Below are 57385 nucleotides of genomic sequence, written 5' to 3' on the forward strand. Positions count from 1 at the left end.
TCGCGGTTTTTTTGTGTCTGATTCTCTGGATCGCTATCAGAAAATCTGTCTGGAAAGCCCGCTGTCTTCCTGTTCCTCGTTCTTCTGGCCCTCTTTCTCGGGCGCAAGCGGGGCGGGGGCATCCTCTTCCTTGAAGACTTCGAAGACACCGTCTTCTCCGGGGCGCGCACGCTGGCCGGTCTCCGGGTTGATTCGGATGTTTACGATGCCATTGGGTCGCGGCATGTTGGACAGGGGCGTGTCCTTAAGGGCAACCCGCATGTAGTCAATCCAGATCGGCAGGGCGGTGCTCGCACCGTACTCGCCACGGCCCAGTGGCGCAGGCTGATCGAACCCGACCCAGACGGTGGTCGCAATCTGATGGTTGAATCCTGAGAACCAGGTATCGCGCTGATCGTTGGTTGTTCCGGTTTTCCCGGCGATGTCCGGGCGATCCAGTTTGAGGGCCCGGCGCCCTGTTCCCTTGCGTATGACATCCTTCATCATCGAGTGGAGGATATACACCGAGCGCTTTTCCACCAGGCGATGCATGATGCGCGGCTCCGGTTGGGTCGCATCTTTCTCCGTGGTCTCGTCCGGCTTTGAGGTGCCGGATTTCGCCTGTTGTGCTTCACATTGCTCGTCGCACAGGATGGTCTCTGGCGCCTGGTACACGACATCACCGTTAACGTCCTGGATTGTCTTGATCAGGTACGGCTGGACGTCATAGCCGCCATTGGCGATGACCGCCATCCCCCGGGCGACTTCCATGGGCGAAAGCAGGCCGCTGCCCAGTGCCAGTGACAGGTCGTCCGGCATTTTGTCGGTCGGGATCTTCATCTGCTTGAGGAAATCCAGGGCATTCTGGATGCCCAGATCCCGGAGCAGGCGGATGGATACGATATTTCTCGACGTGTAGAGCGCTTCCCGCAAACGCGTCGGGCCGTAGAACTGGCCTGACGAGTTCTGCGGGCGCCATGACGTTTCCAGCTTGGAGTCATCAAAAACGATCGGTGCGTCGTTGTAGATCGTGGCCGGGGTCTTGCCGTTGTTGAGCGCCATCAGGTAGAGAAATGGCTTGAAATTGGAGCCGGGTTGGCGGGCTGCCTGAATGGCCCGGTTGTATTTGCTCTGGTTAAAGCTGTAGCCGCCACTGAGGGCCTCTATGGCTCCGGTTTCGGCCTTGAGTGAAATCAGGGCGCCCTCGACCTGCGGCACCTGACTTAGGGCAACTCTTGTTGGCTGGTCGGCTGCGGACGGTTGGTCGGCCAGTTTTTTCACGTAGACCACGTCACCGACACTCAGAACATCCGACGGTGCCTTCGGCGCTGCGCCTTTCAGGTCCTCGGTCTTGTAACGTCTGGCCCAGGTCATCGTCTCGAAGGGCATTACCACACTGCCAAGTCCCCGTGCGAACAGGGTTACCTGACCGGTTTCGTCGTTCACGGCGGTGGTAATTGCCGGGCGAAGTGCCTCGACGGTCGGGTAGTTTTTGATCAGCGAGTCCGTACCCCGGCTGTCCAGTGTTGCCTTGTCCAGATGACCGATCGGTCCACGGAAACCGTGTCGCCGGTCATAAGCCTCAAGGCCGTCCCGCAGGGATTCAGTCGCTGCCTGCTGCTTCTGGCTGTTTACGGTGAGGGTGACGGTATAGCCGTCGCTGTACGCGCCGTCACCAAAGCGCCGGACTATATCCGCGCGTGCCATTTCTGCAACGTAATCGGCATCCACTTCCGGCTCGATACTGTGATAGCTGGCGGTAAGGGGCGCTTTGACAGCCAGGTCGTATGCGTCGTCAGTGATGTACCCAAGGTCCCGCATTCGGCCCAGTATCCAGTTACGACGGCTCATGGCGCGCTCGGGATCCGCAAGCGGGTTGTAGGCTGAGGGTGCCTTGGGCAGTCCGGCCAGCATGGCCATCTGCGCCAGCGACAGTTCATTGACCGGCTTGTCGTAATAGACGCTCGCTGCGGCGGCAAGCCCGTAGGCCCGGTTGCCCAGATAGATCTTGTTCAGGTAGAGCTCAAGGATCTTGTTTTTGTCGAGTTCACGTTCGATCTGAAGAGCGAGCAGTATCTCGTTGAACTTGCGGATGAAGGTTCTGTCGCGTGACAAAAAGTAATTTTTTGCAACCTGCATCGTGATGGTACTGCCCCCCGACTGGATTTCTCCGGTGGAGACCAGTTGCACGGCAGCCCGCGCCAGGCCTTTGATGTCGATCCCGAAGTGCTCGTAAAAACGGGAGTCTTCAGCTGCCATGAAGGCTTGTAACTGAATTGTAGGGATCTGTTCGATTGTGATTGGGGTCCTTCTCTTTTCACCGAATTCTGCTATTAATCTGTTGTCTTCGCTAAACACCCTGAGGGGCGTCTGTAGCTTGACGTCCAGCAGCTGTTGTACGGGCGGAAGGCCCGGGCGAAGATAAAGGTAAAATCCTGAGACTGTGATAACAGCGACACTCAGTCCGGTAAGAAAGAACCAGGCGAAAAGGCGAGATGTGCGCAACAAATGAGACATTTTTTTCTGACAACTGTTGGATATAGGTCTATCATTTGAGAAATTGCTTTAGGAAGAATGAGGCACTCGTCTGTTAAGCAATGCTTCTCGGTAAAACAAGAAATGGCATTGTAGACGGAAAGACAAAGAAATTCTCTTACATAAAAAACACTAAGTTATTTAACCGGGTGCATGTAACCAGGTATAGGGTGAGCGCGTGTTCGGATTGTTTGGAAAGAAATCCAGTGCAGTGTTGGGCGTGGATGTCAGCTCAAGCTCCGTCAAGCTTCTGGAACTGTCGAAACAGGGCAGCCGGTACAAGGTCGAGAGCTATGCGGTAGAGCCATTGCCAGCCAACGCTGTGGTCGAGAAAAATATCACGGATGTCGAAGCGGTCGGGGAAGTCCTCAAGCGCGTCGCGTCCAAATCACGTACCAGCGTCAAGCAGGTCGCCGTGGCGGTGTCCGGTTCCGCGGTCATCACCAAGTTGATCCAGATGGATAGCGGTCTCAATGAGTTCGAGATGGAAGACCAGATCGCTCTTGAGGCTGATCAGTACATTCCATACCCCCTGGACGAGGTCGCCATTGACTTCGAGGTTCAGGGCCCTTCCGAGTCGAACCCGGATCAGGTGGATGTGTTGCTTGCCGCCTGCCGGAAAGAGAACGTCGATATCCGGGAAGATGCACTCGAGATTGCCGGGCTGACGACAAAGATCGTCGATGTCGAGGCCTATGCGCTTGAGCGGGCCTATTCGCTCATCGAGCCGCAACTCGAGTCCCAGGGTGAGGAATTGGTCGTTGCCATCGTGGATATCGGGGCGACGATGACCACCCTGAGTGTTCTGGCTGACGGCAAAACCGTTTATACCAGGGAGCAGATCTTCGGCGGTAAACAGCTTACCGAGGAAATTCAGCGCCGTTACGGGCTCTCCCTGGAAGAAGCAGGGCTTGCGAAGAAGCAGGGCGGTCTGCCGGACGATTATGAAACCGAAGTGTTGATGCCGTTCCGGGAAGCCGTGGTCCAGCAAGTGGCCCGGGCCCTCCAGTTCTTCTTTGGCGCGAGCCAGTACAACGCGGTTGATTACGTCGTCCTTGCGGGCGGAACCGCTTCAATCCAGGGTCTGACGGAAATGGTGGAGGAGAAGACCGGCACACCCACGCTGGTTGCGAACCCATTTGCGGACATGTCGGTAGGATCCAGGGTCAATGCTTCGGCGCTGGGTAACGATGCCCCCTCACTGATGATTGCATGTGGCCTGGCGATGAGGAGCTTCGACTGATGGCAAAGATTAACCTCAGACCCTGGCGCGAAGAACTTCGCGCGGAGAAGCAAAAGCAATTTGTAGTGATGATGCTTGGAGCCATGATCATCGCCGCCGGCCTTGTATTCCTGTGGAAGACCGATATGGATAGCCGGATTGCCTACCAGCAGTCCCGGAATGCCTATATAGAAACAGCCGCAAAGAAACTGGATGCCCAGATCAAGGAGATCGAGAATCTCAAGCGCAAGCGCGACGAGCTTCTGGCCCGGATGAAGGTGATCCAGGATCTGCAGGGCAAGCGTCCGGTCATCGTGCGGATATTCGACGAGCTGGTGCGGACTCTGCCGGACGGTCTTTATTACACGGACCTCAAGAAAACCGGGGATACCCTTCAGATTGTCGGCATGGCGGAATCCAACAACCGGATTTCCACATTGATGCGGTCGTTTGAAGAGTCCGATTGGTTCGCTGACCCCAATCTCTCCAACGTGGCGGCTGCGGATAGCCGCCGTGCGGGGTACAGCCAGTTCAATCTGACGGTTAAACAGAAAACCCCCGAGCCCGAAGGGGAGGATAAGTAATGAGCCTCGCGGACTCTCTCAAAAGCCTGAATGAATTCGATATAAACGATCTGGATGTCAATAACGCTGGCATCTGGCCCGCTCCGATCAAGGCTATCGTGGTGCTGATCGTGTTCGGTCTGATCCTGGGTGGTGGTTATTGGTTCTTCATCAAGGATCAGTACACACAGCTGGATCGGGTGACCAAGCAGGAGCAGGAAAAGCGTAAGGAATACGAAAAGAAGGCCTATCAGGTGGCCAATCTGGACGTGTTCAAGGCGCAGATGGCCGAGATGGAAGAGACCTTCGGTGCGCTCGTCCGGCAGCTCCCCAGTGAAACTGAGGTGCCCGGCCTGCTCGAAGATATCACCAATACGGCCCTCGGCAGTGGACTGTCCCTGAAGCAGATCAAGCTCCAGCAGGAGCAGCGTCGTGACTTCTATGCCGAACTGCCCATCAATATCGAGGTGTCGGGTTCCTATCACGAACTGGCGTCGTTCGTGAGCAGTGTGGCCAGTCTTCCACGGATCGTGACACTGCACGATTTCACCATCAAACCAACCAGCGGAGACGGAGACCAGCTTGATATGCAGGTTGTCGCTCGTACCTACCGCTACCGGGCTGGAGAGTGAGCATGGCGGGATATCATGCAGGTAAGGCCTGGCTGGGAGTATGTCTGGTATCACTGTTGACAGCGTGTTCCCAGGGCGGTGGTTTTTCGGATCTGGACAAGTTCATGGCGGAGGCCCGGGCGAAGCCGAGGGGGCATGTCGAACCCTTGCCGGAGTTCAAGGCCTATGAAGCCTTCAGTTATTCGGCTGCGGACCGAAGGTCTCCGTTCGAGCCGCCCATCGATGTTCAGCTCACCATGGTGGAGCAGCAGCCCGTCAGTGAGGTTGAGCCGGACCTGGATAGGCCTCGTGAAGTACTGGAGAATTTCGATATCAAGGCGCTCAGTATGGTCGGAACCCTGCAAGGGCCCTCCGGCGATCTGTATGCACTGGTGAAAGACAGTACAGGCGGTATTCACCGGGTTAAAACCGGCAATTACATGGGGCAGAACTACGGCCGCATTGTCGGAGTCAGTGAAACGCGAATCGAGTTGATTGAAATCGTTCCCAATGGCCGGGGCGGCTGGGTCGAGCGTCCTCGTTCCCTGACATTGAATGAGGGACAGGGCTAAGGAGCGGCATAATGAAGATTGAAAGAAACATGCACGAACAAAAAGTTTTAGGGTCGAGGCTAGCGATGTTCAGAAAACTCACAGTGTACGTCGGCGTGATTGCTTTTGGGTTGTTCTCCGGCCTGGCCAACGCGGTCACGCTGGACGACGTGTCGTTTTCCTCGCTACCGGGGGATCGGCTGGAGGTCAAACTCCAATTTGACGGGCAGCCCCCCGAGCCAACGGGCTATACGATCGAGCGTCCCGCCCGCATTGCGGTGGATCTGCGCGACACCAAGAACGGTCTGGACAGCCGCAGTATCCCTCTGGGTGGTGGTAATGCCCAGAGTATGACGGTTGTCGAGACGCCTGACCGGACGCGCCTGATTTTCAATCTGGTGGATCTGGTGCCTTACTCGACGGTCCGGAACGGAAATGCGCTGGTAATGACCATCGGCGGTGACGGTGAGCCTGCGAATACTGCCGCAATGTCCAGTTCCTCTTCCGGAAGTGCCGCCTCTACCACGACAACTGCGCCGAATACGCTGGCAGGTGTCGATTTCCGTCGCGGCAAGAATGGCGAGGGCAAAGTCATTGTCGATCTTGGCTCCAGCAGCACGCCGGTCGACCTGTCCGAACTGGGTGGCAAGATCCGACTGACCATGCCGGAGCTTTCGGTGCCCGAAAACCTCCGTCGTCGACTTGATGTCACTGACTTTGCGACACCGGTGAGCCGGATCGATACCTACGTTTCCGACGGCAATGCGGTGGTTGAAATCCGTCCTGAGGGTAACTACGACTACATCGCCTACCAGTCGGGCAGTCAGTTCACCGTCAGCGTCGAGAAGCTGACTGAACAGGAAGCCCAGGCCCGTAAGGAAGAGAAATTCCCGTACACCGGTGAGAAGTTGTCGCTCAACTTCCAGGACATCGAAGTGCGGTCGGTGCTGCAGCTGATTGCCGACTTTACCGGCCTGAATCTTGTCGCCAGTGACACGGTCACCGGTAGCATTACCCTGCGACTGCAAAACGTGCCCTGGGATCAGGCGCTGGATCTCATCCTGAAGACCAAGGGGCTCGACAAGCGCCAGATCGGTAACGTATTGCTGGTCGCCCCCGCTGACGAGATTGCAGCCCGGGAGAAGCTGGAACTTGAAACCAACAAGCAGATTGCAGAGTTGGCACCGGTTCGGCTGGATATCATCCAGGTTAACTACGCCAAGGCCTCTGACATCGTTGATCTGATCAAGGCCGACAAGGAACTGATCTCTGATCGGGGCTTCGTGTCCTCCGATGCGCGTACCAACACCATCAGTGTCCGTGAAACCTCTGCCAAGCTGGAAGAAATCCGCAGACTGGTGTCCACCTGGGACGTTCCCGTTCGCCAGGTCTCGATTGAGGCGCGCATTGTGCGGGCGCAGACGAACGTGGCTGAGAACCTGGGTATTCGCTGGGGTGGTGCAGCCTACAACGTCAGTGGCAATCATACCTTTACCGTTGGTGGCTCTCAGGGAACCCTGCAAGAAGCACGTGACGCCGCCGGTAACAACAATACGACTCCGATTACCTTCCCGGGGGCTCTGGCGGTTGACCTCGGTGTCACCGGTGAGGGGACTTCCTCGCTGGCCATCGGATGGGGCAGCGATGACTTCCTCGTTGATCTCGAGCTGTCAGCCCTTGAGAGTGACGGTCAGGCCGAGATCGTGTCTCAGCCTCGCGTTGTGACGGCGGATCGCCAGACCGCATCGATCAAGTCCGGTGAGGAGATTCCGTACCAGGAGGCGTCGTCCTCAGGCGCGACCTCGGTGTCCTTCAAGGAAGCGGTGCTGTCTCTGGAAGTGACTCCGCAGATCACACCTGATGACAAGATCATCATGGATCTGGTGGTGAATCAGGATTCCCGGGGTGAAGTAACCGCCGGCATCCCGTCGATCAACACGAACCAGGTCACCACACAGGTGCTCGTTGGTAACGGCGAAACCGTGGTTCTGGGCGGTATCTTCCAGTCCCAGGTCTCTACCCAGACCACCAAGACGCCGTTCCTTGGGGATATTCCATACCTGGGAGCCCTGTTCAAGCGGACCGAGAATGTTGATGAGCGCAGTGAGCTGCTGATCTTCATTACGCCGAAAATCATAAAGAACGATCTGATCCAGTAATCATCAGGAGTAACCAAAGCCGCCGCGTAAAACCGGCGGCTTTTTTTGTGCTATTCTCACCCGCCTGAAAGCTTTTGAGCGTGTCTTATGTCTTTGCCCAAGCGAATCGTTCTGGTGGGCCCCATGGGGGCGGGAAAGAGTACTATCGGTCGAATGCTGGCCCGTGAACTGGGCTATCGCTTCCTCGACACCGACCGGATTATTGAAGAGCGCTGCGGGGCCAATATTCCCTGGATTTTCGATGTCGAGGGTGAGGACGGGTTCCGGCAGCGAGAGACAGCAATGCTGACTGAGCTGGCCTCGGAGCCCAAGACGGTTCTGGCCACGGGAGGCGGCGCGGTAATGCGCTCGGAAAACCACCCTTTGCTAAAGCAGGATTCGGTGGTTGTCTACCTGAAAACCTCAATAGAGCAACAGGTTGAGAGGACCAGGAAGGACCGTAATCGTCCGCTGCTGCAGAACGATGACCCGGAGGCGATCCTTCGGAATCTGTTTGCCATTCGCGACCCCATCTATCGCGAACTGGCCGATATCGTGATGCATACGGACCGCAAAAGTCCCCGTCTTGTCGTTCGGCAACTGGTTAACCGGATTAATCCAAGAACTCCACGCCATCGCCGCCAGGTTCGTAAGGAGGGGCGCCATCATGTCTGAGATTCTGCATCGGCTATCGGTCGATCTGGGTGAACGGAGTTACCCCATTCTGATCGGGGCGGGTCTGCTGGGTTCCGTCGATCTGTCGCCCTGGGTGGAGGGTTCTCAGGTTATGATCGTGACCAACGAGACGGTCGCGCCGCTTTATCTGAAGGGCGCGGAGGCCAGCTTTCCGGGCAAATCGGTCAGTTCGGTTATCCTGCCCGATGGCGAAAAATACAAAGACTGGCAGACTCTGAACCGGGTTTTTGATGCGCTACTCGAGGAGCGTCATAGCCGCAAGACCACCCTGGTCGCTTTGGGCGGAGGGGTTGTTGGTGATATGACAGGCTTTGCCGCAGCGTGCTACCAGCGGGGCGTTTCCTTTATACAGATTCCGACGACCCTGCTTTCCCAGGTCGATTCTTCCGTGGGGGGTAAGACCGGAATCAATCACCCACTGGGCAAGAACATGATCGGTGCGTTTCATCAGCCGAGCGTGGTTCTTATCGACACGGATACCCTCAAGACCTTGCCGCCAAGGGAGGTCTCTGCCGGCCTCGCGGAAATCATTAAATACGGTCTGATCCGGGAGCCCGTATTTCTCAACTGGCTTGAAGCCAATATGGACCGGTTAACCCGGCTGGACACCGATGCGGTGGCTGAAGCGGTCTATCGTTCCTGCGCCTGCAAAGCGGATGTGGTGGCCCAGGACGAGAAAGAGGGTGGGCTGAGGGCGATTCTCAACCTTGGTCATACCTTCGGGCATGCCATCGAAACCTTCGCCGGGTATGGTCACTGGCTGCACGGAGAGGCGGTTGGCACTGGCATGATAATGGCTGCCGATCTGTCGGTCAGAGAGGGAATGATCTCTCAGTCTGATTACCAGCGTGTGGTTCGGATCGTTCAGTCAGCCGTTCTGCCGCAGTTGCCGCCGGGGAATATGACCCCGGATGATTTCATGTCTCTGATGGCGGTCGACAAAAAGAACGTGGATGGCCAGCTGCGTCTTGTCCTGCTTCGGTCGGTCGGTGAGGCCGAGGTGACCGCCGACGCCTCTAAAGAGCACCTGGCAGCAACCCTTTCGGCATTTTGTGGTCAGCAATAGTCTGGACTGGAGGCCTGGAAGCGACGATGGTCGATGGACTGAACAGTGTTGAGGATGGCGGATTGTTTCCACGGTTGCAGCACCGCTATGGCCTCAGGGCCGATCCGCTGGATATGGATACGCCGTTTTTCCCGGATGCTTCCCGGCAGCACTCGCTTGAGACGCTGAGGCACCTCTGTGGCTTTGGTGACATGGCGCTCGTACTGACGGGAGCAGTCGGGTCCGGGAAAACCCGTCTGCTTGGCGAACTCATCCGTAGTGAGGCCGCCCGGCTGGATTTTCATCGGCTTCCGACGGCGGCGCTCACCAGTCCGCAGGCGCTGGCCCGTGATCTGCGGGCCGTGGCCCGTTCAGCAATTGCCCCGGACGATGGCCCGAGAGAGGCTGTCTTCAAATTTTTCCGGTGGTCCCAGGCAAAGGTTCGTAAAGGCCAGCGGATGGTGCTGCTGATTGACGACGCCGACAAGGTGCCGCCTGAAGTCTCCAGGTTGATATTGTCGGGCTTTCTCGCGTCCGAGCGGGCAATGGCTGCGGTCCCTGTTTTCTCCGGCACCGAGGCATTGCTGCCGCTTCTGGACGTGGATGAGGACACGCTTTCGGTGCATCACCTCCATCTTCGCCCTCTGGAAAAATCGGACATCTATGCCTATCTCGAACCACGAATCCAACGCGCCGGCGGCAGAGTTTCCGAACTGCTCAGTAACTCGAAGCTGGAGCGATTGCATTCGCTGAGCCAGGGAAGTTTCGGAAGGCTGAAGCGGATAACGCCCGGCGTCTGGCTGGACATGGTCGCGGATAAATCCGGGTCCCGAAGGCGCGCGGGTTTATCCTGGCGTCAATTTGCCTGGCCGGCTCTGGCCCTGATTATTCTTGCGGGTTCCTGGTGGTTGGTGTCGCTGCAGTACGATCATTCCGTTGCCGATCAGTCTGCACCCAAGACAAAGGCTGAGCCGGTGCGGAAAAGTGTAACGGTCGGTCCCGATACGGAGTTGGCGCCAGAGCCCGAGCCTGAAAGGGAAGCTGTTGAGCCGGCTCCTGCGCCGGTTCCCGTGAACGATGATGCTGTTGCAGAGTCTTCAGCATCGGTGCCCCCAGCGAATGACCCTGAACCCGCAGTCGACACCGAACCGTCCGCGGTGGTGTCCGAATCGAGTGCTTCCGCAAATGCGGAACCGCAAAGCGGGGCAGCAGGGGCAGGCGAGTCCGCGCCGACAGAAGCGGCGGATGTCCAGAAGAAATCGTCGTCGGAAGAGACGGTAGATGCGGTGACTGACAGTGATGTTGCCGCTGTTTCCGCTCAGGTTTCCGAGCCGGATGAGGCCAAGCCCGCGCCTGGACCTGAACCCTCAGAGCCGGCCTTTAAGCCCGCCCTGCCGGCACGTTTTGTCGATCTGGATCGGCTTCGTGATCGTACGGGATGGACGGTGCAGTTGATTGCGGGCCACCTGGAATCGACGGCGCTGAATCTGATTCGCCAATACCCCGAACTGGACGGTTTGGCTTACACGCGGTCGAAGCTGAAAGATAAGCCCTGGTTTATGGTAGTATACGGTGATTTTGTGAGTAGCGATGCTGCTCACGAGGCTGTCCAGTCGCTGCCAGAGGCACTCCGGAAGCAATCGCCCTGGGTTCGTCGCAGCGCAGATCTCTGACCACCATCGTTACGCCGGCGGCCCGTCAGGCCTGTCGGCAGCCTGGCCCTCAACGGTGGCAGACCCTAACAATAATTCAACTCTGATTTGAGTACGTATTTCTACGTGTGTAAAATGGCCAGCCCCCATTTTCAGTGTCAGAGGGCGCCCTTTAGGCTGCTTTTTTGCTAACCCTCTGATTGAAAAGCATTTCTACGCGAGAGAACGCTTATGATGACAGGTTTGTATCATCCCGAAGAATTCAGGGACAACTGCGGATTTGGTCTGATCGCCCACATGAAGGGCGAGGCCAGCCACAAGTTGTTGCAAACTGCCATCGAGTCCCTGACCTGCATGACCCACCGAGGTGGTATCGCTGCAGACGGCAAGACCGGCGATGGCTGTGGCCTTTTGATTCAGAGCCCGGATGCGTTCCTGAAAAAGGCGGCCAAGACGGCCTTTGGCCGTGAACCTGGCGATCTGTTCGCTGTCGGTCAGGTTTTCCTGAACCCGGACGAAAGCAAGGCCGCGGCCGGACGCGCCGCCGTCGAAAAGCGTCTGACAGAGCAAGGCCTGGAAATCATGGGCTGGCGCGAAGTCCCGGTTGACGACAGCTGCCTGGGGCCCATGGCCCTGGAGTGCCTGCCGCGGATTGAACAGGTTTTCGTGGTGCCGGCGGGCAAGTCGGAGAAGGAGTTCGGAATCAGCCTGTTCGTTGGCCGTCGGCATGCCGAACGCGACATGGCGGAAGATTCGGAGTTCTATATTTGCAGCCTTTCGCATCGGACCCTTGCCTACAAGGGCCTGATGATGCCGGCGGATCTGGCCAACTTCTACAAGGACCTGGGCGATCCGGATCTCCAGACGGCCATTTGTGTGTTCCATCAGCGGTTCTCCACCAACACCATGCCGAAATGGCCGCTGGCGCAACCCTTCCGTTACCTCGCCCATAACGGCGAGATCAATACCATTGATGGCAACCGGAACTGGGCCATCGCCCGTGCGGCGAAGTTCAGCTCGCCGGACCTGCCGGATCTTCAGACACTGCAGCCACTGGTAAACCTGACGGGTTCCGATTCTTCCAGCATGGACAACATGCTGGAGGTCCTTCTCGCCGGTGGGGTGGATCTGTTCCGTGCGGTCCGCATGATGATTCCGCCGGCCTGGCAGAACGTCGATACCATGGATTCCGAGCTCCGCGCCTTCTACGAGTACAATTCCATGCACATGGAGCCCTGGGATGGGCCGGCAGGCCTGGTCATGTCGGACGGTCGTTATGCCGTCTGTATGCTGGACCGGAACGGTCTGCGCCCCGCCCGGTGGGTGATCACGAAGGATGACTTCATCACTCTGGCGTCCGAGATCGGCACCTACGGCTATCAGCCTGACGACGTTGTCGCCAAGGGCCGTGTCGGGCCGGGACAAATCCTCGCGATTGACACGGAATCCGGCGAAGTCCTGCATACCAGCGATGTGGATCAGCGTCTCAAGACGGCGCAGCCCTACAAGCGGTGGCTGAGAGAAAACGCCCTGCGTGTGGAAACCACGCTGAATCAGGACACGCCCGAATTCAAATTGATGTCCGCTGATGAGCTCCTCGTGCATCAGAAGATGTTCAATGTGTCGTTTGAAGAGCGGGACCAGGTGCTGCGTCCGCTGGCGGAGAATGGCCAGGAGGCGGTCGGCTCCATGGGAGATGACACCCCCATGGCCGTATTGTCCAGCAAAGTACGGCACGTGGCTGAATACTTCCGCCAGAAGTTTGCTCAGGTAACCAACCCGCCGATCGACCCTCTCAGGGAGTCGATCGTCATGTCGTTGGAAACCTGCATTGGCGCAGAGCGCAACGTATTCGAGGAGAGTGCAGAGCACGCGGACCGGATCATTCTGACCACGCCCGTGCTGTCGCCGGCGAAGTTCCTCAAGATCTCCAACAACACCCGTCCGGGCTTTGAGGTTGCTCGAATCTCCATGAGCTATCGCCCGGAGCAGGGGCTTGAGCAGGCCATTCGCGATGTCTGTGACCGGGCCGAGCAGGCCGTACGGGACGGCAAGGTCATCCTGATTCTTACCGACAAGGATCTCAATGAGGGAGAACTGCCGGTCAACGCACTGATGGCAACCGGCGCGGTTCACCATCACCTGGTCAAGCAGGGGCTGCGGTGCGATTCTAACCTGGTGGTCGAGACGGGATGGGCGAGGGACCCGCATCACTTTGCCGTACTGTTCGGCTTTGGCGCGACCGCCGTTTATCCTTACCTGGCCTATCAGGTCCTGAATGATCTGATCCGCACCGGTGAGGTCCTGATTGATCCGATTGATGCCAAGAACAATTACCGGAAGGGTATCAATAAGGGGTTGTTGAAGATCCTGTCCAAGATGGGTATCTCCACCATCACCTCTTATCGAGGCGCTCAGCTGTTTGAGGCGATTGGTCTGGCGGACGACGTGGTTGACCTCTGCTTCAAGGGTGTTCCGAGCCGCATCCAGGGCGCCGGTTTCATCGACTTCCAGGAAGACCAGGAAAAGCTGGCGAGCGTTGCGTGGAAAGCGCGCAAGCCGATTTCCCAGGGTGGTCTGTTGAAGTATGTCCACGGCCAGGAATACCACGCTTTCAATCCGGACGTCGTTGGTAAACTCCAGGAAGCCGTGACCAGTGGTGATTACGGTCATTACAAGGAGTATGCCGGGCTGGTGAACGAGCGCCCGGTGGCGACGCTTCGTGACCTTCTGACCTTCCGTAAGGACCTGAAGTCGATTGATGTGTCGGAAGTTGAACCGGTGGAGAACATTTTTCCGCGTTTCGATTCCGCAGCCATGTCCCTGGGCGCACTTTCTCCGGAGGCCCACGAAGCCCTGGCGGTTGCCATGAACACCCTCGGCGGTCGCTCCAACTCGGGTGAAGGCGGTGAGGATCCGGCGCGCTACGGCACCGAGAAGCGCTCCAAGATCAAGCAGGTGGCCTCCGGACGCTTCGGCGTGACGGCGGAATATCTGCGCAGTGCCGATGTCATGCAGATCAAGGTTGCCCAGGGCGCCAAGCCGGGCGAGGGTGGCCAGCTGCCGGGTGGCAAGGTCAATGAGCTGATCGCGCGTCTGCGGTATTCCGTGCCGGGCGTGACGCTGATTTCCCCGCCCCCGCATCACGACATCTATTCCATCGAGGATCTGGCGCAACTGATCTTTGACCTCAAACAGGTCAACCCGAAGGCGCTGGTGTCGGTCAAGCTGGTGTCTGAGCCGGGTGTGGGTACGATTGCCGCCGGCGTTGCCAAGGCCTATGCCGATCTGATTACCGTGTCCGGCTACGATGGCGGTACCGCGGCCAGTCCGCTGACGTCGATCCGTTACGCCGGCTCCCCCTGGGAGCTGGGGCTGACCGAGACCCAGCAGGCGCTGCGGGCGAACGACCTCCGTGGGAAAATCCGGCTGCAGACGGACGGCGGGATCAAGACCGGCCTCGACGTGGTCAAGGGTGCCATTCTCGGCGCGGAAAGTTTCGGGTTCGGTACCACACCCATGGTGGCGCTGGGGTGCAAATACCTGCGTATCTGCCACCTGAACAACTGTGCGACCGGCGTGGCAACCCAGAACGACCACCTGCGGGAAGAGCATTTCAAGGGTACCGTTGAAATGGCCATGAACTTCTTCCGCTTCGTGGCGGAAGAAACCCGTGAATGGATGGCGAAGCTGGGTGTGCGTAGCCTGGAAGAACTGGTCGGTCGTGTAGACCTGCTGGAGCGTCTGCCCGGTGATACGGAGCGCCAGAAGAAGCTGGATCTGACGCGCCTTCTGGAGAACGACAGTATTCCGGCGGACAAGCCCCAGACCTGTCAGGTGGAGCGTAACCATCCGTTCGACCGCGGCACCCTGGCGGAGCAAATGGTCAAGGACATTGCCTCGGCCATCGACAACAAGTCTGGCGGTGCCTGGTCTTACCGGGTGACCAACTGTGACCGTTCCATCGGTGCGAGACTGTCGGGTGAAATCGCCGAGAAGCACGGCAACCAGGGTATGGTCGATGCGCCTATCACCCTGGATCTGACAGGAACGGCCGGCCAGAGCTTCGGGGTCTGGAACGTCGGTGGTCTGAACCTGATCCTTGAGGGTGACGCCAACGATTACGTGGGCAAGGGGATGACCGGTGGCAAGCTGGTGATCAAGCCGCCACGTGGTAGCGAGTTCAAGACCCAGGAAACCTCGATCATGGGCAACACGTGCCTGTACGGTGCCACTGGCGGCAAGCTGTTTGCCGCGGGAACCGCTGGCGAGCGTTTTGCCGTCCGCAACTCCGGCGCGTCCGCCGTCGTGGAAGGTGCCGGTGATCACTGCTGTGAATACATGACCGGGGGTCTGGTTACGGTTCTGGGCAATACCGGACACAACTTCGGCGCCGGTATGACCGGTGGTTTTGCCTACGTGCTGGACCAACACAACACGTTCGTGGACAAGTACAACCACGAACTGGTGGAAATTCAGCGTATCTCCAGCGAGGACATGGAGTCTTACCGCAACCACCTGCGCGGCGTGATCCGTGAGCATATCGCGGAAACCGGTAGTGAGTGGGCAGAGCACATTCTTGAGAATTTCGACGACTACATCGGCCGTTTCTGGCTGGTGAAACCCAAGGCGGCCAGCTTGCGCAGTCTGCTGGCCAGCACCCGCGCACGCCCGGAATAAGCGTCGGGCCGGAATGGGTTAGGGAAGCAGAGTCCGAACAGCTCGCTTCCCTGTGTCGAAATTGAGCTGATGAGAGCACCATGATGAAAGAACGACTGAATAACGACTTCCAGTTTGTTGAAGTTGGGCGGGTCGACCCGAAGAAGGTACCGGCCAGGAAGCGGAAGAAAGAGTTTGGTGAAATCTACCAACCCTTCACTGCCGATGCCGCCGGTTCCCAGGCCCATCGCTGCCTGGCCTGCGGTAATCCCTATTGTGAGTGGAAGTGTCCGGTACACAATTACATTCCAAACTGGCTGAAGCTGGTATCGGAAGGCAACATCATGAAGGCGGTGGAGTTGTGTCATCAGACCAACTCCCTGCCCGAAGTCTGTGGCCGTGTCTGTCCTCAGGATCGGCTCTGCGAAGGTGCCTGTACCCTGAACGACGGTTATGGCGCAGTAACCATTGGCTCGGTGGAAAAGTACATCACCGATACCGCCTTTGCCCTCGGCTGGAAGCCTGACATGTCCCAGGTGGCCTGGACGGACAAAAAGGTCGCAGTGATCGGTGCCGGCCCTGCTGGTCTGGGATGCGCCGACATTCTTGTGCGCAACGGAGTCAAGCCGGTCGTGTTCGACCGCTATCCCGAGATTGGTGGCCTGCTGACCTTCGGTATCCCGGAGTTCAAGCTGGAGAAGAGCGTGATGAGCCGTCGTCGCCAGGTCTTCGAGGAGATGGGCGTGGAATTCCGGCTGGAAACCGAAGTGGGCAAGGATGTGATGCTCCAGGACATCATCGATGAGTTTGATGCTGTCTTCATGGGTATGGGGACCTACACCTACATGAAGGGCGGTTTCCCGGGCGAAAACCTGCCGGGTGTCTACGATGCATTGCCATTCCTGGTGTCCAACGTCAATCGCCGCCTGGGCTTCGAAAAGAATCCCGACGATTTCATTGATATGAAAGGCCAGCGTGTCGTGGTGCTGGGTGGTGGGGATACCGCCATGGACTGTAACCGTACCTCGATCCGACAGCAGGCCGAGAGTGTGACCTGCGCCTATCGCCGGGATGAAGCGAACATGCCGGGTTCCCGCCGTGAGGTCGCCAATGCCAAGGAAGAGGGAGTCAAGTTCCTGTTCAACCGTCAGCCCATCGCAATCATTGGCGAAGACCGTGTCGAGGGCGTCAAGGTGGTCCAGACCCAGTTGGGCGAGCCGGACGAGAACGGTCGCCGTCGCCCCGAGGTGGTTCCCGGAAGTGAGGAGGTGATTCCCGCGGATGCCGTGCTGGTTGCCTTTGGTTTCCGGCCGAGTCCGGCAGACTGGTTCGATGAGCTGAGTGTGAGCACTGACGATTCGGGCCGGGTTCACGCGCCGGAGGAATCGGAGTATGCCTTCCAGACCAGCAACCCCAAGATTTTTGCCGGTGGTGACATGGTCCGTGGTTCCGATCTGGTCGTAACCGCCATCTGGGAGGGCCGCCAGGCCGCCGAGGGTATCCTCGACTACCTGGACATCTGATGTCCGGTTGATACGGATCAGAAGGGCGGCTTTCTAGGTGGAAGCCGCCCTTTTTTATTCCGTTGATCCGGGTATCATTGCCGCCATCGAATTCTCTATCAGACCTGAAGGCCGGACTTGCTATGACAGAGCTGAAAAACGACCGATTCCTGCGTGCCCTGATGCGTCAACCCGTCGATCGCACACCGGTATGGATGATGCGCCAGGCTGGCCGCTATCTGCCGGAATACCGGGCGACACGTGCCAAGGCCGGGGATTTTCTCAGCCTGTGCAAAAATACGGAACTGGCCTGTGAGGTCACGCTGCAGCCGCTGGAGCGTTTTCCCCTCGATGCCGCCATATTGTTCTCGGATATCCTGACCATCCCGGATGCGCTCGGTCTGGGGTTGTATTTTGAAACCGGTGAAGGTCCGAAGTTCCGCCATACGATCCACTCTGAGGCCGATGTCGCTGCGCTGCCGAAGCTCAATGCGGAAGCCGACCTGGGCTATGTGATGAACGCCGTATCCACCATCCGCGATGCGTTGGGTGGTCGGGTGCCCTTGATCGGTTTCTCGGGTAGCCCCTGGACACTGGCGACTTACATGATCGAAGGGGGCTCATCGAAGGATTTCCGGGAAGCGAAAAAGCTGATGTACGGTCAACCGGACGTCATGCATCGTCTCCTGGACCACCTCGCGGACGCGGTTGTCGACTATCTCAACGGCCAGATTCGCGCCGGCGCACAGGCTGTGCAGATTTTTGATACCTGGGGCGGCGTACTCAGCAGCTGGGCCTACGAAGAGTTTTCGCTCCGCTACATGACCAAGATTGTGGATGGTCTGATCCGTGAGCGGGACGGACGCCGCATTCCGGTTATCCTGTTCACCAAGAACGGTGGTCAGTGGCTGGAATCCATTGCCGATTCCGGGTGCGACGCGGTCGGTCTCGACTGGACCACGGACATTGGCAATGCCCGGGCCAGGATAGGGGATCGGGTGGCCCTGCAGGGCAATATGGACCCGGCGATGCTGTATGCGCCGCCGGCGCGGATCCGACAGGAGGTTGCTGATATTTTGCGCCGCTTTGGAACCGGGACCGGGCACATATTCAACCTGGGCCATGGTATTACGCCGGACGTGGACCCCGAGCACGCCAAAGCGTTTATTGAAGCGGTTGTCGAGCTCAGTCCCGAGTACCACCGGTAGGCCCTGCGCACTGCTACTGGCCGAGTTGGCCGGTCCCCGCTATAGTCACAGTGAAGTCGGACCGGTCAGCAGGAGTCATCTTTTGTCATCACAAGCGCCAGATAAACGCCGTTTTCACCGAATCGAGTTCGACGCACCCTGCGAACTGCATTGTCGGGACAATGTCTGGACGACCGAGGTGCTGGATATTTCCCTGAAGGGGGTGCTGGTCAGGCGCCCCGATCATTGGACCGCATCGCTGAATGATCCGTGTGAGGTGGTGATCCACCTGGATGATCAGATGACGGCGATTGTCATGGCGGTGGAGTTGAAGCACGTGGAAGCGCACCGACTCGGCTTCAAGTGCCAGTATATCGACCTGGAGAGCGTTACCCACCTCAAGCGGCTGGTGGAACTCAACCTCGGCGATCAGGCCTTGCTTGAGCGCGAATTCGCCCATCTGCTCGACTGACCCTCAGTCTAGAGATCTTCCAGCGCCGTCAGGGCATCGCTGAGCTTGTTGACCGGAATGATCGTCATTCCCTCCACCGGTTTGCGTGGCACGTTGGCCTTCGGTACCAGGGCGCGGGTAAATCCATGCTTGGCCGCCTCGTAGATCCGTTCCTGACCGCTGGGCACCGGCCGGATCTCTCCGGAAAGTCCCACTTCTCCGAAGATCACCAAGTCCTGTGGCAGGGCACGATCCCGGAATGACGAGACAATGGCTGCCAGCAGGGCCAGATCGGCACTGGTTTCGTTCACTTTGACGCCGCCCACCACATTCACAAAGACATCCTGATCCGACACGTGCAGGCCGCCATGGCGGTGGAGTACCGCCAGCAACATCGCCAGGCGATTCTGGTCCAGCCCCACCGCCACTCGCCGTGGATAGCCGCCCTGGGCCATATCCACGAGCGCCTGGATCTCGACCAGCATGGGGCGGGTGCCTTCCCAGACCACCATCACCACGCTTCCCGGTGCCGCATCCTCGCCACGATTGAGGAAGATCGCACTGGGGTTCTTCACTTCTTTCAAACCCTGTTCCAGCATCGCGAACACGCCCAGCTCGTTGACGGCACCAAAGCGGTTCTTGATACCCCGGAGAGTGCGGTAACGGCTGTCACTTGAGCCTTCCAGCAGGATGGAGCAATCGATCATGTGCTCCAGCACCTTGGGGCCCGCCAGGCTGCCGTCCTTGGTCACATGCCCGACCAGGAACAGAATGGTTCCGGTCTGCTTGGCGAAACGGGTCAGGAATGCGGCACTCTCACGAACCTGGGAGACGCTGCCGGGGGCGGATTCAATGTCGGCCACATGCATGACCTGGATGCTGTCCACCACCAGAATCCGGGGTTTCTCGGTTTCCGCAACCTGCAGGATGCGCTCAACGCTGGTTTCCGACAGCATGTTCAGGTCGCCGGTCGGAAGGCCGAGGCGTTTGGCACGCATGGCGACCTGCTGGAGTGATTCCTCGCCGGTCACGTACAGCGCCGGGACGCTGGCCGCCAGGTGGCAGACCGCTTGCAGGAGCAGAGTGCTCTTGCCCGCACCCGGATGGCCACCCATCAGGACCGCGGACCCTTCGACCAGACCGCCGCCCAGTACCCGGTCAAATTCCTGCATGCCGGTGCCGATGCGTGGCTGTTCGGCGAGACTGACCGAGTCCAGGCTCTGGACTTCGGAGAGACTCCCGGCGAAGCCTTCGAATCTTGCGCCCCTGGCACCTTTGGCAGAAGATCCGGCGCCACGGACTTCCGTGATGGTATTCCAAGCCTGGCACGCGGAGCATTGCCCCTGCCATTTCGAGTAGTCTGCCCCGCACTCGGTGCAGACAAAGGCGGTTTTCGCTTTGGCCATAATGGGTCGGATCTTCTATTGCTGCGCCAAGGAAGGGGGAGAAGGGCCAGTCCATCTGGACTGACCCTTCTGATCACGCCAGCTTCTTGTATTTCATGCGCTTGGGCTGCATGGCGGAATCGCCCTTGCGCTTCTTGAAGTCTTCGTCGTATTCGCTGAAGTTGCCTTCGAAATAGACCACATCCCCATCATCCTCAAACGCGAGAATATGGGTCGCGACCCGGTCGAGGAACCAGCGATCGTGCGAGATGACCAGCGCGGAGCCCGGGAAGTTAAGAAGGGCTTCTTCCAGGGCCCGGAGGGTTTCCACGTCGAGGTCGTTGGTCGGCTCGTCCAGCAGCAGTACGTTGCCGCCTTCCTTCAGCAGCTTCGCAAGATGAAGCCGGTTGCGTTCGCCGCCTGACAGGTCGCCGACCCGCTTCTGCTGATCCGTTCCTTTGAAGTTGAAGCGGCCTACGTAGGCACGGGACGGAGTTTCGTAGTTGCCGACCTTGATGATGTCCTGGCCGTCGGAGAGCTCTTCCCAGACCGTCTTGTCGCCATTGAGATCGCGCATCTGGTCCACGTAGGCCAGTTCAACGGTTTCACCCACGGTAATCGTCCCCGAATCGGGCTGATCCTTGCCGGCGATCATGCGGAACAGGGTGGATTTACCGGCCCCGTTACCACCGATGATGCCCACAATGGCACCCGGCGGAACGCTGAAGGATACGTCTTCGTAGAGCAGTCGGTCTTCAAATGACTTGCTGATACCGTCCACCTCGATCACCTTGTTGCCCAAGCGTGGTCCGGGTGGGATATACAGTTCATTGGTTTCATTGCGCTTCTGGAACTCCTGGGAGCTCATCTCCTCGAAACGGGCCAGGCGGGCCTTGCTCTTGGACTGACGGCCCTTGGCGTTGCTGCGAACCCATTCCAGTTCCTGCTTGATGGCCTTCTGGTGAGAGGCTTCCTGCTTGGCCTCCATTTCCAGGCGTTTCTCCTTGTTTTCCAGCCATTGGCTGTAGTTGCCTTCGAACGGGATGCCGTGGCCCCGGTCCAGTTCCAGAATCCAGCCAGCCACGTTGTCCAGGAAGTAACGGTCGTGGGTGATGGCAACCACGGTGCCTTCGTAGTCGTGCAGGAAGCGCTCGAGCCAGGCCACGGATTCGGCGTCCAGGTGGTTGGTGGGCTCGTCCAGCAGCAGCATGTCCGGACCCGACAGCAGGAGGCGGCACAGGGCTACACGGCGGCGTTCGCCACCGGACAGCACGTTTACTTTCTGGTCCCAGGGTGGCAGACGGAGTGCGTCGGCCGCGACTTCCATCTTGCGCTCGATATCGTGGCCGTCAGTCGCCTGGATATAGGCTTCCAGTTCGCCCTGCTTCTTGGCCAGGGCGTCAAAGTCTGCATCCGGCTCGGCATAGGCAGCATAGACCTGATCGAGTTCCGCCAGTGCGTCATGAACGCCGGAGACCGCCTCGTCGACGATTTCCTTGACGGTCTTGGTCTCGTCCAGTTCCGGCTCCTGCGGCAGGTAGCCAACATTGATGCCCGGCTGGGGGCGGGCTTCGCCGATGTAATCCTGGTCTACGCCCGCCATAATACGGAGCAGCGTGGATTTACCCGCGCCGTTCAGGCCGAGTACGCCGATCTTGGCGCCGGGGAAAAAGCTCAGGGAAATGTCTTTCAGAATCTCCCGCTTGGGCGGAACCACCTTGCCCACGCGGTTCATGGTATATACGTATTGGGCCATGTCGGATAGACCTCGTTTTAAAACAGGTTCGTGAATGCGGAATCTGGCTCAGTCGTTTTGATCGGGTAAGGTATCGAAACAAGGGGGGGATAGCAATTGAGGGCGATCCTCAGATCGCGGTGTGACGGTATCTGCGGACCGTTTAAAGGATGATTTTTCACCCGATTTCGAGATAGAATAGCGGCCCAATTTTTCAGGGTCTCCGGAGCGGGCGCATTGTTCGGGTGCTCCGGAGCCAGCCAAGCACACAGAGGCAGCACATCCATGTTTAATCGTGATATGAAAATCGCCGGCTACGACGACGAACTCTGGACCGCCATGGAAGCGGAGCGGAACCGTCAGGAAGTCCATATCGAGCTGATCGCTTCCGAGAACTATACCAGCCCGCGGGTCATGGAAGCGCAGGGCAGTGTGCTGACCAACAAGTATGCCGAAGGTTATCCCGGCAAGCGTTATTACGGTGGCTGTGAATTCGTCGACAAGGCAGAAACCCTGGCGATTGATCGCGCAAAAGAGCTGTTCGGAGCGGCCTACGCCAACGTGCAGCCGCACTCGGGCTCGCAGGCCAACTCCGCCGTATTCATGGCCCTGCTCAAGCCGGGCGATACTGTGCTGGGTATGAGCCTGGCCCACGGTGGCCACCTGACTCATGGCGCCAGCGTCAACTTTTCCGGCAAGATCTATCACGCCGTCCAGTATGGCCTGAACCCGGAAACCGGCCTCATCGACTACGACGAAGTGGAGGCCCTGGCCCTCGAGCACAAGCCGAAGATGATCATCGCCGGCTTCTCGGCGTACTCCCAGGAACTGGATTTTGCCCGTTTCCGTGAGATTGCCGACAAGGTGGGTGCGTACCTGTTTGTCGATATGGCCCACGTAGCAGGCCTGGTTGCGGCCGGCGTCTATCCGGATCCGGTGCCCCATGCACACGTCGTGGCGACTACCACGCACAAGACGCTGCGTGGTCCGCGCGGTGGCCTGATCCTGGCCTGCGATGACGAGGACCTGCAGAAGAAACTGAACTCGGCGGTCTTCCCTGGTGGCCAGGGCGGTCCGTTGATGCACGTGATTGCTGCCAAGGCGGTCTGTTTCAAGGAAGCCATGAGCGATGAGTTCAAGGCCTACCAGCAACAGGTAATCAAGAATGCTTCAGCCATGGCCGAGGTGTTTGTCGATCGCGGCTATGACGTGGTTTCCGGCGGTACCAAGAACCATCTTTTCCTGGTCAGCCTGATCAAGCAGGACATTACCGGTAAAGACGCGGATGCGGCTCTGGGGCGCGCCCACATCACGGTCAACAAGAACGCCGTTCCGAACGATCCGCGTTCACCGTTCGTGACCTCCGGTCTGCGGATCGGTACTCCGGCCGTCACCACTCGTGGTTTCGGCGAAGCCGAGTGTCGCGACCTGGCCGGCTGGATGTGTGACATCCTCGACAACCTTGATGACGAGGCGGTCAACAGCCGCGTGCGCGAGCAGGTCGAAAGCCTGTGTGCCCGCTTCCCCGTCTACGGCTGAATATCAGGCAACAGACCCTGCCGGGCCGGTGAATAACGCCGGCCCGGTGCCTTTCCGGAGTCTCCGATTATGCATTGTCCTTTCTGTGGTGAAGCCGATACCAAAGTGATCGATTCACGGCTGGTGGCCGAGGGTGATCAGGTCCGTCGCCGCAGGGAGTGTCTGTCCTGCCATGAACGTTTCACGACGTTCGAGACGGCCGAACTGGTCATGCCCCGGGTCGTCAAACAGGATGGAACGCGTCAGCCCTTCGATGAGGACAAGCTCCGGGCAGGTCTGATGAAAGCGCTTGAAAAACGTCCGGTCAGCATCGAGGAAATCGATGCGGCGCTCAATCGAATCAAATACCGTCTCCGTGCCACCGGGGAGCGGGAAGTGAAGTCGATGCAGCTGGGCGAAGAGGTGATGACGGAATTGCGCCAGCTGGATAAAGTGGCGTATGTGCGTTTTGCCTCCGTGTACCGCAGTTTTCAGGATATCAACGAGTTCAAGGAAGAGATCGAGCGGCTTTCGGCCACGAATGGCGAAAACGCAGTTGATGTCGCCAAGGCGCTTGCCGATAACCACTCCGAGAAAGACCGGTCATGAGCGAAGCGCGGGACCGAGCGATGATGGCCAGGGCAGTACAGCTGGCCTGGCGCGGGCGTTATTCCACGCACCCTAACCCCAGGGTGGGTTGTGTCATTGCCCGGGGTAACCGGATTGTGGGCGAAGGCTGGCACGAGCGTGCCGGAGAAGCCCACGCGGAAGTCCGGGCGTTAAGTCAGGCCGGCGCGGATGCCCGAGATGCGACAGCCTACGTCACGCTGGAACCCTGTAGCCACTTCGGACGGACGCCCCCCTGTGCAAGGGCGTTGATCGAGGCGGGCGTGACCCATGTGTATGCCGCGACCAAGGATCCCAATCCTTCCGTCTCCGGACGGGGCCTCGACCTTCTTCGGGAGGCCGGTATCCGCGTAACCGAGGGGCTTCTCGCGGACGAGGCGGCCCGTCTGAACCCCGGCTTCATGAAGCGGATGAAGACAGGCCGTCCCTGGGTCCGCCTGAAAATGGCGGCAAGTCTGGATGGACGCACGGCCATGGCTTCCGGCGAGAGCCAGTGGATCACCGGAGCCGAGGCGCGTCGGGATGTCCAGCGTCTCAGGGCAATGAGCGATGCCATTCTGACGGGGGTTGGGACGGTATTGGCGGACAACCCGTCGTTGACCGTTCGCCGGGAGGAGCTTGGTGACATCGGCGATGCGACAGAACCCTCCCGTCAGCCCCTGAGGGTGATTGCGGACCGGGATGCCCGAACGCCCGCGGACTCGCGGATTTTGCAGGGTGGCAATGTCCAGCTTTTTTGTGCCTCGTCGACACTGGCATCAGCTCCGGCACAGGACCTCGCGGCGCTCGGCATCAGCCTGACCGGGGTCGCGTGGAAAGATAACGGCGTGGATGTTGCCGAACTGCTGGATTCCATCGGTGAACTGGGAATCAATGAATTGCTGGTGGAAGCAGGGCCTACAATGGCGGGCACGTTTATCAGCGAAAACCTTGTGGACGAATTGTGGCTGTACCAGGCACCGGTTTTCCTGGGAAGTACCGGCCGGCCGACCGCCAAGCTGCCTCTGGAAACCATGGCGGACAAAGTGCAATGGAAAGTGCTGGATCGGCGTCAGGTGGGCGAGGATCAGCGCCTGATTCTGGCTCGCCGCTGACGTTTAAATTCACGGCCCGCACACGACCCGTCTCTGTGCCGGCCAAAAGGGTGCGATACCGTATGGCACTGAACAGTATTGAAGACATTATCGAAGATATCCGGCAGGGCAAGATGGTCATCCTCATGGATGACGAGGATCGCGAAAACGAGGGCGATCTTGTCATGGCAGCGGAGCACTGCACGCCTGAAGCAATCAACTTCATGGCGCGGTTCGGTCGCGGTCTGATCTGTATGCCGATGACTCGCGACCGCTGTGAGCAGCTTGGCCTGCCTCTGATGGTTCAGCAGAACGCGTCCGGATTCGGCACCAAGTTCACCCTGTCCATCGAGGCCAGGGAGGGAGTAACCACCGGTATTTCAGCCGCGGACCGCGCCCGCACCGTTCAGGCCGCCGTTGCCCGCAATGCCACGGCATCCGACTTGGTCCAGCCTGGCCACATCTTTCCATTGATGGCGGATCCGGGCGGAGTTCTCAGCCGGGCCGGTCATACCGAAGCATCCTGCGACCTTGCCGCTTTGGCCGGCTGTGAGCCGGCGGGTGTGATCTGTGAAATCATGAATGACGACGGCTCCATGGCGCGCCGGGAAGATCTGGAGCGGTTTGCGCAGGAGCACGATCTGAAGATCGGCACGATCGCCGATCTCATTCACTACCGGACCATGAATGAACGCACCATCGAGTGTGTGGAAGAGAACGAGTTGGATACCGAATACGGTGTCTTCAATTTGCGGACTTACCGCGACAACATCCAGGGCGCTACCCACCTGGCCATGGTGATGGGGGACATTACTCCGGATGATCCCGTCTACGTGCGCGTGCACATCACGGACACGCTGCGTGATCTGCTGGGTGCCCGCCGCAAGGACTCCCGCAGCTGGCCGTTGCACCATGCGCTGGAGAAGGTGGCCGAGGAAGGCCGCGGCGTGGTGGTACTGCTGAACAGCGCCGAAGACAGCTACAACCTGGAGGATCGCATTCATGAGTTCTTCGACCAGGGTCAGGCCTCGGCGGGCAAAGGCAGCTCCGGCGTGTACTTCACAGTCGGAACCGGCTCCCAGATCCTCCGGGACATCGGCGTCTGCAAAATGCGTCTGTTGAGCCCGCCCATCAAATTTTCCGCCATTTCCGGTTTCAACCTGGAAGTGGTGGAGTACGTACCCTATACCCCTGAATGAGAACCCCGGTCGCCAATAACCAGGCGGCCAGCGAAGGAGCCACCAATGGCAGAGATTAAAGTGATTGAAGGTGATTTTACCCAGTGCAGCGGGCGTTACGCGCTTGTTGTGGGTCGGTTTAACGGTTTCGTCGTAGAGAGCCTCGTTGAAGGCGCGGTCGATACCCTGCGCCGGCATGGCATTTCCGACGACGACATTGTCATTATCCGGGTCCCGGGGGCCTATGAGATGCCGCTGGCGGTCAAGCGTGTAGCAGAGACCAGTAATTACGACGCGATTATTGCTCTGGGCGCCGTCATTCGCGGCGGGACGCCGCACTTCGAATATGTGGCGGGCGAAGCGTCCAGTGGCCTTGGTGCGGTCAGCCTGGATACAGACGTTCCAGTCACCTTTGGGGTGCTGACCGTGGACTCTATTGAGCAGGCCATCGAGCGTTCCGGCACAAAAGCCGGCAACAAGGGTGCGGAAGCCGCCATCACTGCCCTGGAAATGGTCAGTTTGTTCAAGAAACTGGGTGAGTGATGACATCAACTGACGACACATCCTCGCAGGCGCCTTCCTCCGGTCAACCCAAGGCCGGTGATCGTCGCCGGGCCCGGGTGCTGGTGATGCAGGCTCTGTATCAGCGGCATTTCAGTCGCAGCGCCGTTTCCGACATCGAAGCCGAGTTCATGGTCGATAACGACATGACCAAGGTAGACGTGCTGTACTTCCGTGATCTACTTCGCGGTATCCATCGGGAGCAGGGGGAGCTTGACGCGCTGCTGGAGCCTTATCTCGACCGGCCCCTCAATGAAGTCGATCCGATTGAGCTTGCGATCGTCCGTCTCGGTACCTATGAGCTCAAGAATCGCCTGGACGTGCCCTATCGCGTTGTTATCAATGAAGGAATCGAGTTGGCGAAACGCTTTGGCGGCACCGAGGGGCACAAGTTCGTGAATAGTATCCTCGACAAGCTCAGTGGCCGGCTGCGTCTGGCCGAAACACGCTCCCGCTAGGAATGGGCGAGTTCGATCTCATCCGTCGTTTCTTTGCGCCTTTGGCGGAGCGTCGGGGCCATCCCGACCTGCTGCTGGCCATTGGTGACGACTGCGCGATCGAACGGATCACTCCCGATCACGACCTGGTTTTCTCGATCGACACTCAGGTCGAGGGGGTGCATTTCCCGCATCGCTATGCGCCCCGTCGGATTGCCGGGCGTGCCCTGGCGGCCGCCACCAGTGATCTGGCAGCAATGGGCGCAACCCCTGTATGTTTTACCCTGGCTCTGACGTTGCCTCAGGCGGAGCCGGCCTGGCTCTCGGACTTCGCAAAGGGCCTCGCGGAGACCGCCGACCGTTTCGGGCTCGCTCTTGCCGGGGGCGATACAACCCGGGGGCCGCTGTCGATTACGATTCAGGTGCACGGCACCGTGGCCCGGGGCAGAGCGTTGCGTCGTTCCGGGGCCACACCCGGTGACATCGTGGCGGTTTCCGGTACGCTCGGAGATGCCGGGGCGGCACTGGACTATCTTGATGTCCCATCGCCGGATCCTTTGGAAGACGCCTTGCTGGCCCGTTATCATTCTCCGGTTCCCCGCCTTGAGCTGGGACAGGCCTTGGCTGGGGTTGCTTCCAGTGCCATTGATATCTCCGACGGTCTGGCGAGCGATCTGGGGCACATTCTCGAAGCATCCGGGGTGGGCGCGTCAGTCGATACAGGTCGGATTCCGCTGTCCGATGCCCTCAAACAGCTTAAAGGTGCGAACGCCCTCCAGCTGGCACTGCATGCAGGTGACGATTACGAGTTGTGTGTCACGATCCCCGGACAGGATTGGCAGAATCTTCCCGGATTCGTTCGGGAGCAGCTGACGGCCATCGGTCGCATCGAAGAGGGCGCCGGACTACGCCTGAGTGGTGTCAACGGTTGCGAGGATGACTCCTCCCGGGGATACGATCACTTTGGAAAGGACCTATGAATCACGATCAGGACACTGATGAACCCGAGGTCCCGAGGGCTATCCTGCCTCCGGGGTTTCTGCGCAATCCCGTTCATTTACTGGCCTTCGGGTTCGGCAGTGGCGCCGCCGCCCGCGCACCGGGAACCTGGGGAAGTCTGGCGGCCATTCCGATCTGGTACGCCTTTGCGTGGTTGCCCGGGTTCGCCTACTGGCTGGTCGTGGGACTGGCTTTCCTGGTGGGGGTCTGGCTTTGTGGCAGAACGGCTCGCGACCTGAAGGTGCATGACCATGGTGGCATTGTCTGGGACGAATTCGTCGGGATGTGGATCGCGCTGGGGCTCTTTCCCGATCAGATCTATGGTGTTCTGATGGCGTTCGCGCTCTTTCGACTCTTTGACATTGCCAAGCCCTGGCCAATTGGCTGGCTTGACCAGCACTTGCCGGGTGGCCTGGGGATCATGGTGGATGATGTGGTCGCGGGCTTCCTTGCCCTGGCGAGTCTTTACGTCATTGATGTCTGGCTGATGCCGATCATTGTCTGACGCATCGGGTTTTCTCGATCAGTGGACCCTTTGCTCTTCCGGTAGCAGGCGAACCACGTGCAGGAATCGCTTCAGTCCGACTTCCGCGCGCGCCTTTGAATCGAACGGCCCGCTGTCAAAGCCTTCACGCGTGGTGAAATACCATTTGCTGCCGACGCAGAAAAAGCGACTGCTGCGGAAGGGTATGGGGCCTTCTTCTCCGTACCTGCGATGGGTATCCATGGGATTCTCCTGAGCCCGATTATGGTTTTCGTTCTGGGGCGCCAAGTTCATTCAGCCGATAGGTTTAAAACTAATCCAACTGCCAACAAATTCAACATTTTTTTACATTTATTTGTGGTGAGTCGCAGAATATAGTCTACGACGCCCCGAATCCTTGGCGTCCGTGTGCCTTGCGCTTGTAACAGGTGCCGGTCAAAATGCCGGGACCTTTGAAAGAATGCCTACCCTTTTTTCTGTTTGTGCCAAAGGAGATGACATGAGTGACTGTCGCGTAGTTGCCATTTTCAAGTTAGCGCTCGCGTGTGTGCTGGCCCTTGCCATTACCGGCTGTGCTTCGACCATGAGCCGCGTAACGACCTGGGAGGGCAGTCCCGACGAGGCTGCACAGGCGGCGACGCTGAAAGCACCCGGAGCCATTCGCGTGTTGAAGGTGAATGGCCGCTCCATGACCAATTTCCTGATGGACGATATTGCGCTCGATTACGCGCTGCTGCCGGGGCAGAACCAGGTGGTGTTTACCTATAAGACCATCTGGGCCAAGAAGGGCGTCGTCGAGAACGGAGAGTCGAAAGTGGATGTGGTAGAAAGCAAGCCCCAGGTGGTTCGCTTTGAGGCGGAGCCCGATTCCGTCTATCGGTTTGCGTTCCAGAAACCGACCTCCCGGACCGAAGCGCAGGCGCAGATGGAAGATTTCTCGGCTGCGATTGTCTCCGATAGCGGTCAGGAGGTTGCCCGTTCCCAGGTGTGGACGCAGAAAAAGGAACCGGTTGCCAGGACGTCAATGCCTTCGGCGACCGGGGATGCAGGCAGTGCCGGAAGCGGTTCCGCCCTGGAGCGTCTGAAGGCAATCTGGCCGACGGCGACCGAAGAAGAGAAGCGGGCCTTCCTTCGCTGGGCCTTCGAGTAAGTCCAGAACAGGCGAGACCCTGATCAATGCCGGAAGCGTTTCAGGGTCTTCTGCAGCAGTCCTTCCAGCGCGGTCAGCAGCTCATCGCCAAGGGCGTGACCTGAAGTCGCCTCGGGCAATTCATCCGGCTCGCAGGCGGGGAGCTTCAGGGCGCATTCCTCAATGCTCGCCAGACTGCTTTCCACAAGCTCGGCCAGAGAGTCACCGTTGGCGGCCACGTCCGGACATAGGGTGAAGTTCAGGGTCAGCCGTCCCTGGTAGCTGACGGCCACAATGACCAGTCCCATGGTGTCGAACAGCGGGGCCGTGTTGTATTGGCGCACCAGTCGGGCGCCCTGGAGATAAAGCGGCACCTGGGGACCTGGCACGTTGGTGATGGGCAGGTTGAAAACCGGCTGATAGCGCTGGGCGATCTGCAGTTCGGAATACAGTCTTGCCGACAGGGCGAGCATGGTCGATGGCAGGAGCTCAGTCAGCCGGTCCGCAGCAATGGCTTCCCGGTATGGTTCGGATGCCACCGCGTTACGGTGGATCCGCCGGATTCTCATGGCAGGATCAGGCTCGCTGGTCGCCAAGTCGAGTAGCATGGCGGACATCTGATTGCCGGTCGCCAGGCGCAGGCTGTTTGATCGAACCGAAATCGGCGTCATGGCCACCAGAGAGCGATCCATTTTGGTGCCTTGTGATGCCAGGTACCGCCTCAGGGTCTCGGCGCATACCCCCAGCACCACATCGTTAAGCGTGACGTCCCCGAGTGTCGCCTTGATCGCTTTCAGACGAGACAGATCCACGGTCTTGGCAACGATCTGTCGATTCGCCGTGATTTGGCGGTTGAGAGGGCTGTTGGGTGCCGAAAAGAGCGGAAAAGGCAGTGGCAGCTTGCGCAACTGCTTGTGAATCAGGCCCCGGGCTGTTGCCTCGGCGGCATTGACTGCCAGAGACGTAAATTGCAACGGAGTTCGGAGCAGGTTCGCACCCGCCTGCAAGATCACCCGTTCCTCGGACGGCTCCGGGCAGGGTTGCCAGGGCCTGGGCGCCGTGATGGGTCTGGGCTCCGGGGTGTACTCCAGCAGTTTCCCCATGATTTCCTCGCCACTGAACGCATCAATGGCAGCGTGGTGCAATTTCACAATCAGGGCAAAGGCATTTTTGCCGGACTCCCCGTCTTCATCCAGTGTGAATCCGTCGACAAAGGTAATGTGCCAGAGAGGCCGGTCCCGTTTCAGAGGCTCTTCGAGGATTCTGGAGGCCAGGGACATGAGCCCGGACTGGGTACCTTGCTCACCCAGGCTGACGTAGGCGAGATGGCGTTCGATACTGAAATCTGGATCGTCGATCCAGTACGGCCGGCCCAGCCGGAGCGGGATTTCCTTGAGCCGCTGCCGGAAAACAGGCACCACATGCAGTCGGGAGCGGAGATAGGCGACGAAGGTGCTGAAAGCCAGAGGCTTTTCCCGTTTGCTCGCGTCGAAAAGGTAGATTCCCCCGATATGCATGGGGCTGGTGTCCGATTCGAGGTACAGGAACGAGGCATCCAGTTCCGACAGCTGCCGCATCATTGAACTCCATTGCGCGGGATTTTCTGCAGTATATACGAACCCGGTCTACAGCGGGTTGACCCATTTGTCACCAGGGCCGCCGTCGATGGGGCATGATGTTTCCTTGCTTTCTCAATCGCTTAACCAGGACTGGATGGCACTATCCTGTTTCAGTCGATCCCAGAACCAGGTCAATGCCTTGCCCTGGTCCTCGGCGTGGCGGGCCAGGTGAAGAATGATGGGAGGGCGGGGTTCATGCACCGGCTTTTCGATGAGGGTGCCCTGTGCCAGGTGGTCCCGTATCCGCGACCGCGGCAGCCAGCCTACACCAAGACCGGCGGCCTGGAGGGCAATTTTCTGGTCGATGTTGGTGACCGTCAATGTCCGTTGGCGCCTGAAGATCCCCGCGTGCCCCGGGGGCAGGGATCGTGACGTGTCGGCGGCTACGGCTGCAGGATAGCGGGAGATATCGGACTCCGATAGCGGGGCCTCTGTCGCCGCCAGGGGATGGTCCGGCGATACTGCGAACACGAAGGCGATGTCCCCCAGGGCGTGGGTAGTGAACTGCCCGGCGGGTTTGCTTGACTGGTCGGCGCCGACAATCAGGTCCACCCGCCGGCTCTGGAGCGCATCCCAGGCACCTGCAAAGACTTCCTCCACCACTTGAACGTCGACCGGTACACCGAGTTCGTAAAAGTCCCGGATTGCCGGGAACAAACACTCCGCCGGTAGCAGGGAATTGAAGCCGATCCGAAGGCGGGTTTCCCAGCCCTGGGCTACCTGTTTGGTTGTGTGGGCGAGGTTTTCAGCCGCCTCCAGCAGGGCGCGTCCCTCTTCAAGCAGATAACGTCCTGCCGAGGTCAGGGACGCCCGATGCCCCGACCGATCGTAGAGCTCGACATCCAGGTCTTCTTCAAGTTTCTGGACGGTGTAGCTGATGGCAGAGGGTACCCGGAACAGCTCAGCGGCGGCGCCGGCAAAGCTCCCCTTTCGGTCGATGGCGTCAAGAACCTTGAGGGCGTCGATGGTGATGGCAGTGTGCATGTTCGAAATATCTGAGGTTGTTGGCCAGAAATGCTTGTTTGAGAGGGTAGCAGGGTCGCCGGTATTCTGCCTGTTAAATGCTTGGCTTTGGTGGAAACGGTCGTCGGGTAAGCCCTTCGCAAACACGCCGTAAACCCATCCCTGGGGGCTCGGCATTGCCATCCCTGGCAATGCACGGTTTGCGAAGGGCTTACCCGACGACCGTCCCGAACCGTGGGGTTCGCCCATCAATCGCCACTTTGACATGATCAGCTTTTCTGAGGAGAGGTCTTATGGGGCTTTTAATCGACGGCAAATGGCACGACCAGTGGTATGACACCGACAAGACCGGTGGCAAGTTCGAGCGGGAGGCGGCGCGTTTCCGGAACTGGGTGACCGCCGACGGCTCGGCGGGTCCGGCCGGAGAGGGCGGCTTCAAGGCGGAGTCCGGGCGTTATCACCTCTACGTATCCATGGCCTGTCCCTGGGCGCATCGCACGTTGATTTTCCGGAAGCTCAAGGGGCTGGAGGAACATATCTCTGTGTCCGTGGTGCACCCGGACATGGTGGAAAATGGCTGGGAGTTTCGCCCGGACAGCGAGCAGCACCGGGATCACCTCTATGGCTTTCAGTTCATGCACCAGATCTACACCAAGGCGGCCCCGGATTATTCCGGGCGGGTGACGGTTCCGACACTCTGGGACAAGCAGCGGGAGACCATTGTCAGCAACGAGTCTGCTGAAATTATCCGGATGTTCAACTCGGCCTTTAACGGGCTCGACGGCGTTCGTGAGGATCTGGATTTTTATCCGGACGCCCTGCAGGACGAGATTGATGAGGTGAATGAGCGGGTCTACAACACGGTCAACAACGGGGTCTACAAGGCCGGTTTCGCCACCGCCCAGGACAAGTATGAGCAGGCCTATGAGGCACTGTTCGAATCGCTGGACTGGCTCGAGGAGCGTTTGTCAGGACAGCGGTATCTGGTGGGTAGTCAGTTGACGGAGGCGGACTGGCGTCTGTTTACCACGTTGATCCGGTTCGACGCCGTCTATTTCAGTCACTTCAAGTGCAATCGGCAGCGAATCGGTGATTTTTCCGCCCTATCCGCGTACCTGCGGGATCTCTATCAGGTGCCGGGGGTCTCAGGTACTGTCGATATTGCTCAGATCAAGCGTCACTACTACGTCAGCCAGAGAACGGTGAATCCCACCCAGATTGTACCGGTGGGCCCGGAGCTGGACTTCAGCGCCCCTCACGGACGCGAAACCCTCAGCTGACCCGGGCGACAGCGACCTCGGTCAGCAACTCCATGGCTTCCCTGTGATCCGAGGCGGGCAGGGCTTCCAGGCACGCCCTGGCCTGTTCGGCTTGCTCCTGGGCTCTGGTCATGGTGTATTCGATCGCGCCGGAGCGTTCCACAATCTCAAGGATCGGGTCCAGGTCGTCCAGGCCGCCCTTGCGGATGGCCTGGCGGATCAGCTGGCTTTCCTCGTCTGAGCTGTGTGCCATGGCATGAATCAGGGGGAGGGTGGTTTTGCCTTCGGCGAGATCGTCGCCCACGTTTTTGCCCATGGCCTCTGCATCGCCCCGGTAATCCAGTACGTCGTCCACCAGCTGGAAGGCCAGGCCGAGGTGTTTGCCATAGTCTTTCAGGCCCTGCTCCTGGGCAGCACTGGCGCCCGCCAGCTGGGCTCCGGTGTGTGAAGCGGCCTCGAACAGCATGGCGGTCTTGTTGTGGATGACCGTCATGTACTGTTCTTCGGTCAGGTCCGGGTTCTTCACGTTCATCAGCTGCATGACCTCGCCTTCGGCGATGACCGCCGTGGCGTGGGAGAGCACGTTCATGATCGGCAGGCTTTCAAGCTCGACCATCATCTCGAAGGCCCTTGCGTAGAGGAAATCCCCTACCAGCACACTGGGTGCGTTGCCCCACTTGGCATTGGCGGTACTGCGCCCGCGGCGAAGGTCCGAGGTGTCGACCACATCATCGTGGAGCAGGGTGGCTGTGTGCAAAAACTCAATGACCGCCGCGAGTTTCAGGTGGTCCTGCCGATCGTAGCCCACCGCCCGGCTGGCCAGAAGAACCAGCAGGGGGCGAAGGCGTTTGCCGCCACTTTCGATGATGTAGTGGGCGATCTTCTCCACCAGGGGAACGTCCGACGCGAGCCGCTGGACGATCAGGTCATTAACGCGGCTGAAGTCGTCCGCCACGGTGTCATAGATACGCTGGGCTGTCATGCGGCTCAAGGATCCCTTGCTGGTGGTTTCGTTGCTGTTTCTGTTGATAATTCGGGCAGGTCGCGGCAATGCTAGGTATTGCCGCAGAGAGTGTCAACTTGGCTTGTGTTATACGGCGGCTTTTCGTACAATCACGCGCCCAACTCATCCCAACCTGCGCTCCCTGCTATAGGGTTGCCAGAGCGCTTCCCTTAGAACCAGGTGGATAAGAGCAGGGATGGGTCAATCGCGGAGACAAGTGAATGTACGCAGTAATTGTGAGCGGTGGCAAGCAGCACCGCGTAAAAGAAGGCGAAACCCTGAAGCTGGAAAAGCTGGAAGTCGAGACCGGCGGTGCCGTCGAGTTCGATCGCGTCCTGCTGGTTGCTGATGGCGACGACGTGAAGGTCGGTGCTCCGGTTGTAGACGGTGCCAAGGTCACTGCTGAAGTGGTCAGCCACGGTCGTCACGACAAGGTTCAGATCATCAAGTTCCGTCGTCGTAAGCACCACATGAAGCGTCAGGGCCACCGTCAGTGGTTTACTGAAGTCAAGATCACGGGTATCAAGGGCTAAGCCCCTGAGTAACCCCTTAGTTAAGGAGGCTTGTAATGGCTCATAAAAAGGCAGCAGGTAGTACCCGTAACGGTCGCGATTCCGAGTCGAAACGACTTGGTGTGAAGCGCTTCGGCGGTCAGACCGTATCTGCAGGCAGCATCATCGTTCGCCAGCGTGGCACCCGTTTCCATGCCGGTTCCAACGTTGGTATTGGCAAGGACCACACTCTGTTTGCGAAAGCGGACGGCCAGGTGAAGTTCGAAACCAAAGGCCCGCAGAATCGCAAGTTCGTGAGCATCGTTCCGGCTGCGTAAGCAGCGGCGAGCCGGTTCTTTCGAACCTCGGATGTTGTTCGGTTGCTGACAGGTTCAGTGCCGGAGCATCCAGAGCCCCGCAAAGCTTCCTCGAGGCTGCGGGGCTTTTTAGTTTATGCGCAAGGCGCAAAGGGTTGAATCATGAAATTTGTGGATGAAGCCACCATCATTGTGGAAGCCGGCAAGGGCGGTCACGGCTGTCTGAGTTTCCGTCGTGAAAAATACGTCCCAAAAGGTGGCCCCGACGGCGGTGACGGCGGGGACGGTGGCTCCGTCTATCTGGAGGCGGATGAATCGCTGAACACGCTGATCGATTATCGCTTCCAGCGTAAATTCAAGGCCCAGAACGGCGAGCCGGGCTCCGGCCGCAACTGTACCGGCACCAAGGGTGAGGATCTGGCTCTGCCCGTGCCCGTGGGTACCACGGTCGTAGACATGGATACCCACGAGGTGCTGGGGGATCTGACCCATCCGGGGCAGCGCCTGAAAGTGGCTCAGGGCGGCTTTCACGGCCTCGGCAATACCCGTTTCAAGTCGTCGGTGAATCGGGCGCCACGCCAGACCACCAAAGGATCGGTGGGTGAGGCCCGTAACCTGCGACTGGAGCTCAAGGTTCTGGCGGATGTGGGGTTGTTAGGGTTGCCCAATGCGGGCAAGTCCACGTTCATCCGTTCGGTGTCGGCGGCCCGGCCCAAAGTCGCCGATTATCCCTTTACCACGCTGGTGCCCAATCTCGGGGTGGTCAGTGTCCAGGCGCACCAGAGTTTCGTGATCGCCGACATCCCCGGCCTGATTGAGGGGGCGGCAGAGGGAGCCGGCCTGGGTATTCGCTTCCTGAAGCACCTCGTCCGAACCCGGCTGTTGTTGCACCTGGTGGACGTGGCGCCCTATGACGGCTCGTCTCCCGCTGAGTCCGTCCGTTCCATCGTGCACGAGCTGGAAAAGTTCAGTGAGACGCTGGCCAATCGTCCGCGCTGGCTGGTACTGAACAAGGTGGATATGATTCCCGAGCAGGATCGTGATGCCCACTGTCAGGCTATTGTGGATGAGCTTGGCTGGGATGGGCCTGTGTTCCGCATATCGGCTCTCAGTGGTGAAGGTACCAAGGCTCTGACCCAGGCGGTCATGCGCTGGATTGAAGAGCAGGCGGAAGAGGAAGCGCAGAATCCGGAGTTTGCCGAGGAGGAAGCCGTTCGTCGCCAGCGCATGGATGAAGAGGCCCGCGCGAAGATCGAGGCCGACCGCCAGGCTCGCCGGGCGGCCCGGACTGACGATGACGATTTTGATGATGATGACGACGACGGGGACGTGGAAGTCGTTTACGCGCCCGAATAAACCGATAACGCCACTGATGGATTGATTCCGGAATCATGAGTACACGCAGCCAGTTGCGCCAGGCCCGCCGTCTGGTCATCAAGATCGGAAGCGCCCTGCTGACCAATGATGGCAAAGGTCTGGATGAGGCCGCCCTGAGCCTGTGGGTGGATCAGATTGCCGGGCTCATTGACGAGGGTGTCGAGGTGGTCGTTGTCTCGTCCGGTGCCGTGGCGGTGGGGATGAGTCGGCTGGGCTGGGTAAGTCGGCCGGATCAGCTGCACGAGCTGCAGGCTGCGGCAGCTGTAGGTCAGATGGGACTGGTGCAGTCCTGGGAAGCCCAGTTCAAGCGCCACGATGTTCACACTGCACAGATTCTCCTGACCCATGACGACTTGTCCGATCGCAAGCGTTACCTGAATGGCCGTAGTACGTTACGGGCGCTATTGGATGTCGGTGTGGTTCCCATCGTCAATGAAAACGATACGGTGGTCACCGACGAAATCCGCTTTGGTGATAACGATACCCTCGGCGCTCTGGTGGCCAATCTGATCGAGGCAGATGGACTGATCATTCTCACTGACCAGCTGGGGTTGTTTGACCGGGATCCGAGAAAGCACGCTGATGCCAGGCTTGTCACCGAGCGTAAGGCGAGCGATCGGGAGCTCGACGCCATGGCCGGAGGTGGTGCCGGTGTTCTCGGGCGTGGTGGCATGCAGACCAAGGTGAGAGCGGCCCGTCTGGCCGCCCGGTCAGGCGCCTTTACCGTGATCGTCGGTGGACGGGTAGAGCGAGCGATAACACGTCTGCGTCAGGGGGAGGTGATCGGTACGTTGCTGCTCCCCGAGCAGGGTCGGGTGGCTGCGCGCAAGCAGTGGATTGCCGGGCATCTTCAGACACGAGGCACGCTGACCCTGGATGCCGGGGCCGTAAAGGTGCTTTGCCTTGGTGGGCGAAGTTTGCTTCCGGTTGGGGTGAAGAGTGTGGCAGGACAGTTCCGTCGAGGAGAAATGGTCTCCTGTATCGATGAGAGTGGCCGTGAGATTGCCAGGGGATTGGTGAATTACGACGCCGACGAGGCCCGGGCCATTGCCGGTCGATCCAGTCACCGGATTACCGAGGTGCTTGGCTACATTTCCGACGAGGAAATGATTCACCGGGATAATCTGGTCATCATCTGACCGCAGGCGGACTTTGCCTTTGCTCGCTGCTAGCTTTTGCGAAGGCATAAAAAAACCGGCTCGGAAGCCGGTTTTTCTGGTTCTGGAAAACGCTTATGCGCTTTTCAGAGCCTTGATCTTGGCGCTCAGGCGGCTCTTCTGGCGAGCAACCTTGTTTTTCGCGAAGATGCCTTTGTTGACCATGCTGTCCATGACCGGCTGGGCCTTCTGGAAAGCGGCCTGGGCTTCTTCGTAGTTGCCAGCCTCGATTTTGGCCTGAACTTTTTTCACATAGGTGCGCGCCATGGAGCGCAGGCTTGCGTTGTGCTTGCGGTTCTTCTCGTTCTGACGAGCGCGCTTTTTGGCTTGCGGGGAATTTGCCACCGTAAAACTCCTGAAAATCTGAAATTCGTTACTGAATGAATTCTGGTGAATTCGTACATCGCGGGCGCGCCAAACACCAGCGCGTCGAAATAAATGACGCGGAACTATGCCGCTCAACGCCCGAAATGTCAAGACTAAAACCCATTTCATGCGCCCGTACAGCGGGCCTGTGCTAAACTCGCCGCTCGCCGGCCGGAACCCCACCGCCTCCCGCGTGTGTGGGTAAATTCCGGTACCCATATCCCAAGTCAAAGACCAGAGCCAGAATGTCGTCGGAACCGGATTCCTCCAACCCGAAAACGCCACGCGCCCAAGCGCCGGGCCTGCTCCGTTCATCCGGCGTTGTCGGCATGATGACCATGCTCTCCCGGGTGCTGGGCCTGGTTCGGGATATGGTCATTGCCCGCTATTTCGGCGCCGGAACCGGAGCGGATGCCTTCTTCGTTGCCTTCAAGATTCCGAATTTTCTCCGGCGACTTTTCGCCGAGGGCGCTTTCTCCCAGGCCTTCGTGCCGGTGCTGTCATCCTACCGAGAAGGGCAGGACATCTCGGAAGTTCGGCGCCTGGTCAATGCCGTGTCGGGCTCACTGGGGCTTGTGCTGCTCGGGGTCACCCTGGCTGCGATCCTTGGGTCGCCCCTGCTGACAGCGGTGTTTGCCCCGGGCTTTCTGGACAACGATGTGAAGTTTGCGCTGACCAGCGAGATGCTTCGCATCACCTTTCCCTATCTGTTGCTGATCTCGCTGACGGCGTTCGCCGGAGGCATCCTCAACAGTTACGACCGGTTTGCCGTTCCCGCCTTTACACCGGTATTGCTCAATCTCTCCATGATTGCTGCCGCGATCTGGCTGGCACCGCTGATGACAGAAAAGGTAATGGCCCTGGCCTGGGGGGTGTTGATTGCCGGAGCATTGCAGCTGTTTTTCCAGTTGCCGTTTCTCATGCGGCTTGGTCTGTTGCCCCGGCCGAAGGTCGATTACCGGCATGAGGGCGTGATCCGGATCCTGAAGCTGATGACGCCGGCGTTGTTCGGGGTGTCCGTCAGTCAGATCAATCTGTTGCTGGACACGGTATTGGCATCGTTCCTCCAGACGGGAAGTGTGTCCTGGCTGTATTACTCGGACCGGCTATCGGAACTGCCCCTGGGCGTGTTCGGTATTGCCATCGCTACCGTGATTCTGCCGAGCCTGTCCCGCAAACACGCTGCGGCCTCGGCCGATCAGTTCGCAGCGACTCTGGACTGGGCCGTCCGGGCCGTGCTGCTCATCGGGCTTCCAGCGGCGCTTGCGTTATTGCTGCTGGCCGAGCCGTTGATCGCCACTCTGTTCGGCTATGGCGAGGTGACCGGGCGCGATGTCTCCATGTCGGCCCAAAGCCTGCGGGCCTATTCGGTGGGGCTGCTCGCGTTCATGCTGATCAAGGTGCTCGCTCCCGGCTTCTTTGCCCGCGAGGATACATCAACTCCGGTCAAGATCGGTGTGATCGCGATGGTGGCCAATATGGTCTTCAATCTGGCGCTGATTCTTCCCCTGGCCCACGCGGGTCTGGCGCTTGCGACCTCTCTTTCGGCCTGGCTGAATGGCTTCTTGCTCTGGCGCGGGCTGAAAAAGGAGGGTGCCTGGGTCAGCCAGCCTGGCTGGCCTCTCTTTCTGGCGCGGCTGTTGATCGCAAACGGTGCGCTGGCCGCCGCCATTCTCTGGCTGCGAGCGCCGGCGACGGAATGGCTGGCCGCCAGCGGTGTGGACCGGGCGATGGATATGGCGATTCTGGTTGGCGTGGGTGTGGCCGTCTATTTTTCCGCGCTCGCGCTGGCCGGGGTCCGGATAAGACATTTCCGGCAGAGGTAAGGTATAATCGCGCGTTTTCTCACCAGTGCTCCTGCGGCTCAGGAGCGTTGAAAGCCAGCTGGCAACACAAGGTTCGCATTGCATGCGTCTGATTCGAGGCCTGACCAACCTGAAGCGGCTCTCGCGCCAAGCCGATTCTCCGCTTGCACAGGGGTGCGTGGCGACCATTGGTAATTTCGATGGTGTGCATCTCGGGCACAAGACAATCATCGATCAGGTGAGATCCAAGGCCCGGCAGCTGGGGGTTCCCTCCCTGGTGATGGTGTTCGAACCCCAGCCCCGTGAATTTTTCCAGGGCACGGACGCACCGCCACGGCTCATGGGATTCCGGCAGAAATTCGAGGCCCTGCTGGCGGAGGGCGTCGACATCGTGCTCTGCCTGCGCTTCGACCAGGCCTTCCGGAGCTATTCCGCCATGGGTTTTGTAGAGGATGTTCTGATCCGAGGGCTGCGCATCCGGCATCTGGTGGTGGGAGACGATTTCCGGTTCGGTTGCGACCGGGCCGGTGATTTCGCATTGCTTCGCACCGTCGGGGAGACCGCTGGCTATACCGTCGAAAACACGCGCACGGTGACCGTGGATGGCGAGCGGGTAAGCAGTACGCGAGTACGGAACCTGTTGAACGTCAACGGTCTGGAACAGGCGGAAGCGCTGCTTGGCCATTCCTATCGCATCCGTGGACGGGTGGTCTACGGAAGGCAATTGGGTCGCCAGATCGGCGCGCCCACGGCAAACCTTCTGCTCCATCGCATGCCGGCCTTGCGGGGCGTTTACGTGGTCAAAGCGGTGCTGGATGATGGCAGGGCCTGCGACGGCGTCGCCAATATCGGTGTGCGACCTACCGTGGATGGCAAGCGGCCGTCGCTGGAAGTGCACCTGTTTGACTTTGCTGGCACACTTTATGGCCAGCATCTGGAGGTGGTGTTCCGCCATGGCCTCCGGGATGAAGAGAAGTTTGAATCGGTCGATGCCCTCAAGGCACAGATCGGACGGGATATGGATAATGCCAGGGCCTGGCTCCGTACCCATGGGTCGGCCGCCGGAGCCTGTTGAAAGCCCCGACCGGAACCCCCAAGACACAGTTACTGACCAACACTGACCAGAGAGTACGCACAGATACCATGAGCGACTACAAGCATACCCTGAATCTGCCGGAAACCGCCTTTCCCATGCGCGGTAACCTGGCCAAGCGCGAGCCGGACATGCTCAAGCGCTGGCAGGATCTCGACGTCTACGGCACCCTGCGCAAGCAGCGTGAAGGCCGGGACAAGTTCATCCTGCACGATGGCCCTCCCTACGCCAACGGCAGCATTCATATCGGTCATGCGGTCAACAAGATCCTCAAGGACATGATCGTCAAATCCCACAGTTTCATGGGGTACGACGCACCCTACGTGCCGGGTTGGGACTGCCACGGCCTGCCTATTGAGCACAAGGTCGAACAGGAGATCGGCAAGGCCGGAGTCAAGGTGGACTACAAGACCTTCCGTCAGGCCTGCCGCGACTACGCCGCCAAGCAGATCGAGGGCCAGAAGGCCGATTTCATTCGCCTGGGTGTGATGGGCGAGTGGGATAAACCCTATCTCACCATGGATCCCAGGGTTGAAGCCGGTATCGTTCGTGCGCTCGGCAAGATTGTCGCGAAGGGTCACCTGGTTCGCGGTTACAAGCCTGTTTACTGGAGTGTGGTGGGTCAGTCCGCACTCGCCGAGGCAGAGGTCGAGTACCAGGACAAGACATCCACCCAGATCGATGTCCGGTTTACGGCGGTTGACCAGGCGCGGGCTCTGTCGCTCTTTGGGACTGACAGGGGTGAGGGGGATGTGTCCGTGGTGATCTGGACCACCACCCCATGGACCATCCCGGCCAACCAGGCGGTATCGCTTGGTGCGGATCTGGAATATGCCCTGGTGCAGGTAGATGTGGGTCAGGGCCCGGAGCGGCTGATCCTGGCGACCGATATGGTCGAAGGCATCATGGCCCGCTGGGGCGTGGAGCACTACGAAGTTCTGGCGAATGTTGCCGGGTCAGCGCTGGAAAATCTGCAGCTGAACCACCCGATCTATGACAAACAGGTGCCGCTGATCCTGGGCGACCACGTGTCTACCGATGCCGGTACCGGTGCGGTTCATACCGCCCCTGACCATGGTATGGAAGATTTCGAGGTGGGCAAGGAATACGGCATCGGCACGCTGAACCTGGTCAAGGCCGATGGCACTTACACCGAGGCGGCCGGTGAATTCGCCGGCATCCATGTCTACAAGGCGGACGAGCCGGTCTGCGCTGCCCTTGAGCGCGAGGGTAAACTGGTGCGCTCCGAGAAGTTCAGCCACAGTTATCCGCACTGCTGGCGGACCAAGACGCCGTTGATCTATCGGGCCACGCCCCAGTGGTTCATCAGCATGGACAAGCACCACCTTCGGGCGGATGCGCTGGAAGCCATCAAAGGTGTTCGTTGGATCCCGGCCTGGGGGCAGAACCGGATCGAAGCAATGTTCGAGCAGAGTCCGGACTGGTGTATCTCCCGCCAGCGCACCTGGGGGGTGCCCATCACCCTGTTTATTCACAAGGAAACCCAGGAACTGCATCCGGACACCCAGGGGCTCATCGAGAAGGTGGCCCAGGCGATTGAAGTCGGTGGTATCGATGCCTGGTACGAGCTCGATCAGTCTGAACTGCTGGGTGATGATGCCGACCAGTATGAAAAGGTGCTCGACACCCTCGATGTCTGGTTCGATTCCGGCGTCACGCACGAATCCGTGTTGCGCGTCCGTGAGGAGCTGGGGCAGTTCCCGGCCGATATGTACCTTGAGGGCTCGGATCAGCACCGCGGCTGGTTCCAGTCGTCGCTCAAGACCTCCATCGCCATGAATGGCGTGGCGCCCTACAAGCAGGTGCTGACCCACGGCTTCACAGTGGACGGCAAGGGCCGGAAGATGTCCAAGTCCCTGGGCAACGTGATTGCGCCCCAGGAGGTCATGAACGAGCTGGGTGCCGATATCCTGCGTCTGTGGGTGGCAGCCACCGATTACAGCGGCGAAATGACCGTCTCCAAGGACATCCTGCGCCAGACCGCCGATGGGTATCGCCGTATCCGGAATACCGCACGGTTCCTGCTCAGCAACCTGAACGGTTTCGATCCAGCCCAGCACATGGTGGAACCGGCGGATATGATTGCCCTGGACCGCTGGATGGTGGATCGGGCACTGCAACTGCAGAATGAGCTCAACGAGGACTACCAGAACTACGCCTTCCTGCGGATCTATCAGAAGGTCTACAACTTCTGCGAGGCGACTCTGGGTGGTTTCTATCTCGACATCATCAAGGACCGGCAGTACACCACCCAGGCTGACAGCCTGGCCCGGCGTTCCTGCCAGACCGCGCTGTACCATGTTGCCGAGGCGCTGGTTCGCTGGATTGCACCGATCCTGAGCTTCACCGCTGACGAAATCTGGCAGCATCTGCCGGGCGAGCGCGGTGAAACCGTGTTCTACGAAACCTGGTACCAGGGGCTGGCGGAGCTGCCGGAAGATTTCGAGCTGGGTCGCGATTACTGGCGCGAGCTGTACAGCGTCAAGGAAGCGGTCAACAAGTGCCTGGAAGAAGCCCGCTGGCGTGGCGAAATCAAGGGCTCCCTGAGTGCCGAAGTCACCCTGTACTGCGAGGGTGAACTGGCAAGCCGCCTGAAGCGGTTGGGTGAGGAGCTGCGTTTTGTGCTGATTACCTCTGAAGCTTCAGTTCGGCCTGTGTCGGAAGCGGACGGCGCGGAGCAGACGGCGTACGAAGGACTGCTCGTGAAGGTGACGCCGGCGGCTAATCCGAAGTGCGAACGTTGCTGGCATCATCGGGAGGATGTGGGTTCCAGCGACACGTACCCGGATCTGTGCGGTCGTTGCGTTACCAACGTTGATGGCGCTGGCGAAAGCCGGGCCTTCGCCTGATGGATGCAGCGATGATGGAAAAAGCGCCGGCATCCAATCTGAAATGGCTCTGGCTGGCGCTGCTGGTCATCGCGGTGGATCTGGGCACGAAGGCGCTGGCCTCCTCAATGCTGTCCTACGGCGATCCAGTGCCGATTCTGCCCGTATTCAATCTGACGCTGCTTCACAATACCGGCGCGGCGTTCAGCTTCCTTGCGGAAGCGGACGGCTGGCAGCGCTGGTTTTTTGTCGTTCTTGCGTTGGCGGTCAGCGTTGTCCTGATTGGCTGGTTACGCAAACTGGAGCGCCATGAAACCTGGACGGCAGCGGCGATCGCGCTGATTCTGGGAGGGGCGCTTGGCAATGTCTATGATCGTGTGGTGCACGGCTATGTGGTCGATTTCCTGCACTTTTACTGGCATGACTGGCACTTCCCCGCGTTCAATCTTGCCGATACCGCCATCACCATTGGCGCCGGTATCATGATTCTCGACATGTTCCGTAACTCTGCCCACAAGGCCGAGGATGCCGACAGGAGTGAATAACCCGATGAAAGACTTGCCCGTAGACAAAGGGACCCGTGTCACTCTTCATTTCGCCCTGAAGATCAAGGATGGCGATGTGGTGGACTCCACGTTTGAAAAGGAGCCGGCCACGCTGGAAATCGGCGATGACAATCTGCCGGAGAACTTTGAAGCCTACCTGATGGGGATGAAAGCCGGAGACCGGAGAACCTATGAGGTGCCCCCGGAAAAAGGCTTTGGCCAGCACAACCCGAGCAACCTCCAGACGTTCAAGCGTCACGAATTCAGTGCCGATATGGTGCTGGAGCAGGGTGTGGTGGTGTCCTTCGCGGATGCACGACAGCAGGAACTGCCCGGCGTGATCAGCCGGGTGGAAGGCGATGAAGTTGAAGTGGACTTCAACCATCCGCTGGCGGGGCGTACACTGGAGTTTGATGTGGAAATTCTGGATGTGGAACCTGTTGGACCGGCGCACTGATCATGCAAATTCGACTCGCTAATCCCCGTGGATTCTGTGCAGGCGTGGACCGCGCCATTGAAATCGTCAACCGGGCACTGGATGTGTTCGGCGCCCCCATATACGTTCGCCACGAGGTCGTTCACAACAAATTCGTGGTGGACAATCTCCGGGACCGTGGCGCGGTGTTCGTCGATGAACTCGACGAGGTTCCGGACGATACCCTGGTGATCTTCAGCGCCCATGGGGTTTCCCAAGCAGTGCAGAAAGAGGCGGAACGCCGTGGCCTCAAGGTGTTCGACGCGACCTGTCCCCTGGTAACCAAAGTGCACATGGAAGTCATGCGCTATAGCCGTGACGGTCGGGAGTGCATTCTGATCGGTCACCATGGTCATCCGGAAGTGGAAGGGACCATGGGGCAGTACGATCGCAGTAACGGCGGCGATATCTACCTTGTCGAGGATGAGCAGGATGTCGAGCGACTGCAGGTCAGGGATCCTGAGCGCCTGTCCTACGTCACCCAGACCACGCTGTCGATGGACGATACCGCACGTGTGATCGATGCCCTCCGGGCCCGTTTCCCGAGCATCGAGGGGCCGCGCAAGGACGACATCTGTTACGCCACGCAGAATCGTCAGGATGCGGTCAAGCAACTGGCAGACGACTGTGATCTGATGCTGGTGGTGGGCTCGCCCAACAGCTCCAATTCCAACCGGTTGCGGGAGCTCGCCGAAAGAATGGGTACCCCTGCCTATCTGATCGATGAGGCCTCGCAAATCGACTCCACCTGGCTCAAGGGCGTGGGCGTCATTGGTGTGACCGCCGGCGCGTCGGCACCGGAGGTGCTGGTCAACGACGTGGTGGCCAGGCTCAAAGCCCTGGGTGGCGAGGAGCCCCGCGAAATCGCAGGCCGGGAGGAAAATATTGTCTTTTCCATGCCCAGGGAGCTGCGGATTGATGCGATCAATGTGGGTTAATCGTACCGACCTACTGATATTTTTCCCCGTCTCCAAAATGTGACGGGGATCACCTTGCCGCTCCATTAACGACCATTCATCAACGCTCTCAAACCGCTCGTCGATTCACGCTGGTTTCTGGCTTTCCGGCCCCCTAACCTGTCAGCAGGTAAAGATAGGGGAGTGTTATGCCTGGAATTCGCCGTGAGACCGGTTTTACGATGATCGAACTCATCATCACGATTGTGATCCTCGCGATTGTGGCATCCTATGCGGTCCCGTCGTTCCAGCAGACGGTACTGAACAATCGCCTGACGGCCCAGATCAACGAGGTTTCCAGCCTGATTGCCTACGCACGCAGTGAGGCATCCAAGCTCGACTCCGGGGTGATTACCGTCTGTTCCTCCACAGACAGTGCTTCCTGCAGTGGTAACGCAGCCTGGGAAACCGGCTGGATCGTGTTCCGGGATATGGACGGCGATCGCACAGTGGATGCGGGCGACGATCAGATCCTGAAAGTCGGCGGAGCCCTTTCCGGTGGCAATACCTTCCGGATCGTGGATCTGACGAGCGACAGCGGCGGTTACGTTCAGTTTGCCAGCAATGGTTTCCCGATTCCTTCCGCAACCGGCAATGCCGCTGGCACCTTCGTCGTCTGTGACGACCGTGGCGCTTCCGAGGCACGTGCCGTTGTTGTGAATATTTCCGGACAGACACGGCTTGCCCGGGACACTGGCGGGACGGCCGGTGTGCTCAATGATAACAATGGCGCTGATTTAACCTGCCCGTAACGGTGAGAGCGATGTTCAAGAATCCTACCCAAACCAATCTCAGGCGCCTGCTCGTTAAACCCGGACAGTCGCACCAGGGTGGTTTCACCCTGATCGAAATTCTCGTGACCATGTTCATTCTGGCAGTCGGCCTGTTGGGTCTCGCCGGCCTGATGTTCGAGGGGATGAGAAACAACCAGGGCGCCTACCTTCGGACCCAGGCGAGCATACTCGCCTACGATATGGCTGATCGAATGAGGGCGAATCGTACCGAGGCCGAGAGTGGCTCTTACGGTGGTTTCTCTACGGCAAACGTCACTTCCACGACTGTGCCATCGTGCGCCAGCGATGCCGCTGGATGCACGCCGACGAACCAGGTGACTGTCGACCAGATCCAGTGGACGCTGCAGGTTCAGGGTACGGGGGCCGATATGGCAATGGTGCCGGGTGGCATTGGCACGATCGCCTATGACGCGGGCACCAATGTCTACACCATTACGGTGCAGTGGGACGAAGCAAGTCGTGCTGGAGACGCAGGTGAGTCCATCGCCGGTGATAACTCCTATTCGGTCCGCCTGGCGTTGTGAGGTTTGAGATGGATATGAATCAAAAGGCAGTATTCGAAACCATGCGACCCACCCGCCAGGGTGGCCTGTCACTGATTGAGTTGATGATCGCCCTGGCGTTGAGTGCCACGCTCATTCTGGGCATCTTCACGGTCTATATGGATTCCAGCCGGACCTCACGGGTCGCGACGTCTCTGGCCCGGGTGCAGGAAGCCGGCCGGATTGGAACCGACATTATGGCTCACGACTTGCGCATGGTGGGGTTCCAGGGGTGTGCCGATCCTGATGACGTTACTATGAATATTATTGCCAAGAATCCGCCAACTTCGGATTTCTTCGACTCAACGCTGCGAGGCTGGGAAGTAACGAGCGCGAACTGGGCCAATGGTACGGAATTCGACGGAACGCCGATTGAGGCCCGCGCAGTAATCGGCAGTGATGTATTGGCTATTCAGCGAGGCGAGTCGGTTGAGGTGACGCTGACCGGCAATATGACGGCCGACAATGCGAATATTCAAGTGGCTGGTTCGGATGTTGGTTTGTTCAGCAAAAATGACATCGTTCTGATTTCCGACTGTGAGGCAGCAGATCTTTTCCGCATAACCAGTAATCCGAGTTCCAATACCTGGGCACATGCGAATAGCACAAATACGGACAACCGGCTAAGTCAGGCTTACACTGATTCCGCCCGGATAATGCGGTTTTCGGCTACTGTCTATTTTGTGGCGGATACCGGGAGGGACGATGCCCAAGGCAATGACATACGGGCGCTCTACCGCGGTACGAACAATCTCTTGAATACCGCCACCCCGTCTTTCCAGGTTGATGAGATCGTGGAAGGCGTCGAGAGCCTTCAGGTCGAATACGGTGAACTGTTGCCCAGCAACAACATCCGTTACGTGACGGCGGACAATGTGGGTGATATGGCAAGTGTTGTTGCTCTGCGGGTCGGACTTCTCATCAGCGATCCGGATAACGTTCGCCGGGATGGAGATACCGCCAGTTATGATCTGCCGGGAGCAACGGTTGTCCGTACAACCGGAGCTGGAGCCGGTGCTGTGACCCATCCGGAGGATCAACGAATTCGTCGCACGTTCACATCCACGGTCATGCTCAGAAATCGGGATTAACACAGAAAGGGCTATCGAATTATGAATCGCTCCAGAACATTCAAAATGCCATCCGATCAGCGGGGCGCTGCCTTAATTATCAGTCTGATCGTTTTGCTGGTGCTGACCCTGATTGGCGTTGCCGGTATGAACACCTCTGTGATGCAGGAACGGATGGCGGTGAACTCCCAGAACTCGAATCGCGCCTTCCAGGCGGCAGAGAGCACCGTCAGTGCCCTCACCAATCAACTTTACGCTAACGATCTGAGTCTGCTTCGGGAATCCATGCAGAATTCCAGTGGAGAAAGTAGCAAGGTGACGGTCAGCAATCTCGACTCGGGCAATGGCATTACCGGGAGTTACCAGGCCCGTTTTCTTGGAGAAATCATTATCACCAGCGGCAGCTCCATGGACGCCAATGAGAGTTCGAGTCAGCTGAAAGGTTACCGTTATGAGCTGATTGGTGAAGCCGCTATGGCCAATACCGGTGCGGAAGCCCGGGTATTTAAAGGTATTGAGTATTACTGATCCGGGGCGAGGCCTCTGGAGGGAGATAGGCATGATGAGACAGAACAGGTGGTTTACTTCGTCAACATTGGCGCTGGCAGTGGTGTTTGGCTGTCTTTCGGCGCGGTGGGCCCTTGCAGAAGAGCCGACCGGCACCGTTATCGATTCGCCTTACGAGGCGGTAGAAGCGAGTTCAATAGAGTTGGTGACAAACGGAGATGGGGATGTGGTTCAAATTCGTGCCAAAGGCTGTCCCCAGTGCCCGTCCAGCTCTATCCTGCCCTCACGGGAGCTGATCGTGGAGTCTGGCGGCAAACGGATTGAAGGCAGCGACCGGGCCGGTTACAGCGGTCTTCCGGGCGTCATTCATATCTATCATCCGAACAACATGGCCTACCGTGTGTCGTTTATCGGATTGGTTCAGGGTGAGGGAGGTGACCAATGAAAACGTCTCTTGATTTCCGGCTGGTTCTGGCGGTGATTGCTGTCAGTTTCTCGGCCACGTTCAGTAACCCAGCGTACGCAGACGATACGGAAATTTTCTTTACTCAGAATGCATCGGCTGAGGTTAAGCCGAACATCATGTTCATCATTGACAACTCGGGCAGTATGAGGACTGAGGTTGGAAATACCGGAAAGACACGCATGCAGGTCGTTCAGGAGGTTACCAACGACCTGATTGATAACATGCAGGGTGTGAATGTTGGACTCATGGAGTTCAATGTCGATGTTTTCTGTAACAGCCGTTACTGCTATTACGGGACTGAGCGTGGCGGCCACGTCATGTCACCGCCAATCCCGGTCGAGAATAATAGGTCCGATCTCAAAGATCTGGTGAATTCTCTATCGCCTATTGGGAATACACCTCTGGCCGAGACTCTGACTGAGGCCGCTCGCTATTTTCGCGGCGAGTCCGTGGCTTATGACGACGATCCAATCAGTTCGGTTCTCGATACGACAAGCACTAATACCTACAAATCACCGGTTAAATACCAGTGCCAGAAAAACCACGTAATCTTCCTGAGCGATGGCGCCCCGACCGCAGATGACACGGATTCGTACATCAGCAACTACATCGGGAAGAAGTGCGGCTCGGAAAACAGCTCGGACAGTAACGGCAACTGTCTGGACGAGGTCGCTGAGTTTCTGGCGACCAAGGACATGAATTCCTCCATGACCGGGGACCAGCTGGTGTATACCAACACGGTTGGCTTCGCGAGTCAGCAGCAGCTGTTGTCGGACACGGCCAGTGCAGGTAAGGGCAAATATTATCTGGCCAACGATGCCTCCACTCTGACCCAGGCGTTTTCGGATTTTTACCAGGAGGTGCGCGCCCAATCTACCACCTATGTGGCGCCAGGGATTGCGGTGAACACCTTCGACCGTCTTAACCATCTCGATGAGCTTTACTACGCTTTGTTCCAACCTGCGAAAGGGGCTGTCTGGAACGGCAACTTGAAGCGATACAAACTGGCTATCCAGACGGATGCAACGACCGGCGATCGTGAGGCCGTCATCGTTGACGCGAATGGAAACGCTGCCATCGACAACACCACGGGGTTCTTCAAGGACTCCGCACAAAGCTGGTGGAGTTCGAAACCGGATGGAAAGAACGTGGATAAGGGCGGCGCTGCATCCCAGTTACCCGACGTGACATCCAATCGGAACGTCTATTCCAATCTGGCATCGAATACCGATGATTTGTCCAAAACCGGAAATCAGGTTGTCACCAACAACAACAATCTGACCGGAGCCCTGTTTGGTGACAGCAATATGTCATCCGGGGATCTCGACAAAGTCATCCAGTGGACCCGCGGTGTTGATGTCAACGACGAGGATGGGGATGGTGATACTACCGAGTCCCGCAAGTTCCTGGCAGATCCGCTTCACTCGGTCCCACACCTGATGATTTATGACCCGACACCGTCGTCTCAGGATGTGACCATCTACTATGGCGATAATCAGGGCTATATCCACGCCGTCAGCGGTAAAACCGGCAAGACCTATTTTTCCTTCATTCCGAAGGAGCTGTTGAAAAACCAGCCCGACATGATGAACAGCACCGAGACCTCTTCCAAGGTCTATGGCATGGACGGCACGGTGGTCAGTTGGGTCCACGATGATAATTACGACAGCAAGATAGTCGCGAGCGACAAAGATTTTGCTTACATCTACTCCGGTATGCGCCGGGGTGGAAAGAGTTACTACGCTCTCGACGTAACCGATCGTTCGGCGCCCAAACTGCTGTGGTCGATTACAGGCGGTGTATCGGGAACGGATTTCGCCGAGATGGGCCAGACATGGTCCAAGCCGGTGAAAACAAAAGTGGATATTGGCGGCAAGCTCTACGAAGTCCTGATCTTTGGAGGGGGTTACGATCCCGATCAGGATAATGCCACGGTACGCACCGTTGACGATCAGGGCCGGGCTGTCTATATCGTGGACGCTGAAACAGGTGATCTCCTATGGTGGGCTGGTCCAAGCGGCAGCGGCGCCGACCTTGAACTGGCGGACATGAAGTACAGTATTCCGGCGTCGCCGAAAGTTCTGGATATTAACGGGGACGGTCTCGCCGACCAGATCTACGTGGGAGATATGGGTGGCCAGATCTTCCGGTTTGATCTTACCAACACCAACAAGCTGACAGACTTTGCAACAGGCGGACGGATTGCCAATCTGGCGTCCGACAACAGTGCCGCCGATGCCCGGCGTTTCTACCATTCACCCGATCTGTTCGGGATCAAGATTGGAGGGGCTCGCTATCTGGGCCTCGTCATTGGTTCCGGCTATCAGGCGCATCCGTTAAACACGGACATTGAAGATCGTATGTATATGATGAAGATCCCGGATGTCAGCTCGGCGCCACTGGATCTCAGTGATCCGAAGAATCCGGTTGTGAAGTATGACACCATCACTGAGTCGAACCTTTACGATGCGACGGCCAACCTGATTCAACAGGGAAATGCGAGTGAGAGAACAGCGGCTGCCCATGCTCTCGGTGCGGCGGACGGCTGGTACATTAAGCTTACGAACTCGGGTGAGAAAGTCCTGTCCACCAGTACCACGGTGAACAACGAGGTTTTCATAACCAGCTATGAGCCGAAACCCAGTACCAACCCCTGTGTCCCCTCGACAGGCACCTCCAGGTTGTACCATCTTTCGGTTCTGGATGGCCGTGCGGTTCGGAATTACTACACCGCGGACAACAAACCAGCGGATGAGCTTACGAAGGAAGACCGGCCGGTGGAGCTCAACACCGCCGGACTGCCTGCCAATCCGCAACGGATGCGTGTGGACGATACCGACGTGGTCTGTGTCGGCACCGAGTGCCAGACCATCGATACGGTAAAAGGCGTGGTCGAAACCTACTGGTATGAGGATTAAACCTTGCGTTTGATGGAGCACAAGCAACGCGGTTTCACGCTGATTGAATTGTTGATCGTCGTGGCGATTATCGGCGTGATAACCGCGTTCGCCTACCCGAGTTATCAGGACTATGTGGAACGCACCCGGCGGGCGGACGCCCAGGGTGCGTTGATGGAGTTTTCCGCAGCCATGGAACGGTACTATGCGTCCAATAACTCTTATGAAGGCGCCGCCAGCGGTGGCGTCGATACGGGAGCGCCTGCCATGTTTGCGGACGAAGCGCCACTGGAGGGGAACAACAAGTTCTACGACCTGACCATTTCGGCGGCTGACGCCAATTCCTACACCTTGAGAGCTACGCCCAAGGGCGGTCAGGCCGGAGATGGGATCCTGGAGCTGGATTCCACCGGCGCCCGTCGTTGGGATCAGGACAATAGCGGTGGGTTTGGAACCGGAGAGAACGACTGGGAAGAGTGACTCCGGGTCAATGATGACAAAGGCCGGCCCAGATCTCGGGGCCGGCCTTTTTTGTCAGCAGGAAATCTTGCCGCCCCAGGAAAGCCGGATAATGCCATCGGCGTCCTGATCGTACTGGACCCGGAATCGCCCGGCCAGGTTGACGGGCATGTAGGTCATGGTGCCGGTGGCAGGATCCTGGGGGCAGAGCACCAGGCTACCCATGGCGCCGTGGGTCATGCCTTTTTCGTTGAACTGGAAATAGCCACGGCCCGCCGTTCTGGATCGCAGGGAAAAGGTGCCGAAATCCGGCGCCAGGCTCCGCAGGATTTCGTCGTGATCCGGCTTCTTGTCGTTGTTCCGATCGGTGAAGACCGATACCGGACGAGTCCAATCGTCGACGCAGCGGTTCTGGTCAGAGAGAGGGCAGAGCGTCACCAGGCTGTGGGTACTGGCGGCCGTCCAGCGGGCGTAGGCAAAGATCGCGTGGTAATCGTCCAGCAGTGCCCGCTGCCTCGATTGGCTGATCCAGCGGTTCCAGCCCTGGGTTACGAAGGTTGAAAGGATTGCCAGGATGGCAATGGTGATGATCAGTTCAAGCAGGGTAAAGCCCGCGCCCGGGCTCCGAGTGCGTGTCATAGACATTCCTTGTCAGTGTCGTTTCAATTTTTTTGCGCGGAGTGGCTTCCTGCCACAGACCGCGGTTCAGTCTAATGCATTGCGCGACCTGGCGCCGGAATCGGTTTCTCAATCCCGGTGTCGGGATGGTTACTCCATCCCAAGCTTTTTCAAGCGATACCTTAGTGCCCGGAAGCTGATACCCAGACGCTTGGCCGCGGCTGTCTTGTTCCAGCGTGTGGCCTCCAGTGCCTTTTCGATGGCTTGCCGTTCGATGGATTCGAGGTACCCTTCCAGATCAATCTCGCCCTCCGGGACCGGCGCGCTGTTGGGCTCACCACTATCGGCCTGTGTGACACCCGTTGGCGCAGGCGCGACGCCGTTACCAAGATGCAGGTCTTCCGCATCGATGCGGTCATCGTCACACAGGGTGAATGCCCGTTCGAGGATGTTCTCCAGTTCCCGGACGTTCCCCGGGAAGTCGTAGTGCTTGAGTCGTTCAATGGCCCCGGCCGTCAGGGTCGCCGGATCGCACTCGTACTCCCGGGCGATACGCCCCAGGATGTGCTCCGCCAACAGGGGGATATCGTCCGGGCGCGCCCGCAGTGGCGGAACAGCCAGTTCGATGACGTTGATCCGGTAAAAGAGGTCCTGACGGAAGTTGCCCTCCTGAACCAACTCCGGCAGATTCTTGTGGGTGGCGCTCAGGACTCGGATGTCCACCGGCACTTCCTTGGTGTCACCCACAGGTCGTACGGCTTTCTCCTGAATAGCGCGGAGCAGCTTGACCTGCATCGCGAGCGGCAGGTCGGCCACTTCGTCCAGAAACAGGGTGCCTCCGTCAGCGGATCGGAACAGCCCGGCCTTGTTCTCCACCGCGCCGGTAAAGCTGCCCTTCTTGTGGCCGAAAAACTCGCTCTCCATCAACTCCGAGGGGATGGCGCCACAGTTTACAGCGATGAAAGGCCCGTCCCGTCGAGGGCCCTGCAAATGGATCATGCGGGCAACCAGTTCCTTACCGCTCCCTGACTCGCCGCTGATGAATACGGGGGCCTGGCTACGCGCCAGTTTCCGTGTCTGGTTGCGCAGTTTTCGGATCTCGGGAGAGTTGCCCAGCAGCAGGCCGGGTTCGTCCCGGGTGTCGTCATCGTCTTTTCGGGGCTCGGACAGTCTGAGTGCGCTGTTTACCAGTTCCCGCAAACGAGGGAGCTCGACCGGCTTGGAGACGAAGTCGAACGCGCCCGCCTTCAGGGATTCGATGGCCGTGTCCATGTTGCCGTACGCGGTAATCACGGCGACCGGCGTTGCGGGCAGGTGTTGCTGTATCCAGCCCACCAGGTCGATGCCGTTGCCATCCGGGAGATTCATGTCGGTCAGGCAGAGATGAGGCTGGTGTTTTTCGAGCAGGACCCGGGCAGAGGCGAGATCCGGGGCTGTCAGTGTCTCGATACCCATGCGAGTCAGGGTGATTTCCAGAAGATCCCGGATATCCGGTTCGTCATCAACAATCAGTGCGGTGTGGGTTGTCATTGTTTCTAATCGGTTCCATGTCGTGTTTCAGACGCCCGCCCGTGTTCGGGCCCGAAATTCAGATCATCCGCCCGGGATGTGCAAACGTGATTCGGAAACAGCAGCCTTGTTGTCCATCCTCGACCAGGGACAGGTGGGCCTGATTAGCCTCGCACAGTTCCCGGGCCAGATAAAGGCCAAGTCCGGTCCCGCTTTTGTCGGTGGTAAAAAACGGCTCAAATACCGAACTCCGGTCTTCGGGGGCAATGCCCGGCCCGAAGTCCCGGACATCCAGATAGGCCCTGTGGCGGTCCTCGGTGGCCCCGGCGTGCAGAGACAGCTTTCGCGAGCCCGTCTGCTGTTCACTGTACCTCAGTCCGTTGTCGCAGAGATTGACCAGCACCTGCTCGACCTGGCTCTTGTCAAAGCGTGCGGCGGGCAGGTCCGGGTCGATCTCCAGTTCGATGGATGAGGGGCCGGACTCCTCATCTTGAGTCTGCAGGTAATCCCGGCGGAATTCCTGGAGCCAGATCGGCAAATCCACCAGTTCGGCGTCGGCGGTCTTGCGCCTTGAGAGGTCGAGGACATTCTCGATGATGCCGTTCACCCGTTTTGAATGGCGCCGGATGATGTCCAGCATCTGCCTGTCTCCGTCATCCAGTTGTGGGGACTCCTCCATCAATTGTGCTGCGTGGCTGATGGCGCCGAGCGGATTGCGGATCTCGTGGGCAATCCCGGCGGTGAGGCGCCCCAGCGAGGCCAGCTTCATCTGCTGTGCCTGCTGGGTTACCTTGCTCATGTCCTCGATGAACACAAGAATGTGATCGCCCCGTTCCTGATCCAGTTGCGTGAAGTTGGCCTGCAGCAGCGGAGAGGTGGGCGCAGACTGGAACGGCTCTACACGCATCCTTGGATCTTTCAGCCAGGCCTCAAGACCCAGTTTGAGTGGTTGGGGCAGGGTGCGTGACCGCGGCAGATCCGTGTCTGTGCTTATGGTGCCGAACAGCAGTTCTTCCGCGGCGGCGTTGGCCAGGCGAATCTGCCCGTAACGATCCAGTACCAGGATGCCGGTTCTCATCCGCTGAATGATCTGGCGATTGATCTGTTCGAGCTCTGCAATGCTTCGAGCGCGGGAGTTTGCGAGCGCTTCGCTTCGAATCATGCGCCGGGAAATGTTCTGTAGCACGAAGGCGGCGGCGAAGTAGAGGATGCCCAGAGAGCCAGCCCGGACGATGTCATCCGCATGGCCGTTCATCGAGAGGACCGCCCACCCGGAGATCCCGAGGGAGCAGATGGCGGCCAGTGCGGCGTAAAAGATGCCGAGGCGGCTTGGCGTCAGGATGTTTCCCGCCGCCACGGAAACGATCACCAGGTTGGCCAGGCCGTTGGTGATCCCGGTGCTGGTGAGCAGGAGGCCATGAATGATCAGGATGTCGAGCAGGATGGACAGGGTGATGTGTCGCTGGCTGACCTGAAAGCCGGCCATGAGGATCAGCGCAAAGAATCCGTTCAGGGCCAGGTAGGAAACGACACCGGCCTGATAGTAGTCCTGCCAGCGGAACCGGGCGTCAAACGTGCCCGGGTCGACGAACAGCAGCCCGGCCAACATCAGGCTGATCACCAGCCGGTAGTGATTGTAAATGCGGAACAGCTTGGCCTGCTGCAAGAGCGCGGGAGAAGGAAATGCGCCGGTTTTGACGGGATTGTGGACTGTCATGATTGCCTTTCATCGTTCTTTGACCAGAGGAAATCCCCCTGTCCCGTGGTTATAATAGCCTTTTCATGGCAATGAGTTACAGGAGCCGATCTATGCCCTCCTCCGGGAGCTCTTCCGTTTTCCCTTCGACCGCTCGTAAATTGCGGGTCATTATGGCCCAGCTGGATTTCCTCGTTGGTGATATTCCCGGCAACACCCAATTGGTCATAGAGTCGACGCAGCGCGCGATCCGTGAGCATCAGGCCGACATCGTAGTGTTTCCCGAGCTCTGTATTACCGGCTATCCGCCAGAGGACCTGTTGCTGCGCCCGAGCCTGGATGTGCGCGTCGCCGAGGCGATGGAGACGCTGAAGGAAGCGCAGCTGGGAGCGGCCATCGTGATCGGTGTGCCTCTGCGTCATAACGGATTGTTGTTCAACAGTGCGGTGGTGATAGACGGTGGCGAGATAATCGGCCGGTACTTCAAGCGTTTCCCGCCCAATTACCAGGTCTTTGACGAAAAACGCTATTTCGCGGAAGGCACCGAGGTGCTGATGCTGGATATTCGCGGCGTGCCCGTCGGCATTACCGTGTGCGAGGATATCTGGAAGGATGGGCCGGTGGAGGATTGCGCA

51 protein-coding genes (1 of these 51 cut by a window edge) are annotated in these 57385 nt (G+C 58.8%); 40 read left to right on the forward strand and 11 right to left on the reverse strand.

Annotation, left to right across the window (positions count from 1 at the left end; genetic code table 11):
* Window positions 1-36 precede the first annotated feature (36 nt).
* The gene (locus MSNKSG1_RS18200; protein ID WP_040887092.1) at window positions 37-2496 is read right to left on the reverse strand and encodes a penicillin-binding protein 1A; all 2460 of its coding nucleotides are present in this window, start codon (window positions 2494-2496) and stop codon (window positions 37-39) included.
* 196 nt (window positions 2497-2692) lie between these two features.
* On the opposite strand from MSNKSG1_RS18200, the gene MSNKSG1_RS18205 reads away from it, so the two are divergent.
* The 12 genes from MSNKSG1_RS18205 (at window position 2693) to MSNKSG1_RS18260 (ending at window position 18812) form a co-directional block, all read left to right on the forward strand.
* Window positions 2693-3757: a pilus assembly protein PilM gene (locus MSNKSG1_RS18205; RefSeq protein ID WP_008940767.1), complete on the forward strand. Its 1065-nt coding sequence runs from the start codon at window positions 2693-2695 to the stop codon at window positions 3755-3757.
* Window positions 3757-4320 carry a PilN domain-containing protein gene (locus MSNKSG1_RS18210; protein ID WP_008940768.1) on the forward strand — a complete coding sequence of 188 codons (564 nt, stop codon included), beginning with the start codon at window positions 3757-3759 and terminating at the stop codon, window positions 4318-4320. The genes MSNKSG1_RS18205 and MSNKSG1_RS18210 overlap by 1 nt, the downstream gene beginning before the upstream one ends.
* Complete coding sequence (pilO, locus tag MSNKSG1_RS18215; protein ID WP_008940769.1) at window positions 4320-4931, forward strand: type IV pilus inner membrane component PilO; 612 nt, start codon at window positions 4320-4322, stop codon at window positions 4929-4931. Before MSNKSG1_RS18210 ends, pilO begins: the two co-directional genes overlap by 1 nt.
* A 2-nt stretch (window positions 4932-4933) precedes the next feature.
* The gene (locus MSNKSG1_RS18220) at window positions 4934-5482 is read left to right on the forward strand and encodes a pilus assembly protein PilP (protein ID WP_008940770.1); all 549 of its coding nucleotides are present in this window, start codon (window positions 4934-4936) and stop codon (window positions 5480-5482) included.
* 65 nt (window positions 5483-5547) lie between these two features.
* Window positions 5548-7620: a type IV pilus secretin PilQ gene (gene pilQ / locus MSNKSG1_RS18225; RefSeq protein WP_201764975.1), complete on the forward strand. Its 2073-nt coding sequence runs from the start codon at window positions 5548-5550 to the stop codon at window positions 7618-7620.
* An 87-nt stretch (window positions 7621-7707) separates the two neighbouring features.
* Window positions 7708-8274 carry a shikimate kinase AroK gene (gene aroK / locus MSNKSG1_RS18230; protein WP_040887094.1) on the forward strand — a complete coding sequence of 189 codons (567 nt, stop codon included), beginning with the start codon at window positions 7708-7710 and terminating at the stop codon, window positions 8272-8274.
* Between the two features lie 4 nt (window positions 8275-8278).
* Complete coding sequence (aroB, locus tag MSNKSG1_RS18235) at window positions 8279-9361, forward strand: 3-dehydroquinate synthase (protein ID WP_201764976.1); 1083 nt, start codon at window positions 8279-8281, stop codon at window positions 9359-9361.
* Between the two features lie 26 nt (window positions 9362-9387).
* Entirely contained in the window at window positions 9388-11013 is a 1626-nt protein-coding gene (locus MSNKSG1_RS18240; protein ID WP_008940774.1) for an SPOR domain-containing protein, read from the forward strand.
* Between the two features lie 210 nt (window positions 11014-11223).
* The gene (gltB, locus tag MSNKSG1_RS18245; RefSeq protein ID WP_008940775.1) at window positions 11224-15672 is read left to right on the forward strand and encodes a glutamate synthase large subunit; all 4449 of its coding nucleotides are present in this window, start codon (window positions 11224-11226) and stop codon (window positions 15670-15672) included.
* Window positions 15673-15755: 83 nt separating this feature from the next.
* Entirely contained in the window at window positions 15756-17174 is a 1419-nt protein-coding gene (locus tag MSNKSG1_RS18250) for an FAD-dependent oxidoreductase (protein ID WP_008940776.1), read from the forward strand.
* A 122-nt stretch (window positions 17175-17296) separates the two neighbouring features.
* Complete coding sequence (gene hemE / locus MSNKSG1_RS18255; protein WP_008940777.1) at window positions 17297-18361, forward strand: uroporphyrinogen decarboxylase; 1065 nt, start codon at window positions 17297-17299, stop codon at window positions 18359-18361.
* Window positions 18362-18443: 82 nt separating this feature from the next.
* Window positions 18444-18812, forward strand: a complete 369-nt coding sequence (locus tag MSNKSG1_RS18260; protein WP_008940778.1) for a PilZ domain-containing protein — start codon at window positions 18444-18446, stop codon at window positions 18810-18812.
* A gap of 8 nt (window positions 18813-18820) precedes the next feature.
* Here MSNKSG1_RS18260 and radA read toward each other — a convergent pair whose 3' ends face one another.
* Together radA and ettA are read right to left on the reverse strand one after the other, a co-directional pair.
* Window positions 18821-20197: a DNA repair protein RadA gene (radA, locus tag MSNKSG1_RS18265; RefSeq protein ID WP_008940779.1), complete on the reverse strand. Its 1377-nt coding sequence runs from the start codon at window positions 20195-20197 to the stop codon at window positions 18821-18823.
* Window positions 20198-20270: 73 nt separating this feature from the next.
* On the reverse strand, window positions 20271-21932 hold the full coding sequence (ettA, locus tag MSNKSG1_RS18270; RefSeq protein ID WP_008940780.1) for an energy-dependent translational throttle protein EttA: 1662 nt from the start codon (window positions 21930-21932) through the stop codon (window positions 20271-20273).
* A gap of 264 nt (window positions 21933-22196) precedes the next feature.
* Between ettA and glyA the strand changes: the two genes are divergently transcribed.
* From glyA to MSNKSG1_RS18310, 8 genes are all read left to right on the forward strand, one after another.
* On the forward strand, window positions 22197-23450 hold the full coding sequence (gene glyA / locus MSNKSG1_RS18275; RefSeq protein WP_008940781.1) for a serine hydroxymethyltransferase: 1254 nt from the start codon (window positions 22197-22199) through the stop codon (window positions 23448-23450).
* A gap of 69 nt (window positions 23451-23519) precedes the next feature.
* Entirely contained in the window at window positions 23520-24038 is a 519-nt protein-coding gene (nrdR, locus tag MSNKSG1_RS18280) for a transcriptional regulator NrdR (protein ID WP_008940782.1), read from the forward strand.
* On the forward strand, window positions 24035-25150 hold the full coding sequence (gene ribD, locus MSNKSG1_RS18285; protein ID WP_008940783.1) for a bifunctional diaminohydroxyphosphoribosylaminopyrimidine deaminase/5-amino-6-(5-phosphoribosylamino)uracil reductase RibD: 1116 nt from the start codon (window positions 24035-24037) through the stop codon (window positions 25148-25150). Before nrdR ends, ribD begins: the two co-directional genes overlap by 4 nt.
* 62 nt (window positions 25151-25212) lie before the next feature.
* Entirely contained in the window at window positions 25213-26328 is a 1116-nt protein-coding gene (ribBA, locus tag MSNKSG1_RS18290) for a bifunctional 3,4-dihydroxy-2-butanone-4-phosphate synthase/GTP cyclohydrolase II (RefSeq protein WP_008940784.1), read from the forward strand.
* A 45-nt stretch (window positions 26329-26373) separates the two neighbouring features.
* On the forward strand, window positions 26374-26850 hold the full coding sequence (gene ribH, locus MSNKSG1_RS18295; RefSeq protein ID WP_008940785.1) for a 6,7-dimethyl-8-ribityllumazine synthase: 477 nt from the start codon (window positions 26374-26376) through the stop codon (window positions 26848-26850).
* Window positions 26850-27326 (forward strand): transcription antitermination factor NusB, encoded by a 477-nt coding sequence (gene nusB / locus MSNKSG1_RS18300; protein ID WP_008940786.1) that lies wholly within the window; start codon window positions 26850-26852, stop codon window positions 27324-27326. Before ribH ends, nusB begins: the two co-directional genes overlap by 1 nt.
* 2 nt (window positions 27327-27328) lie before the next feature.
* Window positions 27329-28285, forward strand: coding sequence for a thiamine-phosphate kinase (thiL, locus tag MSNKSG1_RS18305; protein WP_008940787.1), 957 nt, complete (start codon window positions 27329-27331; stop codon window positions 28283-28285).
* Entirely contained in the window at window positions 28282-28809 is a 528-nt protein-coding gene (locus tag MSNKSG1_RS18310; protein WP_008940788.1) for a phosphatidylglycerophosphatase A family protein, read from the forward strand. Before thiL ends, MSNKSG1_RS18310 begins: the two co-directional genes overlap by 4 nt.
* An 18-nt stretch (window positions 28810-28827) precedes the next feature.
* Here the strand turns inward: MSNKSG1_RS18310 and MSNKSG1_RS18315 are convergent, their stop codons facing one another.
* The gene (locus MSNKSG1_RS18315) at window positions 28828-29031 is read right to left on the reverse strand and encodes a DUF6316 family protein (RefSeq protein WP_008940789.1); all 204 of its coding nucleotides are present in this window, start codon (window positions 29029-29031) and stop codon (window positions 28828-28830) included.
* 256 nt (window positions 29032-29287) lie between these two features.
* Between MSNKSG1_RS18315 and MSNKSG1_RS18320 the strand changes: the two genes are divergently transcribed.
* Complete coding sequence (locus tag MSNKSG1_RS18320; protein ID WP_008940790.1) at window positions 29288-29938, forward strand: DUF2057 family protein; 651 nt, start codon at window positions 29288-29290, stop codon at window positions 29936-29938.
* Window positions 29939-29961: 23 nt separating this feature from the next.
* On the opposite strand, the gene MSNKSG1_RS18325 is transcribed toward MSNKSG1_RS18320, so the two are convergent.
* Together MSNKSG1_RS18325 and MSNKSG1_RS18330 are read right to left on the reverse strand one after the other, a co-directional pair.
* Window positions 29962-31494 (reverse strand): WS/DGAT/MGAT family O-acyltransferase, encoded by a 1533-nt coding sequence (locus MSNKSG1_RS18325; RefSeq protein WP_008940791.1) that lies wholly within the window; start codon window positions 31492-31494, stop codon window positions 29962-29964.
* 114 nt (window positions 31495-31608) lie between these two features.
* Window positions 31609-32520 carry a LysR substrate-binding domain-containing protein gene (locus tag MSNKSG1_RS18330; protein ID WP_008940792.1) on the reverse strand — a complete coding sequence of 304 codons (912 nt, stop codon included), beginning with the start codon at window positions 32518-32520 and terminating at the stop codon, window positions 31609-31611.
* Window positions 32521-32792: 272 nt separating this feature from the next.
* On the opposite strand from MSNKSG1_RS18330, the gene MSNKSG1_RS18335 reads away from it, so the two are divergent.
* Window positions 32793-33779: a glutathione S-transferase family protein gene (locus MSNKSG1_RS18335; protein WP_008940793.1), complete on the forward strand. Its 987-nt coding sequence runs from the start codon at window positions 32793-32795 to the stop codon at window positions 33777-33779.
* Here the strand turns inward: MSNKSG1_RS18335 and ispB are convergent.
* A complete protein-coding gene (gene ispB / locus MSNKSG1_RS18340) occupies window positions 33772-34740 on the reverse strand; it encodes an octaprenyl diphosphate synthase (protein WP_008940794.1) in 969 nt (322 codons plus the stop codon). The genes MSNKSG1_RS18335 and ispB overlap by 8 nt on opposite strands.
* Window positions 34741-34982: 242 nt before the next feature.
* On the opposite strand from ispB, the gene rplU reads away from it, so the two are divergent.
* The 4 genes from rplU (at window position 34983) to proB (ending at window position 38085) form a co-directional block, all read left to right on the forward strand.
* Window positions 34983-35294 (forward strand): 50S ribosomal protein L21, encoded by a 312-nt coding sequence (gene rplU / locus MSNKSG1_RS18345; RefSeq protein WP_008940795.1) that lies wholly within the window; start codon window positions 34983-34985, stop codon window positions 35292-35294.
* 35 nt (window positions 35295-35329) lie between these two features.
* A complete protein-coding gene (rpmA, locus tag MSNKSG1_RS18350) occupies window positions 35330-35590 on the forward strand; it encodes a 50S ribosomal protein L27 (RefSeq protein WP_008940796.1) in 261 nt (86 codons plus the stop codon).
* A 141-nt stretch (window positions 35591-35731) separates the two neighbouring features.
* On the forward strand, window positions 35732-36925 hold the full coding sequence (cgtA, locus tag MSNKSG1_RS18355; RefSeq protein ID WP_008940797.1) for an Obg family GTPase CgtA: 1194 nt from the start codon (window positions 35732-35734) through the stop codon (window positions 36923-36925).
* Between the two features lie 35 nt (window positions 36926-36960).
* Window positions 36961-38085 (forward strand): glutamate 5-kinase, encoded by a 1125-nt coding sequence (gene proB / locus MSNKSG1_RS18360; protein ID WP_008940798.1) that lies wholly within the window; start codon window positions 36961-36963, stop codon window positions 38083-38085.
* Between the two features lie 93 nt (window positions 38086-38178).
* On the opposite strand, the gene rpsT is transcribed toward proB, so the two are convergent.
* Window positions 38179-38448, reverse strand: a complete 270-nt coding sequence (rpsT, locus tag MSNKSG1_RS18365; RefSeq protein ID WP_008940799.1) for a 30S ribosomal protein S20 — start codon at window positions 38446-38448, stop codon at window positions 38179-38181.
* 266 nt (window positions 38449-38714) lie between these two features.
* Between rpsT and murJ the strand changes: the two genes are divergently transcribed.
* The 13 genes from murJ (at window position 38715) to MSNKSG1_RS18430 (ending at window position 52948) form a co-directional block, all read left to right on the forward strand.
* On the forward strand, window positions 38715-40295 hold the full coding sequence (murJ, locus tag MSNKSG1_RS18370; RefSeq protein WP_008940800.1) for a murein biosynthesis integral membrane protein MurJ: 1581 nt from the start codon (window positions 38715-38717) through the stop codon (window positions 40293-40295).
* Window positions 40296-40377: 82 nt separating this feature from the next.
* Window positions 40378-41349 carry a bifunctional riboflavin kinase/FAD synthetase gene (gene ribF, locus MSNKSG1_RS18375; protein ID WP_008940801.1) on the forward strand — a complete coding sequence of 324 codons (972 nt, stop codon included), beginning with the start codon at window positions 40378-40380 and terminating at the stop codon, window positions 41347-41349.
* A gap of 68 nt (window positions 41350-41417) precedes the next feature.
* Window positions 41418-44237 (forward strand): isoleucine--tRNA ligase, encoded by a 2820-nt coding sequence (ileS, locus tag MSNKSG1_RS18380; RefSeq protein ID WP_008940802.1) that lies wholly within the window; start codon window positions 41418-41420, stop codon window positions 44235-44237.
* Entirely contained in the window at window positions 44237-44761 is a 525-nt protein-coding gene (lspA, locus tag MSNKSG1_RS18385) for a signal peptidase II (RefSeq protein WP_008940803.1), read from the forward strand. The genes ileS and lspA overlap by 1 nt, the downstream gene beginning before the upstream one ends.
* A gap of 4 nt (window positions 44762-44765) precedes the next feature.
* A complete protein-coding gene (fkpB, locus tag MSNKSG1_RS18390) occupies window positions 44766-45218 on the forward strand; it encodes an FKBP-type peptidyl-prolyl cis-trans isomerase (RefSeq protein WP_008940804.1) in 453 nt (150 codons plus the stop codon).
* Between the two features lie 2 nt (window positions 45219-45220).
* A complete protein-coding gene (ispH, locus tag MSNKSG1_RS18395; RefSeq protein ID WP_008940805.1) occupies window positions 45221-46174 on the forward strand; it encodes a 4-hydroxy-3-methylbut-2-enyl diphosphate reductase in 954 nt (317 codons plus the stop codon).
* Between the two features lie 167 nt (window positions 46175-46341).
* Complete coding sequence (locus MSNKSG1_RS18400; protein WP_008940806.1) at window positions 46342-46944, forward strand: GspH/FimT family pseudopilin; 603 nt, start codon at window positions 46342-46344, stop codon at window positions 46942-46944.
* A gap of 11 nt (window positions 46945-46955) precedes the next feature.
* Window positions 46956-47510 carry a type IV pilus modification protein PilV gene (pilV, locus tag MSNKSG1_RS18405; RefSeq protein ID WP_008940807.1) on the forward strand — a complete coding sequence of 185 codons (555 nt, stop codon included), beginning with the start codon at window positions 46956-46958 and terminating at the stop codon, window positions 47508-47510.
* Between the two features lie 14 nt (window positions 47511-47524).
* Window positions 47525-48619: a PilW family protein gene (locus tag MSNKSG1_RS19660; protein ID WP_319795857.1), complete on the forward strand. Its 1095-nt coding sequence runs from the start codon at window positions 47525-47527 to the stop codon at window positions 48617-48619.
* 45 nt (window positions 48620-48664) lie between these two features.
* Window positions 48665-49126, forward strand: a complete 462-nt coding sequence (locus MSNKSG1_RS18415; RefSeq protein ID WP_152638825.1) for a pilus assembly PilX family protein — start codon at window positions 48665-48667, stop codon at window positions 49124-49126.
* A 31-nt stretch (window positions 49127-49157) separates the two neighbouring features.
* Window positions 49158-49550 (forward strand): hypothetical protein, encoded by a 393-nt coding sequence (locus MSNKSG1_RS18420; protein ID WP_152638826.1) that lies wholly within the window; start codon window positions 49158-49160, stop codon window positions 49548-49550.
* Window positions 49547-52489: a PilC/PilY family type IV pilus protein gene (locus tag MSNKSG1_RS18425; RefSeq protein ID WP_008940811.1), complete on the forward strand. Its 2943-nt coding sequence runs from the start codon at window positions 49547-49549 to the stop codon at window positions 52487-52489. Before MSNKSG1_RS18420 ends, MSNKSG1_RS18425 begins: the two co-directional genes overlap by 4 nt.
* Before the next feature lie 12 nt (window positions 52490-52501).
* Window positions 52502-52948: a type IV pilin protein gene (locus MSNKSG1_RS18430; protein WP_008940812.1), complete on the forward strand. Its 447-nt coding sequence runs from the start codon at window positions 52502-52504 to the stop codon at window positions 52946-52948.
* Between the two features lie 54 nt (window positions 52949-53002).
* Here the strand turns inward: MSNKSG1_RS18430 and MSNKSG1_RS18435 are convergent, their stop codons facing one another.
* From MSNKSG1_RS18435 to MSNKSG1_RS18445, 3 genes are all read right to left on the reverse strand, one after another.
* Window positions 53003-53566, reverse strand: coding sequence for a GspH/FimT family protein (locus MSNKSG1_RS18435; RefSeq protein ID WP_008940813.1), 564 nt, complete (start codon window positions 53564-53566; stop codon window positions 53003-53005).
* Window positions 53567-53695: 129 nt separating this feature from the next.
* Window positions 53696-55075: a sigma-54-dependent transcriptional regulator gene (locus tag MSNKSG1_RS18440; protein WP_008940814.1), complete on the reverse strand. Its 1380-nt coding sequence runs from the start codon at window positions 55073-55075 to the stop codon at window positions 53696-53698.
* Window positions 55076-55133: 58 nt separating this feature from the next.
* Window positions 55134-56771 (reverse strand): sensor histidine kinase, encoded by a 1638-nt coding sequence (locus MSNKSG1_RS18445; RefSeq protein WP_008940815.1) that lies wholly within the window; start codon window positions 56769-56771, stop codon window positions 55134-55136.
* A 92-nt stretch (window positions 56772-56863) separates the two neighbouring features.
* Here MSNKSG1_RS18445 and MSNKSG1_RS18450 point away from each other — a divergent pair, with 92 nt between their 5' ends.
* On the forward strand, window positions 56864-57385 hold the start of the coding sequence (locus MSNKSG1_RS18450) for an NAD+ synthase (protein WP_008940816.1). 1143 nt of this gene lie beyond the right edge of the window; 522 of the gene's 1665 nt are visible here — the first part of the coding sequence; its start codon is at window positions 56864-56866; the stop codon falls past the right edge of the window.

The organism is Marinobacter santoriniensis NKSG1 (assembly GCF_000347775.1).
Lineage (GTDB): Bacteria > Pseudomonadota > Gammaproteobacteria > Pseudomonadales > Oleiphilaceae > Marinobacter > Marinobacter santoriniensis.

Excerpts from the sequence above, each read along its gene's own strand:
- MSNKSG1_RS18200 (WP_040887092.1), bottom strand. The coding sequence starts at position 2,496 with ATGTCTCATTTGTTGCGCACATCTCGCCTTTTCGCCTGGTTCTTTCTT.
- MSNKSG1_RS18210 (WP_008940768.1), top strand. The coding sequence starts at position 3,757 with ATGGCAAAGATTAACCTCAGACCCTGGCGCGAAGAACTTCGCGCGGAG.
- pilO (WP_008940769.1), top strand. The coding sequence starts at position 4,320 with ATGAGCCTCGCGGACTCTCTCAAAAGCCTGAATGAATTCGATATAAAC.
- MSNKSG1_RS18220 (WP_008940770.1), top strand. The coding sequence starts at position 4,934 with ATGGCGGGATATCATGCAGGTAAGGCCTGGCTGGGAGTATGTCTGGTA.
- pilQ (WP_201764975.1), top strand. The coding sequence starts at position 5,548 with ATGTTCAGAAAACTCACAGTGTACGTCGGCGTGATTGCTTTTGGGTTG.
- aroK (WP_040887094.1), top strand. The coding sequence starts at position 7,708 with ATGTCTTTGCCCAAGCGAATCGTTCTGGTGGGCCCCATGGGGGCGGGA.
- MSNKSG1_RS18240 (WP_008940774.1), top strand. The coding sequence starts at position 9,388 with ATGGTCGATGGACTGAACAGTGTTGAGGATGGCGGATTGTTTCCACGG.
- gltB (WP_008940775.1), top strand. The coding sequence starts at position 11,224 with ATGATGACAGGTTTGTATCATCCCGAAGAATTCAGGGACAACTGCGGA.
- MSNKSG1_RS18250 (WP_008940776.1), top strand. The coding sequence starts at position 15,756 with ATGAAAGAACGACTGAATAACGACTTCCAGTTTGTTGAAGTTGGGCGG.
- hemE (WP_008940777.1), top strand. The coding sequence starts at position 17,297 with ATGACAGAGCTGAAAAACGACCGATTCCTGCGTGCCCTGATGCGTCAA.
- radA (WP_008940779.1), bottom strand. The coding sequence starts at position 20,197 with ATGGCCAAAGCGAAAACCGCCTTTGTCTGCACCGAGTGCGGGGCAGAC.
- ettA (WP_008940780.1), bottom strand. The coding sequence starts at position 21,932 with ATGGCCCAATACGTATATACCATGAACCGCGTGGGCAAGGTGGTTCCG.
- glyA (WP_008940781.1), top strand. The coding sequence starts at position 22,197 with ATGTTTAATCGTGATATGAAAATCGCCGGCTACGACGACGAACTCTGG.
- nrdR (WP_008940782.1), top strand. The coding sequence starts at position 23,520 with ATGCATTGTCCTTTCTGTGGTGAAGCCGATACCAAAGTGATCGATTCA.
- ribD (WP_008940783.1), top strand. The coding sequence starts at position 24,035 with ATGAGCGAAGCGCGGGACCGAGCGATGATGGCCAGGGCAGTACAGCTG.
- ribBA (WP_008940784.1), top strand. The coding sequence starts at position 25,213 with ATGGCACTGAACAGTATTGAAGACATTATCGAAGATATCCGGCAGGGC.
- ribH (WP_008940785.1), top strand. The coding sequence starts at position 26,374 with ATGGCAGAGATTAAAGTGATTGAAGGTGATTTTACCCAGTGCAGCGGG.
- nusB (WP_008940786.1), top strand. The coding sequence starts at position 26,850 with ATGACATCAACTGACGACACATCCTCGCAGGCGCCTTCCTCCGGTCAA.
- thiL (WP_008940787.1), top strand. The coding sequence starts at position 27,329 with ATGGGCGAGTTCGATCTCATCCGTCGTTTCTTTGCGCCTTTGGCGGAG.
- MSNKSG1_RS18310 (WP_008940788.1), top strand. The coding sequence starts at position 28,282 with ATGAATCACGATCAGGACACTGATGAACCCGAGGTCCCGAGGGCTATC.
- MSNKSG1_RS18315 (WP_008940789.1), bottom strand. The coding sequence starts at position 29,031 with ATGGATACCCATCGCAGGTACGGAGAAGAAGGCCCCATACCCTTCCGC.
- MSNKSG1_RS18320 (WP_008940790.1), top strand. The coding sequence starts at position 29,288 with ATGAGTGACTGTCGCGTAGTTGCCATTTTCAAGTTAGCGCTCGCGTGT.
- MSNKSG1_RS18325 (WP_008940791.1), bottom strand. The coding sequence starts at position 31,494 with ATGCGGCAGCTGTCGGAACTGGATGCCTCGTTCCTGTACCTCGAATCG.
- MSNKSG1_RS18330 (WP_008940792.1), bottom strand. The coding sequence starts at position 32,520 with ATGCACACTGCCATCACCATCGACGCCCTCAAGGTTCTTGACGCCATC.
- MSNKSG1_RS18335 (WP_008940793.1), top strand. The coding sequence starts at position 32,793 with ATGGGGCTTTTAATCGACGGCAAATGGCACGACCAGTGGTATGACACC.
- ispB (WP_008940794.1), bottom strand. The coding sequence starts at position 34,740 with ATGACAGCCCAGCGTATCTATGACACCGTGGCGGACGACTTCAGCCGC.
- rplU (WP_008940795.1), top strand. The coding sequence starts at position 34,983 with ATGTACGCAGTAATTGTGAGCGGTGGCAAGCAGCACCGCGTAAAAGAA.
- rpmA (WP_008940796.1), top strand. The coding sequence starts at position 35,330 with ATGGCTCATAAAAAGGCAGCAGGTAGTACCCGTAACGGTCGCGATTCC.
- cgtA (WP_008940797.1), top strand. The coding sequence starts at position 35,732 with ATGAAATTTGTGGATGAAGCCACCATCATTGTGGAAGCCGGCAAGGGC.
- proB (WP_008940798.1), top strand. The coding sequence starts at position 36,961 with ATGAGTACACGCAGCCAGTTGCGCCAGGCCCGCCGTCTGGTCATCAAG.
- murJ (WP_008940800.1), top strand. The coding sequence starts at position 38,715 with ATGTCGTCGGAACCGGATTCCTCCAACCCGAAAACGCCACGCGCCCAA.
- ribF (WP_008940801.1), top strand. The coding sequence starts at position 40,378 with ATGCGTCTGATTCGAGGCCTGACCAACCTGAAGCGGCTCTCGCGCCAA.
- ileS (WP_008940802.1), top strand. The coding sequence starts at position 41,418 with ATGAGCGACTACAAGCATACCCTGAATCTGCCGGAAACCGCCTTTCCC.
- lspA (WP_008940803.1), top strand. The coding sequence starts at position 44,237 with ATGGATGCAGCGATGATGGAAAAAGCGCCGGCATCCAATCTGAAATGG.
- fkpB (WP_008940804.1), top strand. The coding sequence starts at position 44,766 with ATGAAAGACTTGCCCGTAGACAAAGGGACCCGTGTCACTCTTCATTTC.
- ispH (WP_008940805.1), top strand. The coding sequence starts at position 45,221 with ATGCAAATTCGACTCGCTAATCCCCGTGGATTCTGTGCAGGCGTGGAC.
- MSNKSG1_RS18400 (WP_008940806.1), top strand. The coding sequence starts at position 46,342 with ATGCCTGGAATTCGCCGTGAGACCGGTTTTACGATGATCGAACTCATC.
- pilV (WP_008940807.1), top strand. The coding sequence starts at position 46,956 with ATGTTCAAGAATCCTACCCAAACCAATCTCAGGCGCCTGCTCGTTAAA.
- MSNKSG1_RS19660 (WP_319795857.1), top strand. The coding sequence starts at position 47,525 with ATGAATCAAAAGGCAGTATTCGAAACCATGCGACCCACCCGCCAGGGT.
- MSNKSG1_RS18415 (WP_152638825.1), top strand. The coding sequence starts at position 48,665 with ATGCCATCCGATCAGCGGGGCGCTGCCTTAATTATCAGTCTGATCGTT.
- MSNKSG1_RS18420 (WP_152638826.1), top strand. The coding sequence starts at position 49,158 with ATGATGAGACAGAACAGGTGGTTTACTTCGTCAACATTGGCGCTGGCA.
- MSNKSG1_RS18425 (WP_008940811.1), top strand. The coding sequence starts at position 49,547 with ATGAAAACGTCTCTTGATTTCCGGCTGGTTCTGGCGGTGATTGCTGTC.
- MSNKSG1_RS18430 (WP_008940812.1), top strand. The coding sequence starts at position 52,502 with ATGGAGCACAAGCAACGCGGTTTCACGCTGATTGAATTGTTGATCGTC.
- MSNKSG1_RS18435 (WP_008940813.1), bottom strand. The coding sequence starts at position 53,566 with ATGACACGCACTCGGAGCCCGGGCGCGGGCTTTACCCTGCTTGAACTG.
- MSNKSG1_RS18440 (WP_008940814.1), bottom strand. The coding sequence starts at position 55,075 with ATGACAACCCACACCGCACTGATTGTTGATGACGAACCGGATATCCGG.
- MSNKSG1_RS18445 (WP_008940815.1), bottom strand. The coding sequence starts at position 56,771 with ATGACAGTCCACAATCCCGTCAAAACCGGCGCATTTCCTTCTCCCGCG.